42 protein-coding genes are annotated in these 51,586 nt (G+C 64.1%); 22 read left to right on the top strand and 20 right to left on the bottom strand.

Annotation, left to right across the window (positions count from 1 at the left end; translation table 11 throughout):
* From AB4Z43_RS27705 to ppa, 4 genes are all read left to right on the top strand, one after another.
* Positions 1-694: TPM domain-containing protein (locus AB4Z43_RS27705; RefSeq protein WP_441939802.1), on the top strand; the 694-nt coding region annotated here is incomplete at its 5' end.
* Between the two features lie 4 nt (positions 695-698).
* Positions 699-1,337, top strand: a complete 639-nt coding sequence (locus AB4Z43_RS27700) for a TPM domain-containing protein (RefSeq protein WP_441939801.1) — start codon at positions 699-701, stop codon at positions 1,335-1,337.
* A 152-nt stretch (positions 1,338-1,489) separates the two neighbouring features.
* Positions 1,490-1,996, top strand: coding sequence for a GNAT family N-acetyltransferase (locus AB4Z43_RS27695; RefSeq protein WP_010912199.1), 507 nt, complete (start codon positions 1,490-1,492; stop codon positions 1,994-1,996).
* Between the two features lie 192 nt (positions 1,997-2,188).
* A complete protein-coding gene (gene ppa / locus AB4Z43_RS27690; RefSeq protein ID WP_441939799.1) occupies positions 2,189-2,722 on the top strand; it encodes an inorganic diphosphatase in 534 nt (177 codons plus the stop codon).
* A gap of 15 nt (positions 2,723-2,737) precedes the next feature.
* Here the strand turns inward: ppa and AB4Z43_RS27685 are convergent, their stop codons facing one another.
* Both AB4Z43_RS27685 and AB4Z43_RS27680 read right to left on the bottom strand, forming a co-directional pair.
* Positions 2,738-3,331 carry a hypothetical protein gene (locus tag AB4Z43_RS27685; RefSeq protein WP_019861886.1) on the bottom strand — a complete coding sequence of 198 codons (594 nt, stop codon included), beginning with the start codon at positions 3,329-3,331 and terminating at the stop codon, positions 2,738-2,740.
* A 43-nt stretch (positions 3,332-3,374) separates the two neighbouring features.
* Complete coding sequence (locus AB4Z43_RS27680; protein ID WP_027047518.1) at positions 3,375-3,992, bottom strand: TetR/AcrR family transcriptional regulator; 618 nt, start codon at positions 3,990-3,992, stop codon at positions 3,375-3,377.
* A 74-nt stretch (positions 3,993-4,066) separates the two neighbouring features.
* Here AB4Z43_RS27680 and AB4Z43_RS27675 point away from each other — a divergent pair, with 74 nt between their 5' ends.
* Positions 4,067-5,350 carry an MFS transporter gene (locus tag AB4Z43_RS27675; protein ID WP_441939796.1) on the top strand — a complete coding sequence of 428 codons (1,284 nt, stop codon included), beginning with the start codon at positions 4,067-4,069 and terminating at the stop codon, positions 5,348-5,350.
* A 110-nt stretch (positions 5,351-5,460) separates the two neighbouring features.
* Here AB4Z43_RS27675 and AB4Z43_RS27670 read toward each other — a convergent pair whose 3' ends face one another.
* Positions 5,461-5,745: a hypothetical protein gene (locus AB4Z43_RS27670; protein ID WP_223217841.1), complete on the bottom strand. Its 285-nt coding sequence runs from the start codon at positions 5,743-5,745 to the stop codon at positions 5,461-5,463.
* 197 nt (positions 5,746-5,942) lie between these two features.
* Between AB4Z43_RS27670 and typA the strand changes: the two genes are divergently transcribed.
* The gene (gene typA, locus AB4Z43_RS27665) at positions 5,943-7,772 is read left to right on the top strand and encodes a translational GTPase TypA (RefSeq protein WP_038650385.1); all 1,830 of its coding nucleotides are present in this window, start codon (positions 5,943-5,945) and stop codon (positions 7,770-7,772) included.
* A gap of 61 nt (positions 7,773-7,833) precedes the next feature.
* Here the strand turns inward: typA and AB4Z43_RS27660 are convergent, their stop codons facing one another.
* Positions 7,834-8,460 (bottom strand): DUF1062 domain-containing protein, encoded by a 627-nt coding sequence (locus AB4Z43_RS27660; protein WP_441939794.1) that lies wholly within the window; start codon positions 8,458-8,460, stop codon positions 7,834-7,836.
* A 374-nt stretch (positions 8,461-8,834) separates the two neighbouring features.
* Positions 8,835-9,596, bottom strand: a complete 762-nt coding sequence (locus AB4Z43_RS27655) for an alkaline phosphatase family protein (protein WP_441939792.1) — start codon at positions 9,594-9,596, stop codon at positions 8,835-8,837.
* A 182-nt stretch (positions 9,597-9,778) separates the two neighbouring features.
* Here AB4Z43_RS27655 and AB4Z43_RS27650 point away from each other — a divergent pair, with 182 nt between their 5' ends.
* Complete coding sequence (locus AB4Z43_RS27650; protein ID WP_038653512.1) at positions 9,779-10,393, top strand: LysE family translocator; 615 nt, start codon at positions 9,779-9,781, stop codon at positions 10,391-10,393.
* Positions 10,394-10,414: 21 nt separating this feature from the next.
* On the opposite strand, the gene AB4Z43_RS27645 is transcribed toward AB4Z43_RS27650, so the two are convergent.
* The gene (locus AB4Z43_RS27645) at positions 10,415-10,741 is read right to left on the bottom strand and encodes a hypothetical protein (RefSeq protein ID WP_441939789.1); all 327 of its coding nucleotides are present in this window, start codon (positions 10,739-10,741) and stop codon (positions 10,415-10,417) included.
* Positions 10,742-10,869: 128 nt separating this feature from the next.
* Positions 10,870-11,433, bottom strand: a complete 564-nt coding sequence (locus AB4Z43_RS27640; protein WP_038650381.1) for a peroxidase-related enzyme — start codon at positions 11,431-11,433, stop codon at positions 10,870-10,872.
* Positions 11,434-11,569: 136 nt separating this feature from the next.
* On the opposite strand from AB4Z43_RS27640, the gene AB4Z43_RS27635 reads away from it, so the two are divergent.
* Together AB4Z43_RS27635 and AB4Z43_RS27630 are read left to right on the top strand one after the other, a co-directional pair.
* Positions 11,570-16,360 (top strand): NAD-glutamate dehydrogenase, encoded by a 4,791-nt coding sequence (locus AB4Z43_RS27635; protein ID WP_441939787.1) that lies wholly within the window; start codon positions 11,570-11,572, stop codon positions 16,358-16,360.
* A 328-nt stretch (positions 16,361-16,688) separates the two neighbouring features.
* Positions 16,689-18,065, top strand: a complete 1,377-nt coding sequence (locus AB4Z43_RS27630; protein ID WP_441939785.1) for an MFS transporter — start codon at positions 16,689-16,691, stop codon at positions 18,063-18,065.
* A 134-nt stretch (positions 18,066-18,199) separates the two neighbouring features.
* Here the strand turns inward: AB4Z43_RS27630 and purH are convergent, their stop codons facing one another.
* The 4 genes from purH to htpX form a co-directional block, all read right to left on the bottom strand.
* Positions 18,200-19,816, bottom strand: coding sequence for a bifunctional phosphoribosylaminoimidazolecarboxamide formyltransferase/IMP cyclohydrolase (purH, locus tag AB4Z43_RS27625; RefSeq protein WP_441939783.1), 1,617 nt, complete (start codon positions 19,814-19,816; stop codon positions 18,200-18,202).
* A 94-nt stretch (positions 19,817-19,910) separates the two neighbouring features.
* Positions 19,911-21,635 (bottom strand): heparinase II/III family protein, encoded by a 1,725-nt coding sequence (locus AB4Z43_RS27620; protein ID WP_441939781.1) that lies wholly within the window; start codon positions 21,633-21,635, stop codon positions 19,911-19,913.
* Between the two features lie 206 nt (positions 21,636-21,841).
* Positions 21,842-23,227, bottom strand: a complete 1,386-nt coding sequence (locus AB4Z43_RS27615; protein ID WP_441939779.1) for an RsmB/NOP family class I SAM-dependent RNA methyltransferase — start codon at positions 23,225-23,227, stop codon at positions 21,842-21,844.
* Positions 23,218-24,231, bottom strand: coding sequence for a zinc metalloprotease HtpX (gene htpX / locus AB4Z43_RS27610; protein WP_019861870.1), 1,014 nt, complete (start codon positions 24,229-24,231; stop codon positions 23,218-23,220). Before htpX ends, AB4Z43_RS27615 begins: the two co-directional genes overlap by 10 nt.
* Before the next feature lie 203 nt (positions 24,232-24,434).
* Here htpX and AB4Z43_RS27605 point away from each other — a divergent pair, with 203 nt between their 5' ends.
* Positions 24,435-24,656 carry a DUF1674 domain-containing protein gene (locus AB4Z43_RS27605; RefSeq protein WP_027047512.1) on the top strand — a complete coding sequence of 74 codons (222 nt, stop codon included), beginning with the start codon at positions 24,435-24,437 and terminating at the stop codon, positions 24,654-24,656.
* A gap of 9 nt (positions 24,657-24,665) precedes the next feature.
* On the opposite strand, the gene AB4Z43_RS27600 is transcribed toward AB4Z43_RS27605, so the two are convergent.
* Positions 24,666-25,331: an HAD-IA family hydrolase gene (locus AB4Z43_RS27600; protein WP_441939777.1), complete on the bottom strand. Its 666-nt coding sequence runs from the start codon at positions 25,329-25,331 to the stop codon at positions 24,666-24,668.
* 167 nt (positions 25,332-25,498) lie between these two features.
* Between AB4Z43_RS27600 and AB4Z43_RS27595 the strand changes: the two genes are divergently transcribed.
* From AB4Z43_RS27595 to AB4Z43_RS27585, 3 genes are all read left to right on the top strand, one after another.
* Positions 25,499-26,368, top strand: coding sequence for a transglutaminase-like domain-containing protein (locus AB4Z43_RS27595; protein ID WP_019861867.1), 870 nt, complete (start codon positions 25,499-25,501; stop codon positions 26,366-26,368).
* A gap of 459 nt (positions 26,369-26,827) precedes the next feature.
* Complete coding sequence (locus tag AB4Z43_RS27590; RefSeq protein WP_441939775.1) at positions 26,828-28,306, top strand: pilus assembly protein TadG-related protein; 1,479 nt, start codon at positions 26,828-26,830, stop codon at positions 28,304-28,306.
* Positions 28,307-28,675: 369 nt separating this feature from the next.
* On the top strand, positions 28,676-29,938 hold the full coding sequence (locus AB4Z43_RS27585; RefSeq protein ID WP_064981336.1) for an SAM-dependent methyltransferase: 1,263 nt from the start codon (positions 28,676-28,678) through the stop codon (positions 29,936-29,938).
* On the opposite strand, the gene AB4Z43_RS27580 is transcribed toward AB4Z43_RS27585, so the two are convergent.
* Together AB4Z43_RS27580 and acs are read right to left on the bottom strand one after the other, a co-directional pair.
* Positions 29,939-30,679, bottom strand: coding sequence for an MOSC domain-containing protein (locus AB4Z43_RS27580; protein ID WP_069090433.1), 741 nt, complete (start codon positions 30,677-30,679; stop codon positions 29,939-29,941).
* A 51-nt stretch (positions 30,680-30,730) separates the two neighbouring features.
* Entirely contained in the window at positions 30,731-32,686 is a 1,956-nt protein-coding gene (acs, locus tag AB4Z43_RS27575) for an acetate--CoA ligase (RefSeq protein ID WP_441939772.1), read from the bottom strand.
* A gap of 314 nt (positions 32,687-33,000) precedes the next feature.
* On the opposite strand from acs, the gene AB4Z43_RS27570 reads away from it, so the two are divergent.
* A complete protein-coding gene (locus AB4Z43_RS27570) occupies positions 33,001-33,273 on the top strand; it encodes an usg protein (protein ID WP_019861862.1) in 273 nt (90 codons plus the stop codon).
* Between the two features lie 284 nt (positions 33,274-33,557).
* Here the strand turns inward: AB4Z43_RS27570 and AB4Z43_RS27565 are convergent, their stop codons facing one another.
* From AB4Z43_RS27565 to AB4Z43_RS27555, 3 genes are read right to left on the bottom strand one after another with little or no spacing between them, the layout of a single operon-like run.
* Positions 33,558-34,592 carry an aldo/keto reductase gene (locus AB4Z43_RS27565; protein ID WP_019861861.1) on the bottom strand — a complete coding sequence of 345 codons (1,035 nt, stop codon included), beginning with the start codon at positions 34,590-34,592 and terminating at the stop codon, positions 33,558-33,560.
* A 44-nt stretch (positions 34,593-34,636) separates the two neighbouring features.
* On the bottom strand, positions 34,637-35,917 hold the full coding sequence (locus AB4Z43_RS27560) for an SGNH/GDSL hydrolase family protein (RefSeq protein ID WP_019861859.1): 1,281 nt from the start codon (positions 35,915-35,917) through the stop codon (positions 34,637-34,639).
* 60 nt (positions 35,918-35,977) lie between these two features.
* Positions 35,978-37,171, bottom strand: a complete 1,194-nt coding sequence (locus tag AB4Z43_RS27555) for an MFS transporter (RefSeq protein WP_027047510.1) — start codon at positions 37,169-37,171, stop codon at positions 35,978-35,980.
* A gap of 125 nt (positions 37,172-37,296) precedes the next feature.
* On the opposite strand from AB4Z43_RS27555, the gene AB4Z43_RS27550 reads away from it, so the two are divergent.
* Positions 37,297-38,202 (top strand): LysR family transcriptional regulator, encoded by a 906-nt coding sequence (locus AB4Z43_RS27550; protein WP_441939769.1) that lies wholly within the window; start codon positions 37,297-37,299, stop codon positions 38,200-38,202.
* Positions 38,203-38,328: 126 nt separating this feature from the next.
* Positions 38,329-39,045 (top strand): neutral zinc metallopeptidase, encoded by a 717-nt coding sequence (locus AB4Z43_RS27545; protein WP_441939767.1) that lies wholly within the window; start codon positions 38,329-38,331, stop codon positions 39,043-39,045.
* A 156-nt stretch (positions 39,046-39,201) separates the two neighbouring features.
* Here the strand turns inward: AB4Z43_RS27545 and AB4Z43_RS27540 are convergent, their stop codons facing one another.
* Entirely contained in the window at positions 39,202-40,251 is a 1,050-nt protein-coding gene (locus AB4Z43_RS27540) for an aldo/keto reductase (protein ID WP_032932138.1), read from the bottom strand.
* A 110-nt stretch (positions 40,252-40,361) separates the two neighbouring features.
* On the bottom strand, positions 40,362-41,024 hold the full coding sequence (locus AB4Z43_RS27535; protein ID WP_032932137.1) for a YggS family pyridoxal phosphate-dependent enzyme: 663 nt from the start codon (positions 41,022-41,024) through the stop codon (positions 40,362-40,364).
* A gap of 156 nt (positions 41,025-41,180) precedes the next feature.
* Here AB4Z43_RS27535 and leuS point away from each other — a divergent pair, with 156 nt between their 5' ends.
* The 3 genes from leuS (at position 41,181) to AB4Z43_RS27520 (ending at position 47,206) form a co-directional block, all read left to right on the top strand.
* Positions 41,181-43,808, top strand: a complete 2,628-nt coding sequence (gene leuS, locus AB4Z43_RS27530; RefSeq protein ID WP_038650359.1) for a leucine--tRNA ligase — start codon at positions 41,181-41,183, stop codon at positions 43,806-43,808.
* On the top strand, positions 43,795-44,364 hold the full coding sequence (lptE, locus tag AB4Z43_RS27525) for an LPS assembly lipoprotein LptE (protein WP_441939764.1): 570 nt from the start codon (positions 43,795-43,797) through the stop codon (positions 44,362-44,364). Before leuS ends, lptE begins: the two co-directional genes overlap by 14 nt.
* A gap of 256 nt (positions 44,365-44,620) precedes the next feature.
* Entirely contained in the window at positions 44,621-47,206 is a 2,586-nt protein-coding gene (locus AB4Z43_RS27520) for a DNA translocase FtsK (protein ID WP_441939762.1), read from the top strand.
* An 88-nt stretch (positions 47,207-47,294) separates the two neighbouring features.
* On the opposite strand, the gene fsa is transcribed toward AB4Z43_RS27520, so the two are convergent.
* The gene (gene fsa / locus AB4Z43_RS27515) at positions 47,295-47,951 is read right to left on the bottom strand and encodes a fructose-6-phosphate aldolase (protein ID WP_019861850.1); all 657 of its coding nucleotides are present in this window, start codon (positions 47,949-47,951) and stop codon (positions 47,295-47,297) included.
* Between the two features lie 91 nt (positions 47,952-48,042).
* On the opposite strand from fsa, the gene AB4Z43_RS27510 reads away from it, so the two are divergent.
* From AB4Z43_RS27510 to AB4Z43_RS27500, 3 genes are all read left to right on the top strand, one after another.
* Entirely contained in the window at positions 48,043-50,226 is a 2,184-nt protein-coding gene (locus tag AB4Z43_RS27510) for a primosomal protein N' (RefSeq protein ID WP_441939760.1), read from the top strand.
* A gap of 50 nt (positions 50,227-50,276) precedes the next feature.
* Complete coding sequence (locus AB4Z43_RS27505) at positions 50,277-50,972, top strand: aspartate/glutamate racemase family protein (RefSeq protein ID WP_064981316.1); 696 nt, start codon at positions 50,277-50,279, stop codon at positions 50,970-50,972.
* 177 nt (positions 50,973-51,149) lie between these two features.
* On the top strand, positions 51,150-51,545 hold the full coding sequence (locus AB4Z43_RS27500) for an AGROH133_08824 family phage infection protein (protein ID WP_064981315.1): 396 nt from the start codon (positions 51,150-51,152) through the stop codon (positions 51,543-51,545).
* The last annotated feature ends 41 nt before the right edge of the window (positions 51,546-51,586 follow it).

The raw sequence follows: 51,586 nt of genomic DNA, 5'->3' as shown, positions 1-51,586 counted from the left end.
CTTCGAGACCAAGGGCTCCGACCAGATCGTCGTGGCGACGATTCCCAGCCTCGACGGCGAGGAGATCGAGCCCTATGCCAACCGGCTGTTCCGCTTCTGGAAACTCGGCCAGGCCGGCGAGAACAACGGCGTGCTTCTACTGGTCGCCAAGAACGACCACAAGATGCGCATCGAGGTCGGCTATGGGCTGGAAGGCACGCTGACCGACCTGCACACCAAGCTGATCATCGAGAACGACATGGTGCCGGCGTTCCGCGCCGGCGATTTCCCAGGCGGCATCTCCAAGGCCGTCGACGACATGGTCATGGTGCTGGAAGGTCATCCCGAGGAACTGGAAGCGCGCGGCAAGCGCAATCCGGCCGACAGAAGCACCCCCATCGATCCGATCGTCGCGGTGTTCCTGATCCTGTGGGCGACGATGTTCTTCGGCGGCCTGGCGATGGCGTTCCTGCCGCCGATGTTCGGCACCAAGCTGTCGCCGGGCGTGTATAGATGGCTGGGCATGACGTTTCGTTACGGCAGGGGGCCGAGCGGATCCTCGGGCCGCAGCGGCTGGACGACGGGTTCGTCGGGTGGCGGCTGGTCGTCGGGGAGTTCCGGCAGCAGCTGGTCGTCAGGATCGAGCAGCAGCGGCGGCGGGTTCTCGGGGGGCGGCGGCTCGTCCGGTGGTGGCGGTTCTTCAGGAAGCTGGTGAGACAATGGCAACACGACCGATCAGTCCCGAAGATCACGAGCGCATCGCCGATGCGATCCGCGCCGCGGAAACCAAAACCGACGGCGAGATCTACTGCGTCGTCGCGCATGCCAGCGACGGCTATTTCGCTCCGGCCGCCATGATGGCGACGCTCGGCATGCTGGTCGTCAGCCTCGCCGTCGCCTATGGGCTGGAGGCGTGGTGGCTCACCATCCGCCTGCCGCATTTCGTCGTCGCGCAATTGCTGGCGCTGGCCTGCGTGCTTGCCCTGTTGTGGGCTGTTCCCGGGCTGCGCATCCATATGGTGCCAAGGCGGCTGCGCTATCAGGCGGCGCACGCCAATGCGATCAAGCAGTTCCTCGCCCGCAACGTCCATCGCACCGCGGCGCGCACCGGCGTGCTGGTCTTCGTCTCGATCGCCGAACGCTATGCCGAGGTGGTCGCCGATTCGGGCATCGACGCCAAGGTCGGCCAGGATGTCTGGGACGGCGTGGTGCGCGACCTGACGGCGCATGCCGGCGACGACCGGCTTGCCGACGGCTTCGTCAAGGCGATCGAGCAGGTGGGGTCGGTGCTGGCCGAGCATTTCCCGGTCACGTCTGGCGATACCAACGAGCTGGACGACCATCTGGTCGAAATTTGAGAGCCTGCTGGTAGACACCACTTTACCGATCCGGCCTGTTTGCGGACAGGCTTTGCGCAATGTCAGCAATGTCAGGATCGGCTGTGAGAAAGCGGCCGGCGGGTCACCCGGACTCTTGCAATCGGCCGATGCGGGTTTATGGTTAACAAATCATGAATACGCTGACGATCGACATCCGGAAAGCCGACCCGCGCGATGCAGGCGCCATTGCCGAAGTGCATCTGGAAGCATGGCGCGGCGCCTATTCCGGCATCATTCCACACCGCACGCTGACGTCGATGATCAACCGCCGCGGCGCCGACTGGTGGGCCAATGCGATTCGCCGCGCCGCCACCGTTCTGGTCGTCGAAATCGGCGGCACCATCGCCGGCTATGCGACGATCGGCAAAAACCGCGCCCGGGAACTCAAGCAGCAGGGCGAGATCTACGAATTGTACCTGCGCCCGGAATATCAGGGCATCGGTCTTGGCCGGCGGCTGTTTTCGGCGGCCAGGGCGCGTCTTGCCGACCATGGCCTGAAGGGCATGGTGGTGTGGGCGCTGGAAGACAACCAGAACGCGCTGGCCTTCTATGCCGGCGCCGGCGGCCGCGATGTCGCCGAGGGCGTCGAGATCTTCGAGCAGAAAGCGCTGAAGAAGGTCGCCTTCGTCTGGGAATGACCGCCGATAGCGCAAAGCAAGGCCGTACGTGGTGCGTATCCCCGTGAAATCACGACGCTGAAACATCTTGTGGCGATGATTGAACGCATGTGACGCCATCGCGTCCCGCCTGACGTTCACCAGCACCATTCGCCGCATTGCGCCCTTGTGCGCCGCCCGCTATCTCCTCCCAACCGAGAGAGGGACAAATCCATGCGCATTGAAGCCATAGCCACCGGAAAGAATCCGCCCGAAGACGTCAACGTCATCATCGAAGTGCCGATCGGCGGCGAACCGATCAAGTATGAGATGGACAAGGAGGCCGGCACGCTGTTCGTCGACCGCTTCCTGCACACCTCGATGCGGTATCCCGGCAATTACGGCTTCGTGCCGCACACGCTGTCGGGCGACGGCGATCCGATCGACGTGCTGGTCTGCAACACGCGCGCGCTGGTGCCGGGCTGCGTCATCAATGTGCGGCCAATCGGCGTCTTGATCATGGAAGACAATGCCGGCCAGGACGAGAAGGTCATTGCCGTGCCGTCACCCAAACTGACGCTGCGCTACGAGAACGTTACCGAGTATACGCAGCTGCCCGACATCACCCTGCAGCAGGTGCAGCACTTCTTCGAGCACTACAAGGATCTCGAGCCCGGCAAATGGGTCAAGATCGAAGGCTGGCACGATTCCAAATATGCCAAGAAGATGATCGTCGATGCTATCGAACGGGCGAGGAAGATCAAATAGTCCGAGTCCGAACGGTCAGTTATCCACCCGGCCGAAAGCCGGCACATTGCCGATGACGGTGTGCCGGTCCTTGCCGCAGGCGAAGGTTCGCGCCTTCTCGTCGGCGAGTTTTCGCGCCTGGTCGTTGGCTTGCGGGTTGCCGGTGGCCAGCACAAGGCCGACCGTGCAGCTTTCTCGGGCGTCCATCTGGCCGACCTTGGCGACAAGCAGCACGTCGGTCGATTTGTTCTGATCTTCGGCATTGCTGATCGTGCGGCGGTGGATGACCGCGAAGGGCACGGCCTTGTCGCCATTGGTTTCGATACGCCATTCAACCTTGGCCGCGGACGAATTGAAGCCTGAAAAACTCTCCCAGACGGACGTCATGTCGCCGCCGGGCGGAAAACCGTAGAACAGCGATTCACGGGCGTCGTCATAGGCGATGAGCACTGGATAGCCGCGATAGCCCGAACAGGCGAGATCGGCCCAGTCGCCATCGCCTTCTGCGGCCTGCGCATAGGTCACGCAATCCTTCTTCGAATCGAGGTCGGTATAGGCGCTGGATATGTCGCCGGCACGAGCCTCCTGACACAGGCCGGCAAGCGCAAGCGGGATCAGAATGGCACGCATGACGACAATCTCCAGTTAGGCCGGAGCAACGTATCGCCAAACGCTATTTCTTCAAGCTCGCTTCTATCAGCAGATCCGCGTTCGTCGCCACCGACTGAGCGGGGCCGCCGAGACCAAACAGCTGGCCGCTGATATAGGCGCCTTCGATCAAAAGCAGCAGCCCATCACCCAGAGTGTCGGGGTCCTGCGCGCCCATAGCGGCGGCCATGGCGCGCAAGCGGCGGCGCAGCTCCTGCTTGTTGGCCTCGCTAACGACACGCGCCGGATGGCCGCGCTCGGGATATTCCACGGCCGCGTTGGTCATGCCGCAACCGCGGTAGTCGGGCTTTTGCGTGCGCTTGCCGACGCGGGTCAGGAAGGCGCCGATCTGCGCGCGCGGGTCGCCGGGATGAGCGTCGACCGCCTCGTCGAAACGCTCCCAGTATTCGTGGTCATACTGACGCAGATAGGACGCCGCCAGCTCGTCCTTCGACGGGAAACTTCGGTAGAGGCTGGGTTTGGTGACGCCGGCGCGTTTGACGATCTCATCGACGCCGATTGCCCTGATGCCGCGCCGGTAGAAAAGGTCATACGCCACGTCGAGGATCTTCTTGGCCGCCTTCGGCGGCGCCGATGCATGATCGTCGCTGATGGACAGTTCAATATTTTTGTCAGTTGGCATCATGGAACTCGATTGACAATGTTACCGATCGGTACGTATACGTGGTCCCATCTTGCAACGTACCGGTCAGTAACATGATAGCTCAATCCCGTCCGTTTGGCCAGCGCTACGCCTTCGTGGTGGTCGGTGTCATCTTCCTTTGCCTGCTGATCGCCGCCGGGTTGCGCTCGGCGCCCGCCGTCATGATGCTGCCGCTGGAAAACAGCTTCGGCTGGCGGCGCGATGTCATCTCGCTGGCCGCAGGCGTCGGCATCCTGCTCTATGGTCTGACGGGCCCGTTCGCCGCCGCGTTGATGGAGCGGATCGGGCTGCGGCGCACGCTGATCGCATCGCTGCTGGTGATGTCGGGCTCGACCGCTCTCAGCCTGCTGATGACCAAGCCCTGGCATCTCTTCATCACTTGGGGCGTCTTCTCGGGCATCGGCTCCGGCGCTGTTGCCAGCGTGCTTGGCGCCACCATCGTCAACCGGTGGTTCAAGACCAATCGCGGCCTGGTCATGGGATTGATGTCGGCCTCCAGCGCCACCGGCCTGCTGGTGTTCCTGCCGCTGCTCGCCTCGCTGGCGCAATCGGGCGGCTGGAGGCCGGTCGCCATCGCCGTCGCGGTCGCCACGGCCTGTCTCCTGCCGCTGGTCTGGCTGCTGGTGCCGGAGCGTCCGGCTTCGATCGGCATGGTGCGCTATGGCGCCGAGGCCGACGACGTGCCGCCGGTGCCACCGGCATCGCAAGGCAATTTCCTGGCGCATACGCTCAATACGCTGCGCCGCGCCGCCGGCACGCGGGTGTTCTGGTACCTGTTCGCCACCTTCTTCGTCTGCGGCTTCACCACCAACGGGCTGGTCGGCACGCATCTCATCGCCTTCTGCGGTGACATGGGCATCGGCGAGGTGCAAGCCGCCGGCCTTTTGTCGATGATGGGCATTTTCGACCTGATCGGCACAACGCTGTCGGGCTGGCTCACCGACCGTTTCGATCCGCGCAAGCTGCTCGGCGTCTACTATGCCATCCGCGGCCTGTCGCTGATCTACCTGCCCTATTCCGGCTTCTCGGCGACCAGCCTGATCATCTTCGCCGTGCTCTACGGCCTCGACTGGATCGCCACCGTGCCGCCGACACTGCGGCTTGCCAATGAAGCGTTCGGCGACCGCAGCGGCCCGATCGTGTTCGGCTGGATCGTCGCCGGCCATCAGGTGGGTGCGGCCACTGCGGCCGCCTTCGGCGGCACGATGCGCGAGCTGCAGGGCAATTACGAGCTCGCTTTCCTCATCGCCGGCATGACGGCCATCGCGGCGGCCTGTATCTCGCTGCTGATCAACACCAGCCGGCCGGCGTTCGACCCGGAACCGCAAGCCGCCTAAGGCGGGATAAGGCTAAATTCAGTCAAGGCGATCTGACGGCCGTCAGATCGCCTTGACTGTTCCAGGGCATGTCAATGGTTGCCGCTGTCAGGGACGGCAATTATGGGCGGTCAATCCGGGTAGCAGACCATCGGAATGTTCGGCCACACCGCGCTGTCGCAGTTGGCGCTGACTTGCCTCTGTTTGAAGGCGGTGCTGACCGGTCCCGTCACCATCGGGTCAACGCCATCAGGCGCATCGGCAAAGGCCTGTTCGGCGGTCTGGGTGTCTGACTGCGCAACGGCGCGCGCGCCTTTCTGGGTCGCGGCAGCCGACTGCGCGGCGTTGGCCGCCAGCAGCAAGGCAAAGGCCACCGAAGCGATGAGCGGCCAAAATCTGTTGAGTTTATCGGTCATGACGGTCGAACTGCCCGGGCCCTGAAAGGTTCCCGCCTTGGTTAACAAAATCATCTCACACGCAGATGCTTAAGATTTGATGAGTATTTGGTGTCGCGCTTCCCCTTTCGCAACTGCGAAAAACCCTGTATGAGCCGCGCAACCGAAAGAGGCAGCGCCTTTGGCCTGCTGCCTGCAACGCTTCCGAGACCCAGAACATGAAACTCCGTAATATCGCGATCATCGCGCACGTCGACCATGGAAAGACCACCCTTGTCGACCAGCTTCTGAAGCAGTCCGGCTCCTTCCGCGACAATCAGCGCGTCGCCGAGCGTGCCATGGATTCCAACGACCTGGAAAAGGAGCGCGGCATCACCATCCTGGCCAAGGCGACCTCGGTCGACTGGAAGGACACCCGCATCAACATCGTCGACACACCCGGCCACGCCGATTTCGGCGGCGAGGTCGAGCGCATCCTGTCGATGGTGGATTCGGCCATCGTGCTGGTCGACGCCGCCGAGGGCCCGATGCCGCAGACCAAGTTCGTCGTCGGCAAGGCGCTCAAGGTCGGCCTGAAGCCGATCGTCGTCATCAACAAGATCGACCGCCCGGACGCCCGCCATGTCGAGGTGGTCAACGAGGTGTTCGACCTGTTCGCCGCGCTCGACGCCACCGACGAGCAGCTCGACTTCCCGATTCTCTACGGTTCTGGCCGCGATGGCTGGGTTTCGGAAAATCCGGAAGGCCCGAAGGACCAGCAGCTTGGGCCGCTGTTCGATCTCATCATCAAGCATGTGCCGGCACCGACCGTCCATCCCGGTCCGTTCCGGATGATCGGCACCATCCTGGAAGCCAACCCCTTCCTCGGCCGCATCATTACCGGCCGTATCGAATCCGGCACGCTGAAGGCCAACCAGGCGGTCAAGGTGCTGCACCATGACGGCACCCAGATCGAAACCGGCCGCATCTCGAAGATCCTGGCTTTCCGCGGCCTCGAGCGCCAGCCAATCGAGGAAGCCCAGGCGGGCGATATCGTCGCCATCGCCGGCCTGTCCAAGGGTACCGTCGCCGACACGTTCTGCGACCTAGCGGTTACCGAGGCGCTGCATGCGCAGCCGATCGATCCGCCGACCGTGACCATGTCCTTCCTGGTCAATGACAGCCCGCTCGCCGGTACCGAAGGCGACAAGGTGACCAGCCGCGTCATCCGCGACCGCCTGCTGCGCGAGGCCGAAGGCAATGTCGCGCTGAAGATCGAGGAATCGCCCGACAAGGATTCGTTCTTCGTCTCCGGCCGAGGCGAATTGCAGCTCGCCGTGCTGATCGAGACGATGCGCCGCGAAGGCTTTGAAATCGCCGTGTCGCGGCCGCGCGTCGTCATGCAGAAGGGTGAGAACGGCGAATTGCTGGAACCGGTCGAGGAAGTCGTCATCGACGTCGACGAGGAACATGCCGGCGTGGTCGTGCAGAAGATGTCGGAGCGCAAGGCCGAGATGGTCGAACTGCGCCCTTCCGGCGGCAACCGCCAGCGCATCGTCTTCCACGCGCCGACGCGCGGCCTGATCGGCTACCAGTCGGAGCTTCTGACCGACACGCGCGGCACCGCCGTGATGAACCGGCTGTTCCATGCCTACGAGCCCTACAAGGGCGAACTGCCCGGCCGCACCAACGGCGTGCTGATCTCCAACGAGCAGGGCGAATCGGTCGCCTACGCCATGTGGAACCTGGAAGACCGCGGCCCGATGGTCATCGATCCGGGCGTCAAGGTCTATCAGGGCATGATCATCGGCATCCACTCCCGCGACAACGACCTCGAAGTGAACGTGCTGAAGGGCAAGAAGCTGACCAACATCCGCGCCGCCGGCAAGGACGAGGCGGTCAAGCTCACCCCACCGATCCGCATGACGCTGGAACGCGCGCTGGCCTGGATCCAGGACGACGAACTGGTCGAAGTGACGCCGAAGACCATCCGGCTGCGCAAACTCTATCTCGACCCGAACGAGCGCAAGCGTTTCGAGAAGTCGTCCAAGGCGGTCGGCGCGGCGTAATTTCTTCTTCCGACGATTTCCGAGAGGGGCGGGGCACCAGGTGCTCCGCCCCTTTCTCGTTTTACCCGCCGGCTGCGGAGATGATCGCTTCGTGGTCCGGCTCGCCGGCCAGGTCGATCCGGATCGTCATCCCCTGGCGGGCCGGCTTGCGTAGGGCTTTGTCGCCGTCCGGATCGACGATCAGCAGGCGTCGTTCCTCCAGCGCCTGAAGCCGCGAGCGCGAGATGCCAAGTTCGCCGGCGAGCAGACGATCAAGCCGCAGCGATGTCGGCATTTCCAGCCCAAGGCGGAGTTCCAGCGCCGCCGCGCGGTCCCTGGCGCCGCCTAGCAACCGCTTATGCACGGCGACATCGGGAAACTCCTCGACGCGCCCGACCTGGTTGCGCAAGGCGACCATGTCGAAGGCATGGCGCCGCGCCAGTCCCGGGTCGTTGCTTTCGAACGCCTGCAGCAGGGCCGGTTCGATGTCGCGGCGGTTGCAGCGTTCGAAAATGCCGAAATTCCAGGAATTATCGCAGTCGACGCAGCGGTAGATCAGCCACACGTCGATGCGCTTGCCGTTGGCGTTGACGCGGAATTTTCCGCTGCAGCGATAGGCCTTCATGCCGCCGCAGCGATTGCAGTTGATCAGCGGTTGAGGTGCGATTTGGGGCGCGATCGCCCAGTGGATGCGTAAAGTGCCGGACATGCCGGTAAGCCCTTCCCGTCGGGAAGTTCATCAGGTCGGCACGATCGAGATGCCCATGCGGGCGCGGCGTGGCGGTAGGCTGAGGGGATGGTCAGGTGTCGCCGGCGGAAAGCGCGCGACAGCGGTTCAGCAGTGCCAAACCGGTCTCGAACCGCCGCCCAGAAGAACACATGAATATGAGACAGGCACCGCGGATGCGGCGCCATGCGAGTGTGTTGGGGGAGTTGACGAGACCGGCGGTTACTGAGGCAAAGTGAAGCTCAAAATTGTTTCGTGGCAGGTCTTCTAGCCGTAGCCAACGAGGACGGCAAGGCAGGCCAACGAATGATGGCTTCCGACTTTATTCGGGGCATTCGGAGACGTCCGGCGGGAAACTACCGTCGGTTCCATGCACTGGCGATCACCGATCTGATGCCGCTGGTGCCCAGGGGAGGTACGCTTTCTATGTCTTCAATGGTTCGCAAGACGGAATAGTGATCGATCTTTTCGGAGTATCTCCCTGGTTCAACTCGAAATCCGTAGAATAAAGTAAATATATGATTCTCTGTATGGTAGTCGTCTTCATCGAATGTTATGATAAAAAGGCTGTTGTTTTTCTTCGACCAAGCCGCGTAGCCTCCAAGGTAAGTTCTCAACCAGGCATCCGCCGTCTCTATTGTGCCATCATGCATGTCATTTTCGAGATTGGGGATTACGAAGCTAACGGATGGTAGCTTCGCATAGTCGCGAGGGAACTGGGCCAAAGGCTTCTCAAATCCCTTTGAATCCGCAAACGATTCCCAAGGATTATGTTTTCGCGGCGATTTGGCTTCGACGTAGCCCGTGAACGTCTTGCCGTGAGCTCGAAGACGAGCGGCCAGGTTCGGTGCTGCAAAGCTATGCATGCCATCGTCATGGACGCCTTGTGTCAAGCCGCTGAACAGGGCGAAGTAATTGGGTTGGCTGGGGTGAGCAACCCCGTAGGATCGATCGAACAGAGCGCCGCCTTTTGCCAGCCTGTTCACATAGGGAGCACCTCGCCCCGCCAGAGAAATCTGCTCAAAGGTGTGGTTTTCCATGATCACGACAACGACGTGATCATATTTCGGCGGCTTCCTTGACGATGTTACAGCCTGCGGCGCTCCGGTCAGCGTCATGACGGCTACCAGGACAGCCGGCATGGAGAACCGTCGAAGGACAGCGCGCCAACTTTGCACAGCCACGAGAACTCCTCCTCCCGCCTGCTCGGCAAGATCAACCTGACTGCAAGCCACCGACGTTGCAAGCGGCGATGTCGATCGGATATCGTCCGCCCTTCAACCGCTTGGAAGGCAGTGCCATGCATCTCACCTCGCTCCTGATCTTCGCCGCCGCCTTGTTCGTTGCCGCCGGCTCGCCCGGTCCGTCGATCGCGGCACTGGTCGCACGCGTCATCGCGAAGGGCTTTCGCGACGTGTTCCCGTTCCTTCTCGCCATGTGGATCGGCGAGGGCATCTGGCTGTCGCTGGCGGTGTTCGGACTTGCCGTCGTGGCGCAGACCTTTCACTTTGCCTTTGTTGTCGTGAAATGGGCAGGCGTCGCCTATCTCGCTTACCTTGCCTGGAAGATGTGGACGGCGCCCGTCGACGCGAAAGAAGGCGAGATGCCGCGCGAGGATTCAGCCGTGAAGCTGTTCTTCGCCGGCATGGCCGTGACGCTCGGCAACCCCAAGATCATGATGTTCTACCTGGCGCTGCTGCCGACCATCATCGACCTCGCTTCGGTCAGCATCGTCGGCTGGGTCGAGCTGACGGTGACCATGGCGGTGGTGCTGATCGCCATCGATCTCGCCTGGGTGCTCGCCGCGGCGCAGGCGCGCAAGCTCTTGAAGAGCAAGCGCGCCATGAAGATCGCCAACCGCGTCAGCGCCACCACGATGGCCGGCGCCGCTGCCGCGATCGCGGCGCGGTCTTGAGCATGATCCTGAGGCGAGGCGTTAGGCTATCATATTGATGATCGGTGCGATCTCGACGTTGCAGTTCGGCATGGCCAGCATCGGGCAGCCTTTGGCCTTTTCGGCGGCATCGTCGATGTCTTTGGCCTCGATGATCGAGTAGCCGCCGGTCGGGTTGCTGCCGCCGTTGTTTTCTATCTTGCCGCCAGGCAGGACGGTCTTCGACATGCCGACTGGATTGCCTGGATCGACAACGGCCGAGCCAAGCTTTCCGAACCAGCCTGTCCAGGCGTCGGTCATCGCCTTTCGCTCGGCTTCGCTCGTCGGCATCTTCCCGGAGCCGTGATAGACGTAGAGAAACTTCGCCATGTTCTCCTCCCTTAATGAGCGGCATTGAACCGGCATGCGGTCATGCCGCCTGCCGATCATCGGACCAAACCGACAAACACGCAACGGAAATGAGGGGTGGCTAATATAAGGCGCGGCTAGGGCCCGCCTCAACGCGCCATGGCGTGGTACTCGTCGTTCGGCCGCATGTCGATTGCCGCCGCCACCCGGTTCGACATATTGAAGAAGGCCGCGGTCGAGGCGATGTCCCAGATGTCGCGGTCGCCGAAGCCGACCTTTCGCAGCGCTGCCCGGTCGGCCTCGACGATCTTGGCCGGCTCCTCGGTCAGCTTGACGGCGAATTCGAGCATCGCTGTCTGCCTGGGGGAAAGCGCGGCGGCACGGAAGTTCATCACCATCATCTCGCCGAGCGCCGGGTCGCCCGACAGCTGTCGCACCGCGGCGCCATGCGCGGTCAGGCAGTAGTAGCAATGATTGATGGAGGACACGGCAACGGCGATCATCTCGCGCTCCAGCTTCGACAGGCCGGACTCGCCCAGCATCAGGTCGTTGTACATGTCGGTGAAGGCGCGCAGTTTCTTGTCGTCGAAGGCATAGGCCTTGAGCACGTTGGGAACCAGGCCGAGCTTCTCCTGGCATTTGGCGAAATAGGCCTTTGTCGGCTCGCTCAGCTCTCCCGAGGCCAGATCCAGTGCTGAAATTTTGCCGGTCATGGGTCACTTCTCCTCGTCGGGCGCTGTCTTGTGGTCGAATTCCGATAATTCATGGCAAGCCGTCAAACCTTTGTCGCCAAACAGCGGTCATCTGCTACGATAGTCGTAAAAGCATTCGACGGGAGGGAATAGCGTCATGGCCAGCGTGAAATCCGCAGCGAAGCCGAAGAAAAAAGCCACATCGGCGACAAAGACCGAGGAAAGGCCAGCCAGGCTTGCCGATTACCTGCTCGCCCGGGCACCGGCGGAAGACATCGCCGCCTATGAGGCGGCCGATCTCGAACGCGCCGCCGACCTCGCGGGCCAAGCGGTCGCCGGCCACAAGAAGGGCGCGTGCGTGGTTGCCGTCGAGACCGATTCGGGCGTCGTCCGCGAAGGCCGCCCGGTCACGGTCATCACCGTCGTCAACGACAACATGCCGTTCCTGTTCGATTCCATCCTCGGCGAGATTACCGAGACATCCGGCGAGCCGACCCTGGTCACCCACCCGGTCATCACCGTTCGCCATGGCAAACGCGGTGTCGAGGAAATCCTCGGCGACGGCAATTTCGCCAAGGACGATGGCAATCACGATCGGCTGAGCGTCATCCATGTCCACATACCGCGGCTGACGGTGGAAGCGGCAAACGCCCTGACCGAGCGGCTGCGCAAGATGCTTGGCCAGGTCCATGCCGCCGTCAAGGACTGGAAGCCGATGCTCGCCCGTCTCGACCAGGCGATCTCGGAATTCCGCTATTCGGCGGTACCGCTCGACAAGAACAGCGTCGCCGAGGCGATCGCCTTCCTGGAATGGCTGCGCGACGACAATTTCACCTTCCTCGGCATGCGCGAGTTCAAATACTCCGGCGGCGAGGAAAGCGGCAATCTCGAGCGGGCCGACAAGCCCGGCCTCGGCATTTTGTCCGATCCCGATGTGCTGGTGCTCAGGCGCGGCACCGAAGCGGTGACGACGACCCCCGAGATTCGCGCCTTCCTGCATGGGCCGGAGCCGCTGATCGTCACCAAGGCCAATGCCAAGTCTTCCGTGCACCGGCGCATCTATCTCGACTACATCGGCGTCAAGACCTATACCCCGAAGGGCACGCTTGCCGGCGAACTGCGTATCGTCGGCCTGTTCACCTCGACCGCCTACACGCGCTCGGTGATGAAGATCCCGTATCTCAGGTCCAAGGCCGAAACCATCATCGCCAAGTCCGGCTTCGACCGGCACGACCATTCCGGCAAGGCTCTGATCAACGTGCTGGAAAGCTACCCGCGCGACGAACTGTTCCAGGTGCCCGTGCCGATCCTGCGCAAGCATGCCGCGGCCATTCTCGGGTTGATAGAGCGGCCGCGCGTGCGGGCGCTGGTGCGCGCCGACCAGTTCGACCGATTCGTCTCGATCCTCGTCTTCGTGCCGCGCGACCGCTACGACAGCGTCGTGCGCGAGAAGATCGGCGCCTATCTGAAAAACGTGTTCGAAGGCCGGCTGTCGGCCTACTACCCGGCCTTCCCCGAAGGCGGGCTGGCGCGGGTGCATTTCATCATCGGCCGCTCCGGCGGCAAGACGCCGAAGGTCGAGCAGGCGACGATCGAGGCGGCGATCCGCGACATCGTGCGGACATGGGAGGATGCCCTTTCCGACGCGGCGGATGCGGGTGGCGGCGACCAGGCGTTGAAGGCCATCGCCGCAAGGCTGCCGGAAAGCTACCGGGACACGTTCAGCGCGGCGGTGGCGCTGGCCGATGCCGGGCGCATCGCCAGGATTAGCGCCGATAATCCCATCGCCATCGACTATTATCGCCATGCCGAGCAGAAGCCGCACCAGGCGGCGCTGAAGATCTATCACCATGGCAGCCCGGTGGCGCTGTCGCGGCGCGTGCCGGTGCTGGAAAACATCGGCTTCCGCGTCATCAGCGAGCGCACCTTCGAGGTCGGCGGCGACGCGACCGACATGGTCTTCATCCACGACATGGAACTGGAGAACAGCTACGGCAAGCCGATCGACCTTACCGATGGCGGCGCGCTGTTCGAGGACGCCTTCCTGTCGGTGTGGCGCGGCGACGTCGACAATGACGGCTACAATGGCCTGGCCCAGACCGCCGGCCTGTGGTCCGGTGAAATCACCATCCTGCGCGCCTATGGCCGCTATCTGCAGCAGGTCGGCATTCCGCAAAGCCAGGATTTCATCGCCGCGGCGCTCAACCGCTATCCCGACATCGCGCGCGGCCTGCACGCGCTGTTCATCGCCCGGCTCGGCCCGACGGCGGAAACCGAGGGCGTGGTGGCGGCAAAGCACCTCAAGGCCAAGATCAAGGACGCGCTGGAGGATGTGCCCAACATCGATGACGACACCATCATCCGCCGCTACCTCAATCTGATCGAAGCCTCGCTGCGCACCAATCATTTCGTTGCCGATACGAAGCAGAAGGGCCAGTCGCTGGCGATCAAGCTCGAGTCGCAGGCGGTCGAGGGTCTTCCGGCGCCACGACCGTGGCGCGAGATCTTCGTCTACGGTTCCGAGGTCGAAGGCCTGCATCTGCGCTTCGGCCCGGTGGCGCGTGGCGGCCTGCGCTGGTCGGACCGCGCCCAGGACTACCGCACCGAAGTGCTCGGCCTGGTCAAGGCGCAACAGGTCAAGAACGCCGTCATCGTGCCGGTCGGCGCCAAGGGCGGCTTCTTCCCCAAGCGCCTGCCGGTGGGCGGCAGCCGCGACGCGATCTTCGAGGCCGGTACCTCGGCCTACAAGAATTTCGTCTCAAGCCTTTTGTCGATCACCGACAATATCGGGCTGGACGGTGTCATTCCTCCGACCGGGGTCGTGCGCCGCGACCAGGACGATCCCTATTTCGTCGTCGCCGCCGACAAGGGCACGGCGACCTTCTCCGACACCGCCAATGCCATCTCCGAGAAACATGGCTTCTGGCTCGACGATGCCTTCGCCAGCGGCGGCTCGGCCGGCTATGACCACAAGAAGATGGGCATCACCGCCAAGGGCGCCTGGGAAGCGGTCAAGCGGCATTTCCGCGAGATCAACCGCGACATCCAGACCTCGCCCTTCACCGTCGTCGGCGTCGGCGACATGTCGGGCGACGTTTTCGGCAATGGCATGCTGTTGTCGCCGCAGACAAGGCTGATCGCCGCCTTCGATCATCGCGACATCTTCATCGATCCCGATCCCGACATGACGGCCTCGATGGCCGAGCGCGAGCGCATGTTCGCGCTGCCGCGTTCGAGCTGGCAGGACTATGACAAGACCAAGCTGTCGGAAGGCGGCGTTATCGTCTCGCGCAGCCAGAAGTCGATCACCTTGCCGGCGGCCGCCGCGGCGGCGATCGGCCTCAGCAAGACCACGGCCACGCCGGCCGAGATCATGACCGCCATCCTCAAGGCGCCGGTCGACCTCCTGTGGTTCGGCGGCATCGGCACTTACTTGAGGGCCTCCACCGAAAGCAATGCCGAGGTCGGCGACCGCGCCAATGACGCCATCCGCATCACCGCGCTCGACGTGCGCGCCAAGGTGATCGGGGAGGGCGCCAATCTCGGCGTCACGCAGCGCGCCCGCATCGAGTTCGGCATGAATGGCGGTCGCTGCAATTCCGACGCCATCGACAATTCGGGCGGCGTCAACTGCTCCGACGTCGAGGTCAACATCAAGATCGCGCTGGCGTCGGCCATGCGCAAGGGATCGCTGACGCGCCCGGCCCGCAACAAGCTGCTGGCCGAGATGACCGGCGAGGTCGGCGGGCTGGTGCTCTCCAACAACTACCAGCAGACGCTGGCGCTTTCGATCGCCCGCAAGCGCGGCCTTGCCGACATCGCGCACCAGGCCCGCTTCATGTCAGCGCTCGAAGCGCGCGGCCTGCTCGACCGCGCCGTGGAGACGCTGCCGTCGCCGGCTGCCCTTGCCGAGCGCGAGGCGCGCGGCGAGCCGCTGACCAGGGCCGAACTCGGCGTGCTGCTCGCCTATGCCAAGATCGTGCTGTTTTCCGACATCGTCGCCAGCGATGTGCCTGACGATGCGCATTTCGACCGTGACCTGATGGGCTATTTCCCTGACCGGATGGCGAAGAAATACGCCGCCGAAATCCACGGCCACAGGCTGCGCCGCGAGATCATCGCCCGCGTCGTCGCCAACGACCTGGTCAATCGCGGCGGCCCGTCCTTCGTGAACCGGCTGCAGGAAGCCACCGGGCGCACCGCCGCCGACGTGGTGCGCACCTTCGCCGTGGTGCGAGACGGCTTTGCGCTGCCGGCGCTCTATAGCGAGATCGATGCGCTCGACAGTCAGATCGACGGCCAGGTGCAGCTCGATCTCTACCAGATGGTCAGCCGGCTGATCTACGTGACCAGCGGCTGGTATCTGAAGAACGATGCCGGCACGGCGCCGCTCGGCCAGCGCATCGCCGCGCTGCAGGACGCGCGCAAGGCGCTGGAGCCGAAGCTCGTTTCGCTGCTGCCGGCTTTCTCGCGCGAGCGGATCGAGGAGAAGCGGCACGGGCTGTTCAAGGCTGGCGCGCCGGAAAAGCTGGCCGAGCAGCTGGCGCTGAGCGAGGTGGCCGAACTCATCCCCGACATCGCGCTGACGGCGCGCACGGCCGGTGCTGACATCGTCGCGGCGGCACGAGCGTTCTTCGCGGTCAGCGATGCCTTCCGCATCGCGCGTGTCGAGGACGCGGCGCGCTCGATCACGCCTTCGGACTACTACGACCAGTTGGCGCTATCGCGCGCCACCGACACGATCGGCGCGGCGCGTCGCGGCATTGCGGTGGCGGCGCTCACCGGCCATGCCAAGGCAGCGGATCCGGTGGCGGCCTGGCTGGAAGCCGGCGGCGAGCGCGTGGCGCGCATCCGCGAGCGTCTGCAGGCGCTCACCGAAGGCGGCGAGATCACCGTGTCGCGGCTGTCCGTGGCGTCTGGGCTGATGAGCGATCTGACCGGGATGTGAGGGTTCTTGCGGAGGTTCGCGCCGCCCCTCATCCGGCTGCCGCCGTTCGTTGTTCGAAAAGCCAAGCAATTGGCTTTTCGTCCGCTACGCGAGCCACTCCTCACCTCCCGTATGGTGACAGGGAGAAGGGAACTGGTCGCAAGGCCGGCGCCCATTCTGCGACGTCGACAATTGGCGAAAGCCTTCGCGACAGCGTCTTTCTCCCCGTCACTATACGGGGAGAAATGTCCGGCAGGACAATGAGGGGCGGCGCAGCGCTTGTCATTTGCATGGGCATCAGAAACATGCAGACATGGCGCCCGACGCGGGTGGGGCCGAGGGAATCATCATGGCGGTAGAGACAATGCAGCGGGCGTCCGGGCGCGGCATCTGGGGATGGATGTTCTTCGACTGGGCGGCGCAGCCGTTCTTCACGGTCGTCACCACCTTCATCTTCGGTCCGTATTTCGTCTCGCGCATGGCTGGCGATCCCAACACCGGCCAAGCGGTCTGGGGCTACGGGATCGCCGCGGCAGGGCTGGTCATCGCCGTGCTGTCACCGATCCTCGGTTCGATCGCCGACCAGACCGGGCCGCGCAAGCCGTGGATCGCTTTCTTCGCCGCGATCAAGATCACCAGTCTCGCTCTGCTCTGGTTTGCCGCACCCGGCTCGAACCTGTTCCTGGTCGTTGCGCTGTTTTCGCTGGCTTCGGTGGCGGCGGAATTCTCTACCGTGTTCAACGATTCGATGATGCCGCGGCTGGTGCCGAAGAGCGAGATCGGCCGCATCTCCAACACGGCCTGGGGGCTCGGCTATCTCGGCGGCATGATCGCGCTGATCTTCGTCGTCACCTGCCTCGCCGGCTCGCCCGAGACCGGCAAGACGATCATCGGCATCGACCCGCTGTTCGGCTTCGACCCGAAGCTTGGCGAGGATGCGCGCGCCACCGGGCCGCTGTCGGCCGGCTGGTATTTCCTGTTCATCCTGCCGATGTTCTTCTTCACGCCGGACGCCATCAAGGGCATTCCGATCGGGCCGGCGGTGCGCGAGGGCCTGTTGGAACTGAAATCCACGCTGGCCGAGGTGCGCAGGCGCGGCGGCATCTTCCGCTTCCTCGTCGCCCGCATGATCTACCAGGACGGCGTCAACGCGCTGCTGGCGCTCGGCGGCACGTTCGCGGCTGGCATGTTCCATTGGTCGATCACAGAGATCGGCATGTTCGGCATCATCCTCAATGTCGTCGCCATCTTCGGCTGTTGGATCGCGGCACGCCTCGACACCGCGCTCGGCTCCAAGGCCGTGGTGATGATCGCACTGGTCATGCTGTCGGTCGCCACCATCGGCGTCGTCTCGACCGGCCCAGGCTTCACGTTGCTCGGCCTGATCCAGCTGCCGACCACCGATTCGGGCGGACTGTTCGGCACGGCGGCCGAAAAGGCCTACATCATGTATGGCCTGCTGATTGGCCTTGCCTTCGGCCCGGTGCAGGCGTCGTCACGCTCCTACATGGCGCGCAGCGTCACGGCGGCGGAATCCGGCCGCTATTTCGGCATCTATGCGCTGGCCGGGCGGGCGACCAGCTTCCTGGCGCCGTTCCTGGTGGCGACCATCACCGCGCTCAGCGATTCGGCGCGGCTCGGCATGGCCGTGATCATCCTGTTCCTCGGTATCGGCATGGCGATCCTGGTCAGGACGCCCTATCCGGCGGATCGGTCGCAAGAGTAGCGCCTTACCCTCCCCCTTGTGGGGAGGGTCGATCCGCGAAGCGGAGCGGGGTGGGGGTCAGCGCCATCACCCCACCCCGGCGCGCTCGCAAGCGAGCGCACCGACCCTCCCCATCGAGGGGAGGGTAAACGCGCTCAGTGCCGGAAATGCCTAACCCCCGTAAACACCATCGCGATGCCATGTTCATCGGCCGCCGCAATGACGTCCTTGTCGTTCATCGAGCCGCCCGGCTGGATGACGGCGGTGGCGCCGGCGGCGACCGCGGCAAGAAGACCGTCGGCGAAGGGGAAGAAGGCATCGGAGGCGACCACCGAGCCCTTGGTCAGCGGTTCGGCCATACCCGCGGCCTCGGCCGCGTCGAGCGCCTTGCGGGCGGCTATGCGGGAGGAATCGACGCGGCTCATCTGGCCGGCGCCGATGCCGACCGTGGCGCCGTCTTTTGCATAGACGATGGCGTTCGACTTGACGTGCTTGGCGACGCGGAAGGCGAATTTGAGATCGGCCATTTCGGCCGGCGTCGGCGCGCGCTTGGTCACCACTTTCAGTTCGAGATCGTCGACCACGGCATTGTCCCGGCCCTGGACGAGCAGGCCACCGGCAACGGATTTGACGGTCGTGCCGGGCGAGCGCGGGTCGGGCAAGCCACCGGTGACCAGCAGGCGCAGGTTTTTCTTCGCGGCAACGATCGCCGCGGCCTCGTCCGTGGCATCGGGCGCGATGATCACCTCGGTGAAGGTCTTCACGATGTCCTGCGCCGCTTCGGCGTCGAGGGTGCGATTCATTGCGACGATGCCGCCGAAGGCCGAGACCGGATCGCACGCAAGCGCCTTGGCGTAGGCCGATTTCAGCGATGTGCCCTCGGCGACGCCGCACGGGTTGGCGTGCTTAATGATGGCGACCGCGGCGGAGCGGCTGGGATCGAACTCGCCGGCCAGTTCGAAGGCGGCGTCGGTGTCGTTGATGTTGTTGTAGGAGAGCTGCTTGCCCTGCAGCTGCCGCGTCGTGGCGACGCCAGGGCGCTTGTCGCCATTGACGTAGAAGCCGGCGCTCTGGTGCGGGTTTTCGCCGTAGCGCATCACTTCGGTCAGCCTGCCGCCGAAGGCGCGCCAGGTCGGGTGCTCGATCTCCAGCGCCTCGGCGAACCAGCCGGAAATCGCCGCGTCATAGCTGGCGGTGCGGGCAAAGGCCTTGGCCGCCAGCTTCTTGCGGAAATCCAGCGACAGCGAGCCGATGTTCATTTCCAGTGCGTTCAGCACCGAGGCGTAGTCGCCTGGATCGGTGACGATGGCGACATAGGCGTGGTTCTTGGCCGAGGCGCGGATCATCGCCGGGCCGCCAATGTCGATGTTCTCGACGATTGCTGCATAGTCGGCGCCGGAGCGGCGGACTTCCTCGAACGGATAGAGATTGGAGACGAGGAGGTCGATCGGCTCGATGCCGTATTTGCGCATCGCCGCCGCATGCTCGGGGTCGTCGCGCACGCCAAGCAGCGCGCCATGCACGGAAGGGTGCAAGGTCTTGACGCGGCCATCCATGATCTCGGGAAAGCCGGTGAGTTCGGAGACATCGCGCACCGCCAGGCCGGCCTCGGCGATCGCCTTGGCGGTACCGCCGGTCGAGACCAGTTCGACGCCGGCCGCGGCCAATGCCGTGGCGAAGTCGATGAGGCCGGTCTTGTCGAACACCGAAAGCAAGGCACGGCGTACGGGAACGAGGTCCGGGGCGGGAATGTTCTTGGCGGCGACGGCCATGGGCTGGCGGCCTTTCACGGCTGGAGGGGCAAGCCCGCGCCGTAGCACATGACATCAGGAAATCAAGCGGCAAGCTTGCTGGTGGCCGGCACTCTCAGTTGTTTTCCGGATAGCCGGCGATGCTGGTGCGCGTCAGCTGCCAGTGGACTTCGGACACGTCGGAGGCCTTGAAGGCAAGCACGATCTGCCGGCTGCGGCGCGGGCCGCCGAGACCCGCGAAATAGATCGATTCCTCGACCTCCGGCACCACTTCGCCTGAGGTGAACACCCAGCTGTCGGCCTGTTCGGCGGTCAGCACCAGCCGGTCATGTTCGTCCTGCAGCAAGTTGATGTCGGGATGGACATGGAAGCGCACGGTGATGAAGTCGCGGCCATTGTTGCGGATCGCGGCATTGCCGGGCCGCTGGAACCGGTCCCTGCCGGCCAGGACATTGCCGTTCGACGACAGCTTAAGCTCGCGCTCGTGCAGGAAGCCGAAGCGCGCGACGTAGCCGTCATGGCGGGCGATGAAGCCCTGGATGCCCTTCTGGTCGATGCGCTTGCACTGCACCTGCTGCGGGCCGCCGATCAGCGGCGAGCCCAGCAGGCCGTTGACGCGCAGCGAATGGCTGAAGCGCGCCGACGAGGTGTCGTTGATGGTGGCGGTCGAGTGCGCGGCGGTGGCGCGCGCCAGCGGCCGGAACTCGGCGGCGCCATAGGTGTCGATGCCGGCATTGACGATGTAATGCTGGCGGCCGGACGACAGCTCGAAGGCAAGGCAGCCGGCGTGCGCCGCGTTGGACACGTCGACCGGCGGCGGCAGGCCGGTGTCGGCGATGACGGTGACCCCGCCCATCGACAGCCGCTCATAGCCCGAATGCGGCGCGTGCAGCAGCGGCGCGCCGGCGGTGTCGTCATGCCGCAATATGGTGGCGATGCGGTCATGGATGGTGGCGCCCATGCCGTTGAAACGGGCGAGGCTGCCATCCTGGTGGCGGAAGAAGCGCAGCGCCGGCAGCATGCGGTCGATGGCGCCGATCAGCGCCTGCGGCGGGGTTTCCGCCTGGTTGGCGTAGGTCTGGCGCAGCGGCAAAAGGTCGGCGAGGATTTCCAGCACCGACATCGGATTGCGTGAGATATGGCCGCCATCGGCGAGGATCTGGCGGTTGAGTTCCTCGGCGAGGTTGCGGGTGGCGCCGCGCAGCGCCGAAGCCGGCGCCGGCAGGGAAAGGGCGGCGAAGGCAAGTGCTATGCGGGCGCGCAGCCGGTCCTTGCCGTCGGGCATCTCGCGCGCCATCGACCTGAGATAGCGGATCTGGACGGCCAGCGATTTCAGGAAGGCGCGATAGAAGGGGAATTCGGCGCCCTGCAGCACGACGGAGGAATGCTGCAGCCAGGCGATGATGCGCTTGGCCGTCGTCCCGGGCTCCCAGGCGATACCGGCAATGTTGTTTCCGTGCATGGCGATCCAGTCGGACACCAGGGCACGCGCATTGGCGGCGGCAAGTTCGGTGCCGGCGGCGCGCATGTGGCGCAGCCAGCGAAAGCCATGCAGCGTCTTCTGCCAGCCATGATTGGGCACGTTGATCTGGAAGGGCGACTTGCCGCCGGTCTCTACCAGGTGCCCCGACAGGGGATAGCGGCCGTAATAGATCTCCAGCGCGATCTGCGGGTCGGCCAGCCGCAAGTCCGGCGGTGCAATCAGCACGCGTTCGGGCGTGCGGCCGGAATAGCGCCAGCGATAGACCGGCCCGGCGCGCAAGCGCCGGCGCGTCTTGCGCCAGAACTCCTTCGCGACAAGCGTCCACAGACGCGTCGTGTTGCTGGCAGCCAGTGCCAAAAGCCCTCCTGGTCCGTCCTCTATCCCGGCGCAAGCTTATATGATTCAAGAACTTATGCGAAGGCGGATTTCTTCCAACCGACCCACTTCACGCGGCCATGGCCGGGATCGTCCCTAAAAAAGTCGTCTCTGCCGCGACTTATGTCCTCTTGCGGCGGCGGCGAAACTCGCTGGGCGAACGGTTTTCGCGGTCGTGAAAGATCGCTCTAAAGAGCGCGGCGCATGCGCGCAGCGAAGAAGCCGTCCAGCCCCGAGCGCTCCGGCGTGCCGAGATCAAGGTCGGCGGGCGTGGTGCGCAGCGTGCCTTGCGCCGTCAAGAAAGGGTCGATGCCGGCGACCTCGCCTTGCCGCAGCGGATCGTCGACTGCGGTTGTTTCGTTGAGAAAGGCACGATGCAAATCTTCGCCTTCGAGCGGGTCGAGCGAACAATTGGAAAAGACTATCCGGCCACCGGGCCTGACCAGCGTGACGGCGCGGGTGAGCAACCGCCTTTGCAGGTCGGCGAGCTTTTCGACATCGGCCGCCGTCTTGGTCCATGGCACGTCGGGATGCCGTCGCACCGTGCCCGTCGATGAGCAGGGCGCGTCGAGCAGCACCGCGTCGAACAGCTCCGCCGGCTCGTATTTGAGCAAGTCGGCCTGGACGATCTCGGCTGACAGGCCGAGACGGTCGAGATTCTGCGCCAGCCGGGCCAGCCGGTTCTTCGATGTGTCGACCGCCGTGACCCTGGCACCGGCCAGGATCAGCTGGGCGGTCTTGCCGCCGGGCGCGGCGCAGAGGTCGGCGACACGCAATCCGCTGACATCGCCGAAGAGCCGCGCCGGCAGGCTGGCAGCCGCATCCTGAACCCACCAGGCACCTTCGGCGAAGCCGGGCAGGTCGGTGACGGCCCCGGCAAGATTTTCCACGCGCACCGTGCCGGTCGGCAGCACGATGCCGCCTAGCTTTTCGGCCCAGAGTGCGGGGTCGGCCCAGACCGAGAAGTCGACGGGCGCCTCGTAGCGGTGCGCGGCGAGGATCTGCTTCGCCTTGTCGGCGCCATAGGCGGCCTTCAGCCGGTCGGAGAACCATTTTGGCGCTTCGTCGGTGGCGGCAAGGGCGGCGGGCAGTTCCGTCTCCTTGGCACGCGCCAGCGTGCGCAGCACGCCGTTGACCAGGCCGGAAAAGCGCTGGGTGCGCGGATCGGACTTGGCATGGGTGACCGCGAGGTCGACGGCGGCGCTGTCGGGAATGTCGAGGAACAGGATCTGTGCCGCCGCCACATGCAAGATGTGCGACAGCGCCGTGGCGTTGGGCGGCAGCGGCTTTTCCAGGCGTCGCGCCAGCAGCCCGACGATGGTCATGCGGAAGCGCAGCGCGGTGACCAGAATGGCCCGCACCAAGCCACGGTCGCGCAAATCGAGTGCCTTGTATTGCGGGTGGCCGTTCTCGTGGTCGGTCAGTCCGTCGAGCGGTGTCCTGGCATCGATGACGGCGGCAAGCAGTCGCGCCGCGGCCTTGCGGGCGGCGAGACCGGCGACGAATTCGCCGCCGTCTCTATGGTCCTGATCGCGTGAGCCTGTGCGTCGAGGTGCTCCCACGCTCACGACCATCGGCCCTTGGGCCCGGTCGGGTTGCGCCCCCATGGGTTGGCCTTCGGCCTTTCCGGCTCAGCCGGCTGTTCCGCTTGAGGGGCCGGACCCCACGGGCCGGACGGCTGCTGTTCTTCGGCTTGCCGAGGCGTCGGGCGCGGGGCGGCCTGGGTGCCGCCCGCCATCTGCCGCGCCATTTCCTGCAACGCGGCGATGCGGTTCTCAGTGCTGGGGTGGGTGGAGAACAGATTGTCCATACGCTCGCCGTGCAGAGGATTGATGATGAAGAGATGCGCCATCGCCGGATTGCGCTCCGCATCGGGGTTGGGAATGCGTTCGGCGCCGCGGGCGATCTTGTCAAGCGCCGATGCCAGCCACAACGGGTGTCCACAGATTTCGGCGCCGCGCCGGTCGGCTTCGTATTCGCGGGTGCGGCTGACCGCCATCTGCACGATCATCGCGGCAAAAGGCGCCACGATCATCGCCGCCAGCACGCCGACAAAACCGAACGGGTTGTTGTTGTCGCGGTTGCCGCCGAGGAAGAAGGCGAAATTGCCGAGCATCGAGATGGCACCGGCAAAGGTGGCGACGATGGTCATGGTCAGCGTGTCGCGGTGCTGGACGTGCGCAAGCTCGTGCGCCATGACGGCCGCGACCTCTTCATGGGTCAGCCGCTGCAACAGGCCGGTTGAGGCGGCGACCGCCGCGTTCTGCGGGTTGCGGCCGGTGGCGAAGGCATTGGGCTGCGGATTGTCGATCAGATAGGTCCGGGGCATAGGCAGCCCGGCCTGCTTGGCCAGCGCCTGGACGATGGCGTAATATTCGGGCGCGTTCTTCTCGTCGACCTCGACGGCGCGGTTCATCGACAGCACCATCTTGTCGGCGTTCCAGTAGCTGAACAGATTGGTGCCGGCGGCGATGAGCAGGGCGATCATCATGCCGCCCGAACCGCCGATCAGGAAGCCGACGCCCATGAACAGCGCCGTCATCGCGGCAAGAAGCATGGCGGTGCGAAGTGTGTTCATCGTCTGCTCCTGTCGTGGTGGTGGCAAAAAGGGGTCGATCGTTGCAGCGCCGCGCGTTCTTTCGGACGCGCAAAGGACGCTGTAAGGTTTTATTTGCGCATGATCCTTTCCGAAAATCGATTCCGATTTTCGGGGTCATGCGTGGGTTCATGGCTATATGATGGGAAACACCTGACGCTGTTTCAATCCGCGTGGAATATCGCATGACCGACGAAACCAGTAAAACGCCAGCCGGCCCGGATGACGATGTGCCGGCAAGAGACCTGTCGCCCGCCGCGCGGCGCGCACTGGCCGAGGCGGAGGCACGGCGCACCGCGTATCGCGAGAAGGAAGCCGGCCTGCCGAAAGAAATCGGCGGCCGTGGCGGCAAGGAACCCGGCCGTTATGGCGACTGGGAGGTCAAAGGCCTGACCAGCGATTTTTAGGGACTGGTCTCAAGCAGCGTCGCGCTGGGCCTCGAGCGCCAGCCAGCCGCGCTCGTCGATGGTGATGCCGACATTGTCATAGCCCGCGATCGCGGCATGGGGCGTCGGCAGCGGATGCGAATGTGTGGCGCTGATCACCATGACTGCGGCTTGCGCGGCCTCGGCCGCCGCGATGCCGGCCGGAGCATCCTCGAACACCAGGCAGTCGCGCGCATCGAAGCCGAGCCGTTGTGCGCCAAGCCGGAAACAGTCGGGGGCCGGCTTGCCACGGGAGACGTCTTCAGCCGCAACGATGACCGCGGGGACAGGAATGCCGGCAGCCTCCATGCGCGCTAGCGCGAGGGAGCGCGGCGCCGAGGTGACGATCGCCCAGCTTTCGCCAGGCAGCGCCTTGAGAAACGCCACGGCGCCGGCGATCGGGACAATGCCGTCCAGATCGGCCGCCTCGGCGTTCAGCAGCAGGTCGGCCTCATGCGCCGGGTCGACGCCTGGAAGGGCAAGGTTGGTGATGGTCTCGATCGCCCGCACGCCGTGGATCGTCGGCAGGAAGGCGGCGACGTCGAGGCCATGGCGGCGCGCCCAATCGCTCCACACCCGTTCCGCCGAGGCGATGGAATTGATGAGCGTGCCGTCCATGTCGAAAAGGAAGGCCGCGAATTTTCTGCCAGCAAGCATGATTTTCCTTGAAGTCCGGGGGGCGTGTCGAGGGAGGGCGCAACCGTAACGTCAAGGCGCGGACATGGAAAGGCATGAGGGCGTATTTTGTGGCGGTCCAGGGAACCACAGCCACCTCGCGACGTTTCAACGGCATTATTTTTCATGACGATCGAAGGGGACCTGCGATGCTGATCCGGCTCGGCTACGAAATCGCCATTGAATGCGCAGAGGCCACACCGGTGATTTCGCTGCTCGAGATCCACAAGGACAGGCAAGCCGACATCAAGCGGCAGACGCGGGTGCTGACATCGCCTTCGGTGCCGACCAAGCTCTACCATGACCTGCATGGCAATGGCTGCCGCCGCTTCACCGCACCAGCCGGCACCTTTCGCATCCTCTATGACGCAGTGATCGAAGACAGTGGCGAGACGGACGAGGTCAACACGCTGGCCCGGGAAGTGCCAGTGGCCGAATTGCCCGACGAGGTGCTCTTCTATCTCCTGGGCAGCCGCTATTGCGAGACCGATCACCTCAGCAGTCTCGCCTGGCAGCTGTTCGGCCATCTTCCCTCCGGCTGGGCACGGGTGCAGGCGATCGTCGACTATGTACACAACCGGCTGTCGTTCGGCTATGGCTATGCGCGTTCGACCCGCACGGCGGCGCAGGCGCATGAGGAGCGGGTTGGCGTCTGCCGCGACTTCGCCCATCTGGCGATCACGCTCTGCCGCTGCATGAACATTCCAGCGCGCTATGTGAACGGCTATCTCGGCGATATCGGCGTGCCGATCGATCCGGCGCCGATGGATTTCTCGGCCTGGATGGAAGTGTTCCTCGACGGCAAATGGTACACGTTCGATCCACGCCACAACCGGCCCAGGACCGGTCGTGTCGTCATCGCACGCGGCCGCGACGCCACCGACGTGCCCTTGCTGCACAGTTTTGGTCCACACCGGCTCAGCCTGTTCAAGGTGTGGACCTATGAGCAGGAAGGCAATCTGTTCAATCCGCCCCATCACGGTATCGACAGGACGGTCAGCGCACAAATGCTGGCCTAAGGCATGTTGATATTCAGGTGATGCCGGCCTGCAAATGGCTGATACCTGCGCTTCCGGTGCTCACGTACGAAAAGTACGCTCCGCTCCGGTTCTCGGCATCAACCATTTTCGGCTCGGCCTGACCTGAATCTCAACACACCTTGGTTCCGTTCGCGCCCCAACTTACTCAGCTATCTCGGGACAACTGCTCCTCTTCGGCACAGAAGGCCTGTGTCGCAACAGGACGTCGCGGAGCAGTCCGCGATTGCTTCGATTCCAGCATGGTAAGCAGTCCGTAAACGCGGATGAAGCCGTGACTTTCCGTTTACCAGTCATTCACCTTCGAAGCAGCTGAAATTCAACAAAAACAATAGGTTGACGGGTCACAGCGCGTTTCCGGCGCTCGACCGGCGACTTCCGGCCGGAATCCTGCATTGCCATCATTGCGGCGACGAGGCCGAGGCAAGCGGAGGCTGTTGGATGCGAAATTACGGGGGTCTTGTTCACGCGGTCGGCGGGTTCGCCAGACACAGGGGTGGAAATTTCGCAATCCTGTTCAGCTTTGCTGCCTCGGTCTTGGTGCTAGCCGCCGGCTTCTCGGTCAACGTCGCGCAGCTCTATAATGCCAGATCGAGCCTGCAAGGCGTGGTCGACGCCGCGGTGACATCGACGGCGCGCGACCTGACGACCGGGGTCATCAAGGAGGCCGACGCCAACAAGGCGGTGCAGAACTTTCTCGTGGCCAACAGCATGGCCGGCATCCTGACGGCTGACCAAGTCGTGCTGGACAGGCTCACCGTCAACCCGACGGCCAGAACCGTGCAGGCGGATGTCCATGTCGATGTCAGCCTTTATTTTCCGCTGTTCGGCATCAGCGACATGCGGCGCGTCGGCGCTTCCACCAAAGCACTCTATTCGGACAAGCAGGTCGAGGTCGCCATGATGCTCGACATCACGGGATCGATGGCGAAAAGAGGCAACGTCGACAAGATCGGCGATCTGAAAGCGGCGGCGAAAAACGCGGTCCAGACGATGCTCCAGAACCAGGACCCGAAGAACCCCCGCATCCGCGTCGCGATTGTGCCTTACGCATCCGGCGTGAACGTCGGCAATCTGGCGGAGAACGTCTACGCCGAGGAGCAGGCGAGTTCTGATCTGCCGCCGGTCGCCGGCAGTTCGCTTCTCGTCGCAAAGACGGGAAAGACGACGTTGCCGTCCTTCGGCGACTACAAATCCATTGTCGGCGCGGCAATGCCAAAGACCGACAATTGCGCGACGGAGAGGAAGGACAAGAACGGCAATGCGGATTTGAGTGATGACGGCCCGGACACGGTTCGCACCGACAAGACCGGCAAGAACTACTATGCCCTGGTCAACAGGGATGATCATCTGGGTGGCGGGAGCATGAACAGATGCCCAGACGCAGAAGTGATCCCGCTGACGGCCGATTCCGGCGCTTTGCTTGATTCGATTGGTGCCTTCCGGGCCGATGGTTATACGGCCGGCGCGATCGCCATCCAGTGGACCTATTATATGCTGTCACCGCAATGGCGGGCTGCGATCAAGAATGCCGGTCTCGGCAACGGCGCCTCGGATGCCAATGCGAAGAAGATTGCCAAAGTCGCGATCCTGATGACCGACGGCCAGTTCAATACGGCCTTCGCCGGAGCCGGGGGGAACTACAACGGCCAGGGCAACCTTGCACGTGGCAACGCCGAAGCCCTGTGCGGCAACATGAAGAATGATGGCATCGAGATTTTCGCGATCGGCTTCGATCTGAACGACAAGGACATGTCACCAACCGAGCGGGACCAGGCAAAGGCGGTGCTGAAGGGCTGTTCGTCGAAAGACGCCTCCGCCGCGGACAGGCATTATTTTGAGGTGTCCACCGGAGTGGAATTGGACGCCGCCTTCCAGGAAATCATCCGCAATACCGAAAAGGTCGCCCTGACCCAGTAATCCGCAAAAGGAAAAGGCCGCCGCTTCTTTCGAAGCCGGCGGCCTTCCGTGTTTCCGTCCATGGCGCGGCCTGTGGCGACAACCCTTCGGGTTACCTGCCGCGCATCTCGCGCCTTAACGGGAAGACTGCTTCCCGAAAGTGCAATCCGCTGAGGCCACGTTCTGGAAAACGAAATCACTCGACATCGGATCACCTCCTTTCGATTTGTTGAACACATCCTCATGATGGGGTGCGTCGCAGCAAATGACAAGATGGCGGGCTGAAAAAGGCGTCCCGCCGGAAAATGCGGCGCAGTCGGGCCAGCGTGCTTCGGCTTGCGATCCGCAGCCCAAACAGACAACATGGCGTTATCGGTCACGGGAGGGACCATGGACGCCACCGAGAGAGCCGCGCGCATCGTTCGAACCGTGATCGGGGCGCTGAAGCCGGGTTTTGCCGTCAGGCTGTGGACCGGGGAACGGATCGGCCCAGCCGGCGGCCCGGTGCTTGCCATCAACGACCAGGACATCGTGTGGCAACTGGCCCGCCGGCCGAATTTCTCGACGCTGCTCGAAATGTGGATTTCCAAGACGATCGATGTCGAGGACGGCTCGCTGTTCGATCTCTATGCCCTGCCGTCACAGGGCAAGCTGAGGCTGAAGGCGCTGCCCAAACTGGCGATCCTGCGCGACCTGCCGGCCGTACTGTTTTCGCGGCGGCAGATGACGAAACGGGCCGATCTTGCCGGGCGCAACCCTTTCGTCAGCGGCTCGAACAAGCAGGCGATCGAGCATCACTACGACATTTCGAACGCCTTCTATCGGCTCTTCCTCGACGAGCGCATGGTCTACACCTGCGCCTATTTCACCGATTTCACCAACGGCATCGACCAGGCGCAGAAGGACAAGCTCGACCATATCTGCCGCAAGCTCAGGCTGAAGCCGGGCGACCGGCTGCTCGATATCGGCTGCGGCTGGGGCGCGATGCTGATCCACGCCGCCAAGCACTATGGCGCCATCGGCCATGGCGTGTCGCTGTCGGAGGAACAGACCCGGCTGGCGCGCGAGCGCATTCGTGCCGAGGGGCTGGAGGACAGGATCACCATCGACATCAAATCCTACACCGAGCTCGACGGCAGCTATGACAAGATCTCGTCGATCGGCATGTTCGAGGCGGTCGGCCTCGCCAACCACGCCACCTATTTCTCGACCGTTCACCGGCTGTTGAAGCCGGGCGGCATCTACCTGCACCATGCCATCACGAGGCGCGGCAAGGGCGGCACGCGCAAGACCTTGCGCAAGGGCGCCGAATACAAAGCGCTGATCAAATACATCTTCCCCGGCGGCGAGGTCGACACGATCGGCATGACACTCGGCAATCTCGAGGCGCACGGGTTCCTCGTCGCCGACGTCGAGAATTTGCGCGAGCACTATGCCCGCACCTGCAGGCTGTGGGCCGAGCGCCTGCACGCGCGTTTCGATGAGGCGATCGCCGAGGTCGGCGAGCCCAAGGCACGGCTGTGGCTGCTTTATCTGACCGGCTGTTCGATCACCTTCGATCGCGGCTCGGCGCAGATTTTCCAGACAGTCGTCACCAAGCGAGCGCGGGGGCCAAGCGGCCTGCCGCCGACGCGAGCGGATCTTTATCGGTAGCTACAGAAAACGCATCGCGTCGCCGACCTTGATACCGGCCGGCCGATCCACCGTGCAGTAGACGCCGAGATTGTGCGCGTTGTGGCGGACCAGATTGCGCAGGATCGCCGGGTCGTCATCGAAGCCGTCCTGGGCGATGATGGTGAAACCGCAGCGGCGGCAAGGCTCCGAGATGGTCACTAGCAATTCGCCGATGGCGAGCTTGCGGCCGATCCATTCCGTTTCGGGAAACGAGCCATCGACCGCCGCCATATCGACGACGATGTTGGGGCGGAAGCGGCGCGGGTCGGCGGCGCCATCCGGATGCAGCGCCTTCAGCCGCGCCAGCGACGCCGTGGTCAGGAGGTGGATCGGCGCCTTGCTGTAGCGGGCGGCGGTGACCGGGCCGGCATAGGCAGGCGGGGCATTCTCCCGGCCGAACGGCCGGATCGAGGCGGCGAAGCCGAGATAGGCCGATACTGCGCGGTCGCATTCGACCCCGGGGGCGCTCAGCCAGTCGCCGTCAGGGACGGCGATCTCCAAGTTGCGATCATTGGCCAGCCGGGTGCGGATGCGCGGCACCTTGTGCCATTTCGCCTCGCGGTCGGGCCTGGCGATCTCATTGTCCGAGACATCGACGAGGCCGAACATGCGGTCGCCTGCCATGCCCGCCGGTTCGACCAGAATGGCGTCCTGGCGCTCGCCGGCGAGCGAGCTTGCCGGATAGCGCCAGAGCTGCGCGACAGTGCCGATATCATTCATTGCATTGGTCTCTCGTTCGCCGGGCTTCCCGCGACCTTCGACCAGTCGTTTTCAGCCCTTCTTGTTCTGCCGGTTGGCGATGAGATCGTCAACGACGGCCGGATCGGCGAGCGTCGAGGTGTCGCCAAGGGTGGCAAAATCGTCCTCGGCGATCTTGCGCAGGATGCGGCGCATGATCTTGCCGGAACGCGTCTTGGGCAGGCCGGGGGCGAACTGGATCTTGTCGGGCGAAGCGATTGCGCCGATCTCCTTGCGGACATGGGCGATGAGCTCCTTGCGCAACTCCTCGGTCGGCCCCACCCCCTTCATCAAGGTGACATAGCTGTAGATACCCTGGCCCTTGATGTCGTGGGGATAGCCGACGACGGCGGCCTCCGACACCTTGTCATGGCTGACCAGCGCCGATTCGACCTCGGCCGTGCCCATGCGGTGGCCGGAGACGTTGATGACGTCGTCGACGCGACCGGTGATCCAGTAGTAGCCGTCGGCGTCGCGGCGGCAGCCGTCACCGGTGAAGTACTTGCCCTTGTAGGTGGAGAAATAGGTCTGCACGAAGCGGTCATGGTCTCCATAGACGGTGCGCATCTGGCCCGGCCAGGAATCGGTGATGCAGAGATTGCCGTCGGCGGCTCCTTCCAGCACCTTGCCTTCTCCGTCGACCAGCTGCGGCTTGACGCCGAAGAAGGGCCGCGTCGCGGAGCCTGCCTTGAGGTCGGTGGCGCCCGGCAGCGGCGTGATCAGGATGCCGCCGGTCTCGGTCTGCCACCAAGTGTCGACGATCGGCACCTTGCCGTTGCCGACGACGTTGAAATACCACTCCCAGGCTTCCGGGTTGATCGGCTCGCCGACCGAACCGAGCACGCGCAGCGATTTGCGCGAGGTCTTCGTCACCGGGTCGTTGCCGGCGCCCATCAGCGCGCGCAGCGCGGTCGGGGCGGTGTAGAAGATGTTGACCTTGTGCTTGTCGATGACTTCCCAGAAACGCGACTGCGACGGGTAGTTCGGCACGCCCTCGAACATCAGCGTGGTGGCGCCGTTGGCGAGCGGGCCATAGACGATGTAGCTGTGGCCGGTGACCCAGCCGACATCGGCGGTGCACCAGTAGATATCGCCGTCATGGTAGTCGAAGACATATTGGTGGGTCATCGACGCATAGACGAGATAGCCGGCGGTGGTGTGCAGCACGCCCTTCGGCTTGCCGGTCGAGCCTGAGGTGTAAAGGATGAACAGCGGGTCTTCCGCCTTCATCTTCTCGGGCTTGCACTCGGCTTTCACCGTCGCGACCTCGTCGTGATACCAGAGGTCGCGGCCTGGCGCCCAGCCGATCTTGCCGCCGGTGCGGCGCACGACGAGGACGTTCTTCACCATGACGAAGTTCTTCGCGGCGATGTCGATCGCCTTGTCGGTGTTCTCCTTCAGCGGAATCGACTTGCCGCCGCGCAGGCCTTCATCCGACGTAATGACGAAGGTCGATTCGCAGTCGACGATGCGGCCGGCCAGCGCATCGGGCGAGAAGCCCCCGAAGACGATCGAATGGATGGCGCCGATACGCGTGCAGGCCAGCATCGCGTAGGCGGCTTCCGGGATCATCGGCATGTAGATGGTGACGCGGTCGCCCTTCTTGACGCCGTGCTTCTTCATCACATTGGCGAGCCGGCAGACATGCTCGTAGAGCTCGTTATAGGTGATCTTCTTGTCGTCGTAGGGGTTGTCGCCTTCCCAGATGATGGCGGTCTGGTAGCCGCGCTTCTTCAGATGGCGGTCGATGCAGTTGTAGGAAACATTGGTCAGCCCGTCCTCGAACCATTTGATCGAGACCTTGCCGTCGAAGGAGGTGTTCTTGACCTTGCTGAACGGCTTGAACCAGTCGATGCGCTTGCCGTGCTTGCCCCAGAACTTGTCCGGGCTCTTGATGCTGTCGGCATACCATTTCAGGTAAGTGTCGTTGTCGATCAGCGCATTCTTCTTCCACGCCGGCTGGACGCGATGGACATGAACCTCGGACATTCCTGACTTTCCTCCCAAACCATACGCCGGCTTGAACCGCCGGCGGGATCGCGGCGAAGCGGCCGCGAATTCGGCGGCATTATTACCAGTTCCGGCGTTACGGCAATATTAGACGTTGGGTTTGCGTGGCGGGATGCCGCAGGGGCACGGGCTCGCGTTGTCAGCACTCAGGTTAGCTCGCTGCTAACTGTATGTTTTCGCGTCGAAAAGCCTGTTTCGATCAGGAAAAATCAATAGACAGTTAAGCAACGGCGCGCACAATCTGACGTTGGGAGGAAAGGAGATTCAACCAAGGGACCGCCAAGGGGGCAGCAATGCGCGACCATGCCGAAATGGACCTGATGCTCAAAGGCTATGGCCTGACCACGGCCAAGATTCTTTATCATTTCCCCGATCATCCGCATCTCCTGCAGAGCTTCATCTGGCAGGACTACGACATCGCTCCGACGTTTCCGGTGCTGATCAAATTCATCGAATTCTGGAAGGCCAAGCTGGATGGACCGCTGCACTCGGTTGTCTACACCCACCAGAAGCTGATCGCGCCGAATGAATGGCGCAAGGTGGATGGCGAGTTCGTACTGCATTAAGGCGCAGAAGTGTTGACGGAGTGCTTGCGTGATGTATCGCATGCGTTGGTGGTTAGCGGAAATGCGCCCATCGTTTCGTCATCCTCGGGCCTGACCCGAGGATCCATGCCGTGATCTTTGCCGTGGAGTGCAACGGAGCAGAATTCTGCACCGTTGCAACGCCTTGAAGTCGCGGCATGGATCCTAGGGTCTCCGCGACGGAGTTGCGCTCCTGCTTCGCCCTAGGATGACGAACCTCCGAGACCGTGGCCAACTACCAGCGCTTGCGCTGACTCAGCCGGCGCTCAAACGGCCGGCGGGTTCAGCCTGGCGAAACCTTCCTGGCGGCGATAGGGGAAATACGGGTAGGGCGCAGTCACTTCGCTTGCGGCGTCGAGTTTCTTCACCTGCTCCGGCGTCAGCGACCAACCGACGGCGCCGAGGTTCTGGCGCAGTTGCTCCTCGTTGCGGGCGCCGATGATGACGGAGGAAACGGTCGGGCGCTGCAACAGCCAGTTGATGGCGATCTGCGGCACGGTCCTCCCGGTTTCCTGCGCCACCGCGTCCAGCGCATCCATCACCCGGTAGAGATGTTCGTCCTCGACCGGCGGGCCAAAGCTTGCGGTGTCATGCAGCCGGCTCTTTTCCGGCAGAGGCTGGCCACGGCGAATCTTGCCGGTCAGCCGCCCCCAGCCGAGCGGGCTCCACACCAGCGCGCCGACGCCCTGGTCGAGGCCGAGCGGCATCAGTTCCCACTCATAGTCGCGGCCGACCAGCGAATAGTAGACCTGGTGCGCGACATAGCGCGGATAGCCGTGCCTGTCGGCTTGCGCCAGCGACTTCATCACCTGCCAGCCGGAGAAATTGGAGACGCCGACATAGCGCAGCTTGCCGGAACGCACGAGCTCATCCAGTGTCGACAGCACTTCCTCGATCGGCGTCCCGGCATCGAAGGCATGCAGTTGCAACAGGTCGATGTAGTCGGTGCCGAGGCGCTTCAGCGCGGCGTCCACGGATTTGATCAGGCGCGAACGCGAGGAGCCGTAATCGGCCGGCCCGTCGCCCATCGGCAAGGACGTCTTGGTCGAGATCAGCACGGCATCGCGCCGGCCCTTGATGGCTTCGCCGAGCACCTCTTCGGAGGCGCCGTTCGAATAGACGTCGGCGGTGTCGAATAGATTGACGCCGGCCTCGAGGCAGATGTCGACCAGCCGCCGCGCTTCCTTGGCGTCGCTGTTGCCCCAGGCGCCGAACAGCGGGCCGGAGCCGCCAAAGGTTCCCGCGCCGAAGGAGAGTGCGGGCACTTTCAGGCCCGACGCGCCGAGACGTCGATAGTCCATGATTTTGTCCTTTCAATTGCTGGATGAAGTCAGTTGCCGGCTGCTCAATTCTTGATCAGTTGGCCGAGATCGATGGCCGCGGCCATGGCCCGGTTTCCCTTGTCGCCCGGATGGAGGTGGTCGCCGGAATCGAACTCCGGCAGCAGGCGTGTCGGGTGCACGGGATCGCGGAGCAGCAGGTCGAAGTCGACGACCGCATCGAAGGCACCGCTGGTTCTGATCCAGTTGTTGACCTTCTGGCGCAACGCTTCTTTTTCAGGCGTGTAGTAGGCATCGAGCGGCGTGCCGCTCAGCGCGCCCTCAAAGGGCGTCAACGTGCCGCCGACGATGATCAGATTATGGGCGTGGGCCTGGGCTGCGAGTTGCAGGTATCCAGTGGTGAGTGCCGCCAGAGAGGGCAGGGATTTCTCAGGTGCGAATGGCGTGCCGGGCCAGCTGATATCGTTGATGCCGATGAGCAGGATGACCGCCTTGACGCCGGGCTGAGCCAGCACATCACGGTCGAAGCGGGCCGAAGCCTTCACGCCCATCGCATCATCCAGCAGCCGCGCTCCGGATATGCCTGCGTTAAGCACCGACACGTGCTTCGAGACGAGACGCTCGGCGAGGACGTCCGGCCACCGGTTGTCGGCGTCCAGCGTGGCGCCGTTGCCGTCGGTGATCGAATCGCCGATGGCGATCACGGCGCCATCATTTGCCGGCGCATCGACCAGGATCTCGCTGACCAAGGTACGCGCGTCGGTGGTCTGCGCGGTTGCGATGGTTTCGGAAGCCGTCTGGTTGCCGTCGCCGATATAGGCGGTCTGCTTACCGTCCCAATGGAAGGTGGAGATTGGTGTGGGCTGCGGCAGATAGACCGATATCGAAAGGCGGCTCAAGGCGTCGAGGGGCAATTCCACCGGATCGCTGACCAAAGGCGCGCCTGCCGGAACTGTTGCCTTTGCCTGACCGCCGAATGTGACGGCACGATCGGTGCCGGCGGTGATTTTCGAGTCCTCGCCAGCTCTCGCCGCACGTATTTCGCCGATCTGGATCGGCACTTTTGAATACTCGTTCGACAGGACGATGCGGAACCGCCTGCCGCCAACGCTGGTCCTGACCGTCTGGCGTATGGTCTGGTTCTCAAGCTTTGGCATCATTTTCACCGGCAAGGCAAAATCGGTCCCCCATGTCGGTTGAGGGCTGGCCGTCCAGGTGCCCACCCAGTCCTGTTTCTCGCCGGCAATTGCCGGGCTGACCATCGACGAAGCCGCCAACGCGAGCGCGCCGAGCGTCAGGCGCGTTGCCAGAAGGGCGACGGTGGTGCGGTGGATCGGAAGTGTCATAGGTTCTCCTCTCGGTCTCGTTTCGGGGCGTCTGTCGACGGGTCGATATCGGTGCTGCCATCACTTCATGGAGACGGTGCCGGCAGCAGCCGGGATCAGCCGCTCTTCATGTCTGTCGAGGCGCAGCGCCAATCCCGCCACGGCGAGTGCCGCGACCGGCAGCAAAGCGGCGACCCAGGTGAGCGAACCCAGCCCAAGGCCATGGGCGATGACCGCGCCGCCGAGCCAGGCGCCGGCGGCATTGCCGAGATTGAAGGCGGCGATGTTGAAGGAGGAGGCGAGGCTCTGGCCGGCGCCTTGCGCCTTGTCCAGCACCCACATCTGCAGCGGCGCCACGGTGCCGAAGGCGGCGGCCCCCAGCAGGCCGACATAGATGACGGCCAGGACCTGGCTGTGGATGGCGAAGCTCATGGTCGCCAGCACCACGGCCAGCGCCACGAGACTGCCCAGCACGGCCGGCACCAGCCAGCGGTCGGCAACCTTGCCGCCGGCGAGGTTGCCGGCGATGAGGCCGCCGCCGAAGACGAGCAGGATCGGCGACACGGTCGCTTCCTTGAAGCCGCTGATCTCGGTCAACAGCGGGGCAATGTAGGTGAAGACGGCGAAGACGCCGGCATAGCCGAGCACGGTGGTGGCGAGGCCGAGCAGCACCGGCGTGCGGCGCAGCACGGCGAGATCGGCGCGCAGGTCGCTCTTTTCGGGTGCTGCCTGGCTGTGCGGCACCAGGGCCAGGATGACGGCAAAGGCCGCTAGGCCGACCAAGGTCACCGCCCAGAAGGTCGCGCGCCAGCCAAAGGCCTGGCCGAGCCAGGTGCCGAAGGGTACGCCGAGGATGTTGGCGATGGTCAGCCCCGTGAACATCAGCGCGATCGCCGATGCCTTCTTGTTGGGCGCGACCAGGCCGGTGGCGACGACAGAACCGACGCCGAAGAAGGTGCCATGGGCAAAGGCGGTGACGATGCGAGCGCCCATCAGAGTCCAATAATCGGGCGCCAGCGCACAGGCGAGATTGCCCAGCGTGAAGATCGCCATCAGTACCAGCAGCACGGTCTTGCGCGGCCAGTTGCCGGTGGCGATGGTGAGCAGCGGTGCGCCGATGACGACGCCCAGCGCATAGCCCGAAATGAGCTGGCCGGCGGCCGAGATCGAGACGCCGAAATCCTTGCTGACGTCGATGAGCAGACCCATGATGACGAATTCGGTGACGCCGATGCCAAAGGCACCGGCGGCGAGGGCGTAGAGAGCAAGAGGCATGATGGTTCCCACTTTGGCGACGAAGAGCGCCTTGTCCAAACCGCGCTCCGAGCCGAAAGATCGTGTCGCCATGCACTGTGAACCAGACTTGTGTTCGGCACATTTACTGTGAAATAGATTCACAAATGGCCAGACCCGATATCAACCGCTCCGGCGAGATCGAAGTGTTCGTGCGCGTTGTCGAGGCCGGTAGCTTCTCGGCGGCTGCGCGCGCGCTGCGCATGACGCCATCAGCCGTCAGCAAGCTGATCGCGCGTCTGGAAGCCCGGCTCGGCGCGCGGCTGGTCAGCCGCTCGACACGCAAGCTGCAGCTGACGCCGGAGGGAACGGCATTCTACGACAGCGGATTGCGTATCCTGTCCGATATGGCCGCGGCCGAGCGCGAGGCCGCGGCGGGTGCCGCACCGCGCGGGCGGCTGCGCGTCAACACCTACGTGCCCTTCGGCGTGCACCGGCTGATCCCGCTCCTGCCGCGCTTCCTTGAACGCTATCCCGAAATTTCGGTCGATCTGGTGCTGACCGACAGCGTCATCGACCTGATGGCCGAACGCGCCGATGTGGCCATCCGCGCCGGGCCGCTCGGCGAATCGCGGCTGGTGGCGCGCAAACTTGGGCAAAGCCCGGTGGTGGTGGTTGCGGCCCCGTCCTATATCGAAGCGCAGGGAAAACCGCTGACGCCGGCCGACCTCGATGGGCATAACCGCATGGGCTTCGGCTTCGTCCGGCATATCGATGGCTGGCCGTTTGTCGACGCTGAAGGCCGCGCGGTCATGGTCCCGATCACCGGCAACACGCTGGTCAGCGACGGCGAGGCGATGCGGCTGATGACACTGGCCGGAGCCGGCATCTCCCGGCTGGCGCGCTGGCATGTCGCGGCCGATATCGCTGCCGGGCGGCTGGTGGCACTGCTGGAGGATTTCAATCCGGGCGACGAGGAGGCGACCCACGCCGTCTATGTCGGCCAGGGCCGGCATCTGCCGGCGCGGGTCCGGGCCTTTCTCGATTTTCTGGCCGAGACCGTGCGGCTGTGAGGAAACGCAGGTTTTCAAGGTCCGTTCGACAACCCGACAGGGGCGGGATATGGAATCCCCGTCCGTTCATCATCACGGGCGCCTCGCGCCCAGGCACGGAGCGCGTTGGCATTCAGGAGGCGTGAATTGGTCCGCTCGTCCTTGGTCACGGCATCCCTGCTTGCCATCGTGACATGGCTGCATGCTCCGACGATCTGCGAGGCTGCCGAGGCCGCCCCACCTGCCGCGAACGCCAGCGATGACGACGTCAAGCAACTGCTCTCTGTGGTTCTGGCGGAAACGGAGCATTTCTGGGGCGCCACCTTCAAAGCTGGCGGATCGACCTATGAGGAGCCCAAGCTGGTGCTGTTCACCGGCTCCATCGCCACCGCATGCGGTGCTGTTTCAGGGACATCATACTGCGCGGCCGACCACAGAATTTATCTCGATCCGGCGTTTCCCGGGCTTCGAGAGATTGGGTCGACCGGTGACTTCGCCAAGGCGCTGATTCTCGCCCGAGAAGTTGGGCACCATGTGCAGAATATCTCCGAAGTTCCACACCCTGATGTAACCGACGGCAACCAGCAAGCCGCGATCATCCGATCGGAACAGGTCGAGCTCCAGGCCGATTGTTTTGCAGGACTGTGGAGCCGCTATGTCTGGGATCAGCACCTGCTTGAAGATACCGATCTGACGCAGGCCAGGGGGCTCCTTCGAGCTCTCGGAGACGATCAACCCGCCAACGCCTCAAGAAATTCGACGGCGAAGAGGTACGGCACCTCGGAACAGAGGATCCGCTGGTTTGATCGAGGCCTTGCCGGAAAAGCGATCGCGGACTGCAACACGTTTGCCGATCCGCTTTGATGCCGACCCACCCGTCGCCCTGCCGGGCGAGTTGCGCCATTACTGGCCGATAGACTTCGAGGCGTTCCTGATCGCGCGGCCCTGGCGAAGCGCGAAAAGGCCGCGCGTCCGAAGGGACGCGCGGCCCTTTGGAAATCGCGTCGTGTCGGAGACGGACTACCCCTTCGCCACGAACGGCGCCGGGCGACGGCCGGCCGCCTGGCGCTCCAGCATCCAGCCGGGATATTCGGACGGCAGCGCGCTGACCTCGTCGAGCCTGGCGAGATCGTCCGCGTCGAGCTTTACTCCCGTCGCGGCAAGGTTCTGTTCGAGCTGGTCCATGCGGCTTGCACCGATGATGACGCTCATCACGAAGGGCTTGGCCAGGACATAGCCGAGCGCCACCGTGGCAACGCTGACGTCATGCTTCCCGGCAATCTCGCGCATGACGGCGACGGCCGCCCAGGCGCGGTCCTCGTTGACCGGAGGGAAGTTGAAGGATGCGCGGCGGCCCTCGCCATTGCCCGGCGCGCCAGGACCGTACTTGCCGGAAAGCAGGCCGCCCGCCATCGGCGACCACACCATCAGGCCGAGTTTTTCTTCGCTGATGAGCGGCACGATCTCGCGCTCGAGGTCGCGTCCGGCGATCGAATAATAGGACTGGATGGTCTCGAAGCGGGCGAAGCCCTTGCGGTCGGCGATGCCGAGCGCCTTGGCGATGCGCCATGCCGCCCAGTTGGAAACGCCGACATAGCGGACCTTGCCGCTGGCAACGAGGTCGTCCAGCGCCCGCAGCGTCTCGTCGATCGGCGTCACCGCGTCGGTACCGTGCAGCTGATAGAGATCAATATGGTCGAGCTGCAGCCGTTCGAGGCTGGCATCGACCGAATCCATGATGTGGCCGCGCGAGGAGCCACGCTCGTTCGGACCCTGGCCCATGGTGCCATGCACCTTGGTGGCGATGACGACATCCGAACGTTTGACGCCGAGGTCCCTGAGCGACTGGCCGAGCAGGCGCTCGGACTCACCGAAGGAGTAGACGTCGGCCGTGTCGAAGAAATTGACGCCGGCGGCGATCGAGCGGCCGACGATCTCGTTGACGCCCTTCTGGTCGAGGCTGGCGATCAGGCCCCATTGGGCATTCTGGCCGGCGGCGCCGAAAGTCATGGTGCCGAGGCACAGTTCGGAGACGAACATCCCCGTATTTCCAAGCTGGTTGTAACGCATGGCGAAGGCTCCAGGAGAAATGTGTGATGACACAAAACAAATAGGAACGGAACGTTTCGTTTCCAGCCGTGGCCCCACCGGCTTGCCGAACTGGCCCAAAGGCGTGCGTATCAGCGGCTGCCGAAGATCGCCGAGCCTACCCTGACGCTGGTGGCGCCGAAGGCGATGGCCGTCTCGTAGTCGCCGGACATGCCCATCGACAGTTTGGCGACGCCGGCCTCGCGAGCAAGCTTTTCCAGCAGGGCGAAATGCGGGCCGGGGTTCTCGTCGGCCGGCGGGATGCACATAAGCCCTTCGATGGCGAGGCCGTGGACATCGCGGCAGCGGGCAACGAAGGCGATCGCGGCGCGCGGCTCGATGCCGGCCTTCTGCGGCTCGGAGCCGGTGTTGACCTGGACATAGAGTTTTGGCGCGCGGCCTTGCCTGGCGATTTCCTTGGCGAGTTCGGCGGCGATTTTCTCGCGGTCGACCGTCTCGATGACGTCGAACAGCGCCACCGCCTCCTTGGCCTTGTTCGACTGCAGCGGACCGATGAGATGCAATTCGATATCGGCGAAGGCCTGCTTCAGATCAGGCCATTTGCCTTGCGCTTCCTGCACGCGGTTCTCGCCGAAGACCCGTTGGCCGGCCTCGATCACTGGCCGGATGTCGGCGGCGTCAAAGGTCTTGGAGACGGCCACCAGCGTCACCGCGCCGGCCTCGCGGCGGGCTTCCCGCTCGGCGGCGGCGATCTTCGCCTTGACCGCGAAAAACTGCTGAACGGTGTCACCCATGTGCAAATCCCGCTGTTTTGACCCGCGTTTTTAGCCGCTGCGATGCCCATATGGTTGACGGGTTTGCCAAACCATGGTGAACACCCGGACCACATTCCTTGGACCGCCGGGCCAGTCGCCCGCGGTTCGCGCCTGCTTTTAAGTGAAAAACGTCCCATGGCAACCGAACGATACAATCCGCGCGCGTCAGAACCCAAATGGCAGAAGGCCTGGGCCGAAAAGAAGCTGTTCGAAGCGCACAATGACGATCCGCGCCCGAAATACTACGTGCTCGAGATGTTCCCCTATCCGTCGGGGAAGATCCACATCGGCCACACCCGCAACTACACGATGGGCGACGTGGTGGCGCGCTACAAGCGGGCCAAGGGTTTCAATGTGCTGCACCCGATGGGCTGGGACGCTTTCGGCATGCCGGCCGAGAACGCGGCGATGCAGAACAAGGTCCATCCCAAGGAATGGACCTACCAGAACATCGCCACCATGCGCGAGCAGCTCAAGGTCATGGGCCTGTCGCTGGACTGGGCGCGCGAATTCGCGACCTGCGACGTCGACTACTACCACCGCCAGCAGATGCTGTTCCTCGATTTCGTCGAGAAGGGGCTGGTGACGCGCAAATCCTCGAAGGTCAACTGGGACCCGGAGGACATGACCGTGCTCGCCAACGAGCAGGTCATCGACGGTCGCGGCTGGCGCTCCGGCGCGCTGGTCGAACAGCGCGAGCTGACGCAGTGGTTCTTCAAGATCACCGACTTTGCGCAGGACCTGCTGGATTCGCTCGAAGGCCTCGACGAATGGCCCGAAAAAGTGAAGCTGATGCAGCAGAACTGGATCGGCCGTTCGGAAGGCCTGCTGATCCGCTGGCCTCTGGCCTCTGACGTTGCCGGCGAACATGAGCTGGAAGTCTACACGACGCGGCCCGATACCATTTTCGGCGCCTCCTTCATGGCTGTCGCCGCCGATCATCCGCTGGCCAAGAAGGCCGCCGAGACCAATCCGGCGCTGGCGAAGTTCATCGACGAAGTCCGCCATATGGGCACTTCGGTGGCCGCACTAGAGACGGCCGAGAAGAAGGGCTTCGACACCGGCATCCGTGTCGTCCATCCCTTCGACGACAGCTGGACGCTGCCTGTCTACGTCGCCAATTTCGTGCTGATGGAATACGGCACCGGCGCCATATTCGGCTGCCCGTCCGGCGACCAGCGCGACCTCGACTTCGCCAACAAATACGGCTTGCCGGTGATCCCGGTGGTGATGCCGGAGGGCGGCGATGCGAAGTCGTTCCAGATCACGGAAGAAGCGTATGTCGACGACGGCGTGATGATCAATTCGCGCTTCCTCGACGGCATGACGCCGGACCGCGCCTTCGACGAAGTGGCGAAGCTGCTGGAGCAGAAGACGATCGGCAACCGGCCTATGGCCGAGCGCAAGGTGAATTTCCGCCTGCGCGACTGGGGCATTTCGCGTCAGCGCTACTGGGGCTGCCCGATCCCGATGATCCATTGCGAGGATTGCGGCGTGGTGCCGGTGCCGAAGGCCGACCTGCCGGTCAAGCTGCCCGACGATGTCGATTTCGACCGGCCGGGCAACCCGCTCGACCGGCATCCGACCTGGCGGCATGTGAAGTGCCCGCAATGCGGCAGGGATGCGCGGCGCGAGACCGACACGATGGACACGTTCGTCGATTCGTCCTGGTATTTTGCCCGCTTCACCGCGCCCTGGGCCAATGAGCCGACCGAGCCCAAGGCCGCCGACGACTGGCTGGCGGTCGACCAGTATATTGGCGGCATCGAGCACGCGATCCTGCACCTGCTCTATTCGCGCTTCTTCACCCGCGCCATGCGCGCGACCGGGCATCTCGACCTTGCCGAGCCGTTCAAGGGCCTGTTCACGCAAGGCATGGTGGTGCACGAGACCTACCGCGTCGGTGGCGCCTCGAACAATGGCCGCTGGCTGTCGCCGGCTGAGGTCAGGATCGAGGATGCCGAAGGCAAGCGCCGCGCCATCGAGATCGCCACCGGCGAAGAGGCGGCGATCGGCTCGCTCGAAAAGATGTCGAAGTCGAAGAAGAACACGGTCAGCCCGGAAGACATCACCGACGGCTACGGCGCCGACACCGCGCGCTGGCTCATGCTGTCGGATTCGCCGCCCGAGGGCGACGTCGAGTGGACCGACGATGGCGCCGCCGGCGCGCATCGCTTCATGCAGCGCATCTGGCGCCTGGTGTCTACGGCAGCCGAAACGCTGGCAGGCGTCGAGCCCGTGGCGGCCAATTCCGGCGAGGCTGCAGCGGTCTCCAAAGCCGCGCACAAGATCCTGAAGGCGGTCGGCGAGGACATCGAGAAGCTCGGCTTCAACCGTGCCATCGCCCGCATCTATGAACTGGCCAATGTGCTGACAACGCCGCTCAACCAGGTAGCGGAAGGCAAGGCCGATCCGGCACTGCAGGGCGCCTGCCGCGAGGCGGTGGAGATCCTGGTGCATCTGATCGCGCCTGTCATGCCGCATCTGGCCGAAGAGTGCTGGGAGACGCTCGGCGGCACCGATCTGGTCGCCGAACGGCCATGGCCGGTCTTCGACCCGGCGCTGGTCGTCGACAACGAAGTGACCTATCCAGTGCAGGTCAACGGCAAGAAGCGGGGGGATTTGACAATTGCTCGCGACGCGGACCAAGGTGCGGTCGAAAAAGCGGTACTGGCTCTCGACTTCGTGCAGAAAGCACTCGAAGGTAAGGCTCCGCGCAAGGTGATCATCGTGCCGCAGAGGATCGTCAATGTCGTTGCCTGATCGGGAAAAGACAGAGCTGAGCCGTCTGCTGCGCCGCGTGGCGCTTGTCGGCTCGCTGGCGCTGGTTTCGGCCTGCACGGTGCACCCGCTCTATTCCAACGCGCCGTTGTCGACGGGCGCGAGCGCCAATGCCGAGCTGGCGTCGATCGCCATCAAGCCGGTCAGGACGCGTTATGCCCAGCAGGTGCGCAACAATCTGATCTTCGGCTTCGGGCGGGGTGCCGGCGAACCGGCGTCGCCGCTCTATTCGCTTACTCTCAGCGTGACCGAAGCTGTTGAATCCTCGGCCCTCGTGCAGGTCGGCACCGATGAGGACGAGCCGACCGCCGGCTCGGTGACGCTGACCGCCAACTATACGCTGACCGATGCGAAAAGCGGCGCAGTGATCACCGTCGGCAAGCGCTCGATTACCTCTTCATTCGACAGGCCGCGCCAGGAATTTGCCTCGTACAGGGCGCAGATCGATGCCGAGAACCGCGCCGCGCGCGAACTGGCCGAGGCGCTGCAGCTGTCCATCGCCCAGGATCTGGTCCGGCACGGGAAGGCGGCCAGCTAGCGCCACCTTCTTTTCAGGGAAAACGCTGCCTCGATCCTGGTGCACGGCTCGCTTCGCGATGGCCGAGGGTTCTCTTTTTAACTCGAAGCATGTGCATGAGTGGACGATCGTGGGGTGACGATCATCGGCTCGAATCCGGCTCGTGCGCCATCGCCGCGAAAGATACATTTCGGCCGCTCCAAAAGCGCTCACGGGAAGCAACTGTTAACCACTCGCTCCCTATTGCTCAGCTGACGTTTCAGAGTGAGTCTTGAGAATGGAATCCAAGCGTTTTCCTCGGGTCAATTCATTGAAGTCAGCTTCGCCCGATGACCCCGAGGGAAAGCGTTTCAGCGGCATGAGCGGCAAGGTGGAAAGCCAGCCGCCCGGCGCGACCACGGGCGGCAATTTCCCGCCACCTGTCGATCTCGTCGGCAACGAAAGCCCCGCCTGGCAGGAGTATTTCTTCCTGGCGCCCAATGTGCGGTTTACCCGCACGCCGGACTACGAAGCCAATCCGCGCCATCCGCGCCAGATCACCTCCGAGCAAGGCGAACCGCCGGCGCCGCCGGCGCGGCAAGCCGTCGCACAGCCTGCCGCGGCTGCGCCGTCGTCAGGGGTCTCGTCCCCGTCATTGCCGGCGGCGATGAAAAGCCGGAACGCCGCTCTGGAAGCCGCCCGGCCGCCCGCCGGCAACAAAGCCGTGATGCATGAAAGATCACCGGCCTCCGTTCCGCCAAGGCATGCCAACGAAAAGGCGCGGACGGTTGTGACGGCCGGTCCGAGGACCGCAGCGCCGGTACGGGCACCCGCACCGGCCGCGTCTGCCCAGGGAACGGTGGCGCCGGTCAAGACGACTGGCCGTGAAACCGTCCGCTGGCCCTATCTGTCGGATCACGTCTTCTTCGAGCTCATGGCGCCCTACATGATCGAAGGTTCGTCGCAGACGTCGCGAGCCGTCCCGGTCCCGCGCGCCGCCGCGCCAGTTGCCGCCGGTCGGATCGATGTCCGCGCCGCGCCCTCGGCCGACCCGACCGCGTCGTTCCGCGTCATCGACTGGCTTCCAGGCCAGCAAGCCCCTGCCGCTTTGCCGGATGTCCGGCCGGCCAACTCCAACGAAGCGGCGGTTCAGCCGGCGGCGGGTGGTGTGCCGAAGCGAGCCCAGGCGCGGGTCGCAGCCCCTGCCGTCGCGGGTGATGCCGCTCCGGTGCAAATCGCACAAGGCGCCGAGGAGACCGTACAGGTTCCGGCCGCGCGCCCCTCGTCGCCGCTGCCTTTGGCCGGCAAGATCGTGCCGGCCACGACAGGCGAGGCGTACGAACTTCCCTCGGAAGAGCTGCTGCAGCAGCCGCCGGAAGGGCAGGGTTTCTATATGTCGCAGGAGCGGCTCGAGCAGAATGCCGATCTCCTGGAGAGCGTGCTCGAGGATTTCGGCGTGCGCGGCGAGATCATCCACGTTCGCCCAGGTCCGGTCGTCACTCTCTATGAGTTCGAGCCGGCGCCGGGCGTCAAATCGTCCCGCGTCATCGGTCTTGCCGATGATATCGCCCGCTCCATGTCGGCGATTTCGGCGCGCGTCGCCGTCGTGCCCGGCCGCAACGTCATCGGCATCGAGCTGCCGAACGAGACGCGAGAGACCGTCTATTTCCGCGAACTGATCGAATCGCAGGGCTTCCGCAAGACCAGCTGCAAGCTGGCGCTTTGCCTCGGCAAGACGATCGGCGGCGAGCCCGTCATCGCCGAACTGGCGAAGATGCCGCATCTGCTCGTCGCCGGCACCACCGGTTCCGGCAAGTCTGTCGCCATCAACACCATGATCCTGTCGCTGCTCTACCGGCTGAAGCCGGAAGAATGCCGGCTGATCATGGTCGATCCGAAGATGCTGGAACTCTCCGTCTATGATGGCATCCCGCATCTTCTGACGCCCGTCGTCACCGATCCCAAGAAGGCCGTCACCGCACTCAAATGGGCGGTGCGCGAGATGGAGGACCGCTATCGCAAGATGGCACGGCTCGGCGTGCGCAACATCGACGGCTACAACGAGCGCGCCGCCCAAGCCCGCGACAAGGGCGAGGCGGTCGTCATGACGGTGCAGACCGGCTTCGAAAAGGGCACCGGCGAGCCGCTGTTCGAGCAGCAGGAAATCGATCTTGCGCCGATGCCTTACATCGTCGTCATCGTCGACGAGATGGCCGACCTGATGATGGTCGCCGGCAAGGAGATCGAAGGCGCCATCCAGCGCCTGGCGCAGATGGCGCGCGCGGCCGGCATCCATCTGATCATGGCAACGCAGCGCCCCTCGGTCGATGTCATCACCGGCACGATCAAGGCCAACTTCCCGACCCGAATTTCCTTCCAGGTCACCTCCAAGATCGACAGCCGCACCATCCTGGGCGAGCAGGGCGCCGAGCAGCTGCTCGGCCAGGGCGACATGCTGCACATGATGGGGGGCGGGCGGATATCACGCGTGCACGGCCCATTCGTCTCCGACGCGGAGGTCGAGCATGTCGTGGCGCATCTGAAGGCGCAGGGCCGCCCGGAATATCTGGAGACCGTGACCGCCGACGAGGACGAGGAAGAGGTCGAGGACGACCAGGGCGCGGTCTTCGACAAGGGATCGGTCGCGGCCGAGGACGGCGATTCCAGCTATGACGAAGCGGTCAAGGTGGTGGTGCGCGACAAGAAGTGTTCGACGTCCTACACTCAGCGCCGGCTCGGCATTGGCTACAACCGCGCCGCCTCCCTGGTCGAGCGCATGGAGAAGGAAGGTCTGGTCGGCGCGCCCAACCATGTCGGCAAGCGCGAAATCATCATGGGCCGGCGCCCGCAGGCAGCCGCGGCCGACGACGACGGCACGGAATGATCGGCGGTCCTTTCGGCGATCGGGCTTCTTGCGACGCGTAATAAAAAACGCCGGTCGCCCGGCCTTTTCTCATTGAAGCAGTGCGATCTCAGCCGATCTTCTGGCCGGTCTTGGCCCAATCTGCGAGGAACTGTTCCAGGCCCTTGTCGGTCAGCGGGTGCTTGACCAGCGCCTTCAGCGTCGCCGGCGGCGCGGTGATGACGTCGGCGCCGATCAGGGCCGCCTGCTTGACGTGGTTCACCGTGCGCACCGATGCGGTCAGGATCTCGGTCTGGAAGTCGTAATTGTCGTAGATCTGGCGGATCTCCTGGATCAGCTCCATCCCGTCCGAGCCGGTGTCGTCGATGCGGCCGACGAAGGGCGAGATGAACGAGGCGCCGGCCTTGGCGGCGAGCAGCGCCTGATTCGCCGAGAAGCACAGCGTGACGTTGACCATGCGGTTCATCTGGGTGCGGATCGTCTTGCAGGCCTTCAGGCCGTCCAGCGTCAGCGGCACCTTGATGCAGACATTGGGCGCGATCTTGGCCAGCACCTCGGCCTCCGCCATCATGTCCTTGTATTCGGTCGCCACGACTTCGGCCGAGACCGGGCCGGCGACGATATCGCAGATCTGCTTGGTGACGTCGGCGATCTTGCCGCCGGATTTGAGAATCAGCGACGGATTGGTGGTGACGCCGTCGAGCAGCCCCAGATCGTTCAGCTCACGGATATCCTTGATGTCGGCGGTGTCGACAAAAAATTTCATGGCGGGTCTCCTGACGATTTCGTCGTGCCTGGGAAGGCACGTTCAGCGTTGCTCTTTGATCTAGACCAAAGTCGGGGCAAGGTCACGCCTCATGATCGAAGATTCGCCCTTTGTCGCAGCCGCACCGGTGCTGGTGCCGATGCCTGCCGAACGCCCCTACACCTATGCCGTGCCGGCCGGCATGCGCGTCGTGCCAGGGTCGATCGTGCGCGTGCCGCTCGGGCCGCGCCAGGTTACCGGCATCGTCTGGGATGGCGCGGTCGAGACTGTCGACGCGAAAAAACTGCGCCCGATCGAACAGGTCTTCGACTGCCCGCCGATCGACCGTTCGATGCGCCGTTTCGTCGACTGGGTGGCGCAATACACGCTGTCGGCGCCGGGCATGGTGGCGCGCATGCTGCTCAGAGCGCCGGAGGCCTTTGACCCGGAGCCCTGGATCGAGGGATTGCAGCGCACGCTTATCGTTCCCGACCGGATGACGGATGCGCGGGCGCGCGTGCTGGAAACGGCCGAAGGCGGGCTGGCCTGGACGCGGTCGGGCCTCGCGCATGCGGCCGGTGTGTCGTCGACGGTGATCGAGGGGCTGAAGGCGCAAGGCGTGTTCGAGACGGTGATGATCCCGCCGCGCCCGGTCGTGGCAGCACCTGATCCGAGCTATGCCGTGCCGGAATTGATGCCGGACCAGAGCGACGCCGCATCGATGCTGCGCGCCAATGTCGCGGCCGGCGCCTTCAACGTCGCGCTGCTCGACGGCGTCACCGGGTCTGGCAAGACGGAGGTCTATTTCGAGGCGGTGGCGGCGGCGCTCGACCAGGGCAAGCAGGTGCTGATCCTTTTGCCGGAAATTGCGCTGACCCACGCTTTCCTCGAACGCTTCCAGCAGCGCTTCGGCGCCAAGCCGGGCGAATGGCATTCCGACCTGCCGCCCAGGATGCGCGAAAAAGTCTGGCGGCAGGTGGCGGAAGGCACGGTGCGCGTCGTTGCCGGCGCGCGCTCGGCGCTGTTCCTGCCGTTCAAGGAGCTTGGCCTGATCGTCGTCGACGAAGAGCACGACCCTGCCTACAAGCAGGAGGACCGTGTCTTCTACAATGCGCGCGACATGGCGGTGGTGCGCGGCCATATTGGCGGCTTTCCGGTGGTGCTGGCGTCGGCGACGCCTTCGGTCGAGAGCCGCGTCAATGCGAGCCAAGGCAAGTACAACAGGGCCATCCTTTCCGCCCGCTTCGCCGAGGCGGCGCTGCCGCAGCTGAAGTCGATCGACTTGCGGCGCGCGCCACCGGCGCGTGGCGGCTTCCTGTCTCCGGTGCTGATCGACCATATGCGCAAGACGCTGGAGAAGAAGGAACAGTCGCTCCTGTTCCTCAACCGGCGCGGCTATGCGCCGCTGACGCTGTGCCGCGTCTGCGGCCACCGTTTCGGCTGCCCGGTCTGTTCGGCCTGGCTGGTCGAGCATCGCTTTCGAGGCCAACTGGTCTGCCATCATTGCGGGCACAATGAGCGCCGCCCCGAAGCCTGCCCGGAATGCGGTACGCTCGACCATCTGGTCGCCTGCGGCCCGGGTGTCGAGCGCATCGCCGAGGAGGTCGTCACGCATTTCCCCGATGCGCGCACCATCGTCTTGTCGTCCGACCTGATGGGCGGGGTGCGGCGGCTGCGGCTGGAACTGGAAGCGATCGCCGATGGCGAGGCCGATATCGTCATCGGCACGCAGCTCGTGGCCAAGGGCCACAATTTTCCCAACATGACGCTGGTCGGCGTCGTCGATGCCGATCTCGGTCTTGCCAATGGCGATCCGCGCGCCGCCGAGCGCACCTTCCAGCTGCTCAGCCAGGTGACCGGCCGCGCCGGCCGCACCGGCAAGAAGAGCCTCGGCCTGCTGCAGACTTTCCAGCCCGACCATCCGGTGATGCGGGCGATCGTCTCGGGCGATGCCGAGGCTTTTTACGAGCGCGAGATCGCCGAGCGGGAGCGGGCGGCCCTGCCGCCCTTCGGCCGGTTGGCCGGCGTCATCGTCAGCGCGGTGACGCGAGCGGAAGCGGAAGGGCATGCACGCGGCCTGCGCCGCGCTGCGCCCGAGGCGTCGGACCTGTTCGTGCTGGGGCCGGCGGAAGCGCCGCTCTCCCTACTCGGCGGTCGCCATAGGTTCCGCCTGCTGATCCAGGGCGAACGGCGCGCCGACATGCAAGGATTTATCCGCACCATGCTGGCCAATGGGCCGAAGCAGCGCGGCTCGGTCCGGGTGCAGGTCGACATCGACCCGCAGAGCTTTTTGTAAGGTCGCCATATCGGCGATAGGCTGCTGGCCAGCGAGAAACGGAAGATCACATGAAAACCCTTGGCTTGCTCGGCGGCATGAGCTGGGAATCGACCGCCATCTACTATCGCCTGCTCAACGAGATCGTGCGCGATCGCCTTGGCGGGCTGCATTCGGCGAAGCTGCTGCTCTGGTCGTTCGACTTCGCCGAGATCGCCGAGCGGCAGCATCATGGCGATTGGGACGGCGCCGGCGTGCTTCTGATTGATGCCGCGCGCAAGCTGGAGGCGGGCGGCGCGGAGGGTCTGGTTCTGTGCACCAACACCATGCACAGACTGGCTGACCAGGTGCAGGCGGCGGTGTCGATCCCCTTGATCCATATCGCTGACGCCACGGCGGCGGCGATCAAGCGCACCGGCATGCAGCGCCCGGCGCTGCTGGCGACGCGCTTCACCATGGAGCAGGATTTCTACAAGGGCCGGCTTGCCGACAAATACGGCCTCTCGCCAGTGGTGCCCGATACGGCCGGGCGCGACATGGTGCATCGCGTCATCTATGAGGAGCTCTGCCAAGGCATCGTCACCGAAGCCTCGAAGGCGGCTTATATCGAAGAGGCCGAACGCCTGCGCCGCGACGAGGCCGCCGACAGCATCATCATGGGCTGCACCGAGATCACCATGCTGATCGGACAGGACGATTTCGACATTCCGGTATTCGACACGACACGCATCCATGCCGAGGCGGCGGTGGAATTCGCGCTCGGTTGACGCGCTCTCTTTTGATTTTGACGCAATTCCTTAGGGAAAACGCTGCGCGTTTTTCCCGGGAGAACCGTTTCACACTTTTCCTGGCATTGCTTTGAAAGTGCCTGATGCCATCTGGCGCGGCGCTTTTCCTCGGCTAGAATGCCCGGAATTTCAAAACAGGCATTTCGAGGGGACACAATGGACTTTGCGCTTCCATGGCCGACGAGCCAGGGCGAATGGCTGGCCTGGTCGAGCGCAGTCTTCACCGTGCTGCTCGGCCTTCTGTTTTTCCTGGCACCCAGCCTGGCCTTCCGCATCCTGCGCCTGCAGGCGAAGCCGGAGAAAGCGGCGGCGATCGCCGAGGGGCGTGGCCGGATGTCGGGCTTCTATCTCGGCGTCGGCCTGTGCTGCATCCTCTTGGCGCAGCCGCTGGTTTACATGGCGCTCGGCTTCTCCTGGCTGTTCACGGCCTTCGGCCGGCTGCTGTCGATGATGTCGGATGGCGCCAATACACCTTTCAATTGGGTTTCCATTGTGGTGGAATTGGTCCTGGCGGCGTTGCCGCTTGCCTTTGCCTTCGGCTTTGTGCCTTGAATCGCTAGCTATTCCGTGGCGCGAGGCGAGACTCTTTCGCC

The sequence above is a fragment of the Mesorhizobium sp. 2RAF45 genome (assembly GCF_052115225.1).
GTDB classification, from domain to species: Bacteria; Pseudomonadota; Alphaproteobacteria; order Rhizobiales; family Rhizobiaceae; genus Mesorhizobium; species Mesorhizobium jarvisii.
The sequence above is the reverse complement of the archived record's forward strand: the minus strand, read 5'-3'. Positions and strand labels throughout refer to the sequence as shown.

Excerpts from the sequence above, each read along its gene's own strand:
- acs (WP_441939772.1), bottom strand. The coding sequence starts at position 32,686 with ATGTCCGAGGTTCATGTCCATCGCGTCCAGCCGGCGTGGAAGAAGAAT.
- AB4Z43_RS27695 (WP_010912199.1), top strand. The coding sequence starts at position 1,490 with ATGAATACGCTGACGATCGACATCCGGAAAGCCGACCCGCGCGATGCA.
- AB4Z43_RS27630 (WP_441939785.1), top strand. The coding sequence starts at position 16,689 with ATGGCGGTAGAGACAATGCAGCGGGCGTCCGGGCGCGGCATCTGGGGA.
- AB4Z43_RS27590 (WP_441939775.1), top strand. The coding sequence starts at position 26,828 with ATGCGAAATTACGGGGGTCTTGTTCACGCGGTCGGCGGGTTCGCCAGA.
- AB4Z43_RS27655 (WP_441939792.1), bottom strand. The coding sequence starts at position 9,596 with ATGACGCTGACCGGAGCGCCGCAGGCTGTAACATCGTCAAGGAAGCCG.
- fsa (WP_019861850.1), bottom strand. The coding sequence starts at position 47,951 with ATGAAATTTTTTGTCGACACCGCCGACATCAAGGATATCCGTGAGCTG.
- AB4Z43_RS27700 (WP_441939801.1), top strand. The coding sequence starts at position 699 with ATGGCAACACGACCGATCAGTCCCGAAGATCACGAGCGCATCGCCGAT.
- AB4Z43_RS27505 (WP_064981316.1), top strand. The coding sequence starts at position 50,277 with ATGAAAACCCTTGGCTTGCTCGGCGGCATGAGCTGGGAATCGACCGCC.
- AB4Z43_RS27585 (WP_064981336.1), top strand. The coding sequence starts at position 28,676 with ATGGACGCCACCGAGAGAGCCGCGCGCATCGTTCGAACCGTGATCGGG.
- AB4Z43_RS27550 (WP_441939769.1), top strand. The coding sequence starts at position 37,297 with ATGGCCAGACCCGATATCAACCGCTCCGGCGAGATCGAAGTGTTCGTG.
- typA (WP_038650385.1), top strand. The coding sequence starts at position 5,943 with ATGAAACTCCGTAATATCGCGATCATCGCGCACGTCGACCATGGAAAG.
- htpX (WP_019861870.1), bottom strand. The coding sequence starts at position 24,231 with ATGAACACACTTCGCACCGCCATGCTTCTTGCCGCGATGACGGCGCTG.
- lptE (WP_441939764.1), top strand. The coding sequence starts at position 43,795 with ATGTCGTTGCCTGATCGGGAAAAGACAGAGCTGAGCCGTCTGCTGCGC.
- AB4Z43_RS27650 (WP_038653512.1), top strand. The coding sequence starts at position 9,779 with ATGCATCTCACCTCGCTCCTGATCTTCGCCGCCGCCTTGTTCGTTGCC.
- AB4Z43_RS27615 (WP_441939779.1), bottom strand. The coding sequence starts at position 23,227 with ATGGTCGTGAGCGTGGGAGCACCTCGACGCACAGGCTCACGCGATCAG.
- AB4Z43_RS27675 (WP_441939796.1), top strand. The coding sequence starts at position 4,067 with ATGATAGCTCAATCCCGTCCGTTTGGCCAGCGCTACGCCTTCGTGGTG.
- AB4Z43_RS27555 (WP_027047510.1), bottom strand. The coding sequence starts at position 37,171 with ATGCCTCTTGCTCTCTACGCCCTCGCCGCCGGTGCCTTTGGCATCGGC.
- AB4Z43_RS27660 (WP_441939794.1), bottom strand. The coding sequence starts at position 8,460 with ATGTCCGGCACTTTACGCATCCACTGGGCGATCGCGCCCCAAATCGCA.
- AB4Z43_RS27570 (WP_019861862.1), top strand. The coding sequence starts at position 33,001 with ATGCGCGACCATGCCGAAATGGACCTGATGCTCAAAGGCTATGGCCTG.
- AB4Z43_RS27510 (WP_441939760.1), top strand. The coding sequence starts at position 48,043 with ATGATCGAAGATTCGCCCTTTGTCGCAGCCGCACCGGTGCTGGTGCCG.
- AB4Z43_RS27520 (WP_441939762.1), top strand. The coding sequence starts at position 44,621 with ATGGAATCCAAGCGTTTTCCTCGGGTCAATTCATTGAAGTCAGCTTCG.
- AB4Z43_RS27595 (WP_019861867.1), top strand. The coding sequence starts at position 25,499 with ATGCTGATCCGGCTCGGCTACGAAATCGCCATTGAATGCGCAGAGGCC.
- AB4Z43_RS27500 (WP_064981315.1), top strand. The coding sequence starts at position 51,150 with ATGGACTTTGCGCTTCCATGGCCGACGAGCCAGGGCGAATGGCTGGCC.
- AB4Z43_RS27645 (WP_441939789.1), bottom strand. The coding sequence starts at position 10,741 with ATGGCGAAGTTTCTCTACGTCTATCACGGCTCCGGGAAGATGCCGACG.
- AB4Z43_RS27580 (WP_069090433.1), bottom strand. The coding sequence starts at position 30,679 with ATGAATGATATCGGCACTGTCGCGCAGCTCTGGCGCTATCCGGCAAGC.
- AB4Z43_RS27560 (WP_019861859.1), bottom strand. The coding sequence starts at position 35,917 with ATGACACTTCCGATCCACCGCACCACCGTCGCCCTTCTGGCAACGCGC.
- AB4Z43_RS27565 (WP_019861861.1), bottom strand. The coding sequence starts at position 34,592 with ATGGACTATCGACGTCTCGGCGCGTCGGGCCTGAAAGTGCCCGCACTC.
- AB4Z43_RS27680 (WP_027047518.1), bottom strand. The coding sequence starts at position 3,992 with ATGCCAACTGACAAAAATATTGAACTGTCCATCAGCGACGATCATGCA.
- AB4Z43_RS27670 (WP_223217841.1), bottom strand. The coding sequence starts at position 5,745 with ATGACCGATAAACTCAACAGATTTTGGCCGCTCATCGCTTCGGTGGCC.
- leuS (WP_038650359.1), top strand. The coding sequence starts at position 41,181 with ATGGCAACCGAACGATACAATCCGCGCGCGTCAGAACCCAAATGGCAG.
- AB4Z43_RS27635 (WP_441939787.1), top strand. The coding sequence starts at position 11,570 with ATGGCCAGCGTGAAATCCGCAGCGAAGCCGAAGAAAAAAGCCACATCG.
- AB4Z43_RS27540 (WP_032932138.1), bottom strand. The coding sequence starts at position 40,251 with ATGCGTTACAACCAGCTTGGAAATACGGGGATGTTCGTCTCCGAACTG.
- AB4Z43_RS27605 (WP_027047512.1), top strand. The coding sequence starts at position 24,435 with ATGACCGACGAAACCAGTAAAACGCCAGCCGGCCCGGATGACGATGTG.
- AB4Z43_RS27535 (WP_032932137.1), bottom strand. The coding sequence starts at position 41,024 with ATGGGTGACACCGTTCAGCAGTTTTTCGCGGTCAAGGCGAAGATCGCC.
- purH (WP_441939783.1), bottom strand. The coding sequence starts at position 19,816 with ATGGCCGTCGCCGCCAAGAACATTCCCGCCCCGGACCTCGTTCCCGTA.
- ppa (WP_441939799.1), top strand. The coding sequence starts at position 2,189 with ATGCGCATTGAAGCCATAGCCACCGGAAAGAATCCGCCCGAAGACGTC.
- AB4Z43_RS27640 (WP_038650381.1), bottom strand. The coding sequence starts at position 11,433 with ATGACCGGCAAAATTTCAGCACTGGATCTGGCCTCGGGAGAGCTGAGC.
- AB4Z43_RS27600 (WP_441939777.1), bottom strand. The coding sequence starts at position 25,331 with ATGCTTGCTGGCAGAAAATTCGCGGCCTTCCTTTTCGACATGGACGGC.
- AB4Z43_RS27685 (WP_019861886.1), bottom strand. The coding sequence starts at position 3,331 with ATGCGTGCCATTCTGATCCCGCTTGCGCTTGCCGGCCTGTGTCAGGAG.